We start from the raw sequence: 57,671 nt of genomic DNA, 5'->3' as shown, positions 1-57,671 counted from the left end.
CTATAATGATTATAAACCGTATATGACAGCCAGCGGGCACGGCAAGATCGAGGTGTACCATAAGGATCTTGATCAGCTATGGTTGCATACGGAAGGGGCCAATAACCTGTTATTTTGCGATAATGAAACGGATAGTCGCCGTTTGTATAATTATGACGATGGTGTAAAATATTGCAAAAACGGCATTAATGACCATATAGTTCATGGTGCAGATACGGTTAACCCTCGCAATACCGGTACCAAAGCGGCTGTTAACTATGATATTACTGTGGCCGCGAAACAAAGTGTAACCATACGTTTACGCCTGTCGCCCGATGCTAATTACGGTTTTGAAGACTTTGACCAGATATTTAGCGCCCGCATAACCGAGGCTGACCAGTTTTATGCCGACGTATACAGCAGCAAAAATGACGCTGACCGTTGCCTGATTCAGCGGCAGGCTTTTGCCGGTATGTTATGGAACAAACAATTTTATTACTCAGATATCCGTCATTGGCTCAATGGCGATCCGGCGCAGCCCCAACCTCCGGATCAGCGAAAAAATGCCCGTAACAGTAAATGGCAGCACTTGAACACCAGAGATATCATTTCTATGCCCGATAAGTGGGAGTACCCCTGGTTTGCTGCCTGGGACCTTGCTTTTCATTGCCTGCCGCTGGCCCGTGTTGATATGGCTTTCGCCAAAAATCAATTGATATTATTAACCCGCGATTGGTATATGCACCCTAACGGGCAGCTGCCAGCTTACGAGTGGGATTTTAGCGATGGTAACCCGCCGGTACATGCTATGGTAGTATGGAGTGTTTATCAAACCGATAAGGAAGCCAATAATGGTATCGGCGATACCTATTTTCTGGAAAGGATATTTCATAAGCTGATGCTTAATTTTACATGGTGGGTAAACCGTAAGGATGAATCCGGCAACAACGTTTTTGAAGGTGGATTTTTAGGCCTGGATAACATTGGCGTTTTTGACAGGAACATGCATCTGCCTATGGGTCAGCACCTGGAACAGGCCGATGGCACCAGTTGGATGGCTATGTATTCGCTAAATCTGCTGCGCATAGCTACCGAACTGGCTGAGAAAAACAAAGCTTATGCCGATATAGCATCCAAATTTTTTGAGCATTTTATATATATAGTTGGGGCGATGTCAAACCTGGGCGAAAATAACGAAGGCCTTTGGGATGATGAAGATGGTTTTTTTTACGACCAGATCCGCTTTCCGGATGATGGCTCAATAAAAATGAAGGTGCGCAGTATTGTGGGGCTGATCCCCCTGTTTGCTACTGAAGTACTCAATGAAACAGATATAACCGACAGCCCTATATTTCGCGACCGGATGAAGTGGTTTGCGGAGAACAGGCCCGATCTGGCTTCTCTTGTTTCGCGTTGGAACGAAAAGAGTATTAACGGTAAACATCTCATTAGTTTACTAAGGGGCTTTCGCATGAAATCACTGTTGAGATATATGCTTGACGAAAATGAGTTTTTAAGTGATCATGGCATTCGCTCCCTGTCAAAATATCATTTAGAACATCCATATCATGTGGCGGTGAATGGTGTTGAATTTGGAATTGCTTATACGCCGGCCGAAAGCGATAGTGGCTTATTTGGCGGCAACAGTAATTGGCGCGGCCCCATCTGGATGCCTATAAACTATCTCATCATTGATAGTCTGCACCGTTTTTATGAATACTATGGTGATGATTTTAAGGTTGAATGCCCAACAGGATCAGGTAACTATATGAACCTGAAAGAAGTTGCCAACGAGCTTTACCGCCGGGTATCAACATTGTTTTTACGCGATGCCAATGGCCACCGGCCAGTGTTTGGCAACAATCAAAAATTGCAAACAGACCCCAATTTTAAAGACTATATACTCTTTTACGAATTTTTTGACGGCGATAACGGCCGGGGTGCAGGAGCGTCGCACCAAACCGGGTGGACGGGCCTTATAGCTAACTGTTTATATGCGTAATTGATTATAAAACCATGCGGTAAATTCGCATTTTGATTCTTTTAAGGATATACCTGATAACTAAAAATGTGTCCCTGAATTCTACTGATTAATTTATTGTGTAAAAAAGACACAATAATATTTATTTGATGATGAAAATTAATTAGTTTTACTGTACCACATATTAAAACTAAAATTATCAGCATGAATTACAACAGGAGAAGATTTATTCAAAGCGCTGGTGCATTGGCGCTTAGCGGCGTGGCTTTGTCTGGCAGGGCTGGCACGTTATTGAACAGCTTAAAAGTTGAGCATCCGGTAGGCTTACAATTATTTACATTTTTTAATATTATTGACGAAGATGTAAAAGGCACGCTAACTAAAATCGCAGGTTTGGGCTACAAGGAATTAGAATCGGCTTTTAGCAAAAAGGGCGGCTATTATGGCATGAGTCCAAAAGAGTTTAAAGCTATGGTAAACGATCTGGGTATGGCCTGGACATCGCATCACGTATTGGGCGCTCCGTTCAAACTTCCTCCCGGTTCAAAGATGCCGGTAGGGGCTGATGGCAAGCCTTTGGTGATACCTCCGATGAAAAACCTGCGGGATGATATGCAACAATTGGTTGATGATGCTGCCGAGGGTGGAATTAAATACCTGGTTTGTGCTAATTCGCCAACGGCTACGCTTGATGAAGTAAAATCGACAATTGAAGTATTGAATAAAACAGGGGAAGCTGCTAAAAAAGTGGGCATCCAGTTTGCTTATCATAACCACGATATGGAGTTTAATCCGGTTGATGGCAAAGTACCTTACGATTTGCTGTTGAGTGAAACTGATTCTAAAAATGTAAAAATGGAGCTTGACCTCGCCTGGGCTGTTAAAGCCGGTAAGAATCCCGTCGGGATGTTTAAGCAACACCCAGGCCGTTTCCCGCTGTGGCATGTAAAAGATCTGGATGCCAGCCGCGAAAATATATTGCCGGTAGGCAGCGGAACTATTGATTTTAAACCCATTTTCGCCGCTGCTTCATCTGCAGGAATGAAACACTTTTTTGTAGAGCATGATATGCCAAAAGATGCCTTGGCAAGTATTACCGCCAGCATTGGATATTTGAAAAATACGCTACAGGTTTAAGTACCCGGCGTGCTTCAATGCGTCATTGTGAGGAATGAAAGCCCTCTCCAGATCTCTCCCAACGGGGGAGATCTTTTGTTTTGAGCCCTCATTGGGCAGTTACACGAAGCTTTCGTTCCTCTAAATGCTGCTTTTTTACCGCTATCCCATCCTGGGATGCCCGCACCAATAACTCGCTTAACAATTCCATAATATATCACGATTTTGATTTAACAACCCCTTTAAGTATCTTAAGGCGGCAATAATTATCAGATCAAACGTATGACAGCAACCCCGGCAGAACAGTTAAAAAGAGTATTAAAGCCTGTTCACCTGTGGGCGATAGCTGTTGGCCTGGTCATATCAGGTGAGTATTTTGGCTGGAACCTCGGTTGGGCGGTATCCGGCACTATTGGTTTTTTGATTGCCACACTGGTGATCACGGTAATGTATATTACTTTCATTTTTAGCTATACAGAGCTCACAACCTCCATTCCACACGCTGGCGGCGCGTTTGCTTATGCCTATAGGGCCATAGGACCGGTAGGCGGCTTAATTGCTGGTTACGCTACTCTTATTGACTTTTTGCTTGCCTCACCTGCCATAGCTATTTCATTGGGAAGTTATCTGCATTTTTTATACCCAGCTATCCCTATCATGCAATCGGCAATGCTGTTTAACGTGGCATTTATTATACTTAATATATCCGGAGTAAAAGAATCGGCCACATTTTCGGTGTTTATTACCATATTGGCTGTGGCCGAACTGCTACTGTATATGGGGATTGTATCTCCCCATTTTAAAATGGGTAATTATTTGCATAATCCCATGCCTTTTGGCTGGGCAGGCGTATTTGCCGCGTTACCTTTTGCGGTTTGGTTTTACCTGGCTATTGAAGGTGTTGCCATGGTGGCCGAAGAAGTTAAAGAGCCTAAAAAGAATATTCCGCGGGGTTATATATCTGCACTGGCCACGCTGGTTGCCCTGGCCCTGGGGGTAATGATATTAACCGGTGGCATAACAGACTGGAGGAAACTCAGCAACCTGGATTATCCTTTGCCCGAAGCCATCGGAATCGTATTAGGCAAAACCAGCGGACTTACCAAAATATTTGCAAGTATTGGCTTATTTGGCTTAATAGCGTCGCTGCATGGTACTATACTGGCTTCGTCACGCCAGATATTCGCCATGGCACGAAGCGGTTACCTGCCCCGCGGCCTGGCTAATATAAATCACCGGTTTAAAACCCCGCATTGGGCGCTTGTTGCCGGTGGGGTAGTTAGCTTTGCGGCCATTTACAGCGGCACTACGGCACAGATCATCGTGCTATCCGTACTTGGAGCTATTGTTATGTATTTAATGAGCATGCTGAGCTTATTTATCCTCCGCAAAAAGGAACCCTCGCTTGAACGACCATTCGCGTCTCCATTTTACCCGGTGTTTCCAGCTACGGCTTTAGCTATTTCGGCGATATGTCTTTTTGCTATCATTTATTTTAATGTAATGGTAAGTCTCGTATTTTTTGCGGGTTTAGCCATTGTGATCATCATATTTATACTGATGGGAAAGCACAAAATAAAGTTAACCGATGAATTAATGATGGCAGCGCCGGAATTTTGGTAAAGTCTGGAGATTAGGGTACTTAAGCAGCTAAAAAACATTAATAAGCATTATAAATGTCTTATAAGCACACCATACGCAATAAGGTTTATAAGTTTTCAGATCTGAAAGCTTTGCTGGGTAAAGCCTCTCCACACCGGTCTGGCGATGAGCTGGCAGGGGTATGCGCCGATAGTTATGAAGAACGTGTAGCCGCGCAGATCACATTGGCCGATGTGCCCTTAAAAACTTTTTTGAACGAAGTGGTTATTCCTTATGAACAGGATGATATAACAAGGTTAATAATTGACGATCATGATATCGTGAGTTTTAACCTGATAGGAAGTTTAACCGTAGGCGAACTTCGCGACTGGCTGTTAAGTGATGAAACGGATACCGACGCCTTAACAGCTATTGCCATGGGACTTACCCCCGAGATGGTGGCCGCGGTATCTAAACTAATGCGTAACCAGGACCTGATAGCCGTGGCGAAAAAATGCAGTGTGGTTACCAGTTTCCGTAATACTATTGGGTTAAGCGGGCATTTCAGCACACGCTTACAACCCAACCACCCAACTGATGATCCTAAGGGTGTTGCCGCAAGTATTATCGACGGCTTACTGCATTGCAGCGGCGACGCTGTTATCGGCATCAATCCGGCTACAGATAGTCCCGCAGCGGTGAATAATTTGTTAAAACTGATGGATACTTTGCGGTACCAGTTTGAAATTCCCACCCAAATTTGTGTTTTAAGCCACATTACAACCACGTTACAGCTTATTAATGAAGGGGCGCCTGTTGATCTGTGTTTTCAGTCAATAGCCGGTACTGAGAAGGCCAACACCAGTTTTGGCGTCAGTCTCAATTTAATTGAGGAAGCATACCAGGCTACATTATCTTTAAACAGGGGTACTATTGGCAATAATGTAATGTATTTTGAAACAGGACAGGGGAGTGCCCTGTCAGCCAATGCTAATTTTGGTGTAGACCAGCAAACCTGCGAGGTAAGGGCTTATGCTTTGGCCCGTAAGTTTAAACCGTTACTGGTCAATTCTGTGGTAGGTTTTATCGGTCCTGAATATTTATATGATGGCAAACAAATTATCCGCGCTGCTTTGGAGGACCATTTTTGCGGAAAACTGCTTGGTTTACCTATGGGGGTTGATGTTTGTTATACTAACCACGCCGAGGCTGATCAGGATGATATGGACAATTTGCTTACCCTGCTGGGTGTGGCCGGCTGTAATTTTGTAATGGGCATTCCCGGAGCCGATGATATTATGCTTAATTACCAGTCTACTTCATTTCATGATGCCTTGTACCTGCGAAAAGTACTTGGTTTAAAACCCGCGCCAGAATTTGAACAATGGCTTATTAAGCAGGGGATAATTGACGGCGATGGGAATATGCTGCCGGTTAATTCATTACACGGACTATTAGGTGTTATGATGAAGTGATATGAAAAGAAGCATTCCATACCAAATAGAACCGTTAAAGGCGTTGCAGGAGTTTACCTCGGCCCGGATAGCTATCGGGCGGGTGGGTACAAGCATACCGGTAAAGCAATTGCTTGAATTTAAGCTTGCCCACGCCCACGCTCGCGACGCTGTTTACTCTGAACTGGACATCAATAACCTGACAACTGTACTTAAAGTATTTAATTTACCGGTTTTACAATTACAAAGTAAGGTTAGTTATCGCCGGCAATACCTGCAACGGCCCGATATGGGCCGCCGGTTAAACGATGCTTCAGTAATTTCAGTTAACGATCATTGCACAGAAACCGCGGTGGCTATTATAATTGCCGATGGTTTATCGGCTACCGCGGTTAATGAAAACGCTTTTGGATTATTGCAGATACTCATTCCGCAATTGATAGCGGCTGATTTTAAGTTAGCGCCCATAAGTCTTGTTGAACAGGGAAGGGTAGCCATTGGTGATGATATTGGTTATGGATTAAAGGCAAAACTATCCCTGGTGCTGATAGGTGAGCGACCCGGTCTGAGTTCGCCGGATAGTTTAGGCGCTTATCTTACCTATAATCCTAAACCAAACCTTACCGACGAAATGCGTAATTGCGTATCAAACATCAGGCCCGATGGATTATCATATTTAAAAGCCGCCAACAAAATATTTTACCTGATCAGCGAAGCTTTTAAACGCAAACTCTCGGGTGTAGATCTGAAAGATAATGCCGGGCTTTTAGGAGATGATTAAAGTTGAGTTACCTTACTTTTTCCGCTTTTCAATAGTACCGTTAAATGAGATAGGATCGCGGTTACTGCTGATTACCTGCAGGGAAGCATAACCATCTGGAGAGATATCAAGCCTCATGGTTTGCACATCGCGCCAGTCACTAATGTTCTTGTCTTTTCCTGTGGGTTTAATAGTAACGCTCCAGCCGCCTTTTTTTCCTGCAATTGAAGTATAGGTAAAGTGCGTGTTGGTAAATTTGATACCACCCTCAGTAGGGTTATATGGAGCAGTATAGGCTCTTCCAAAATAAGGTAAAAATGCGATAATAGTATCCTTGGATACCACCAGGTCATAATTAGATGTCAATGCTCTGCCGACACCCCGCATTGGATTAACATAATTAGCGTCAAACACATAGTTTTGGGCCTCAACTATCTTTTTAATTTCTTCAACATGTGCTGCTTTTCTCTCTTTGCGGGTGCCCTGGGCATTAGCTATGCCAACGCTGATAAAAGCCAGCAAAAGCAATGCTGATATATTCTTTAATGTTTTCATAATTAAGTATTTGTTGGTTAGACGATAAAGCATCGCTCAGGTTTAAGCTCTATCAAATTTAAACAATATTTAAACAAAAAAACCACCCGTTTTGCGGGTGGTTTTACATTACTAAAATGCTTTGAATTATATTAAGTTAACGCTGCGGTTTACAAACTCGGTAAGCTCGGCACCGGTTAATAACCCTTGCGAAAGCAGGGCCAGGTCAAACGCCTGTTTTGAAAGCTGTGCCTGTACTTCTTCATTTTCTTCCTGTAATATACGGGTGATCAGTTTATGGTTACCGTTCACTATCACCTTATAATTATCGGGCATATTCCCGTAAAATCCCATACCGCCGCCCATGGCTGCCATATCTTTCATACGGCGCATAAACTCATCCATGGTAACGGTTACTGGTAGCTCATCAGGGTTAAGGCTTTCTAAATGAACACTGTATGCCGGTTTATTAATGGCTTTATCAAAGATGTTTTTTACAGTAGCCGATTGCTCTTCGGTTAAAATATGCTCGGGAGCGTCGTCTTTTTTGATCAGCTTGTCCGCAACATCCGCATCAACACGTTTTAATGACGTTTTTTCCAGCTTCTGTTCCAGTTGACTGATGAAGTGGTTATCGATAGGCGAGTTCATCACCAAAACGTCGTAACCCTTTTTAGTAGCCGACTGGATAAAGGCATCCTGCTTAGCCGGATCATTGGTATAAAGGTAAACCAGTTGTCCGTCTTTATCGGTTTGTATTGCCTCAACCTTGTCTTTATATTCGGTTAAAGTAAAGTTCTCTTTTTGGGTATTGCTCACCAAAACAAAGTCTTTTGCCTTATCGTAAAACTTGTCTTCGCTTACCATTCCGTATTTTACAAACAAGCCAATATCAGTCCATTTTTCTTCATATGCCTTGCGGTCATTTTTAAACAGCTCGGCCAGTTTGTCGGCTACTTTTTTGGTGATATAACTGTTGATCTTTTTAACGTTGCTATCGGCCTGTAAAAAGCTGCGCGACACGTTGAGCGGAATATCCGGCGAATCAATAACGCCATGCAGCAGCATTAAAAACTCCGGAACAATGTCTTTTACCTCATCGGTAATAAATACCTGACGGCTGAATAATTTGATCTTGTTCTTTGATATCTCAAAGTCGTTTTTCAGTTTAGGGAAGTATAATACGCCGGTAAGGTTAAAGGGATAATCAACATTAAGGTGGATCCAGAACAGAGGATCTTCGCTGAAAGGATAAAGTTGCTTGTAAAAATCAAGATAATCCTGGTCTTTTAATTCAGAAGGGGCTTTAGTCCAGATAGGGTTGGTATCATTAATAATATTATCAACTTCAACCGAGGTATATTTAGGTTTACCTTCTTCATCAACACCATCCTCAACAGACTCGGTTTTAGTGCCGAATTTGATAGGCACAGGTAAAAATTTACAGTATTTATCAAGAATTTCCTGCAGTTTATATTTGCTTAAAAACTCTTCCGACTCGCTGTTGATGTACAGGGTTATCTCGGTACCTCTTTCTTCCAGTACACCTTCGCCAATTTCAAACTCGGTACTGCCATCGCAAACCCAGTAAGCAGGCTCGGCGCCTTCCTGGTATGACAAGGTTTGTATCTCTACCTTATCGGCAACCATAAAAGCCGAGTAGAAACCTAAACCGAAGCGGCCAATGATTTCATTAGCATCTTTGGCTTCTTTAAACTTCTCCATAAACTCTGTAGCGCCCGAAAACGCTATCTGGTTAATGTATTTCTTGATCTCTTCGGCGGTCATACCCAGGCCGTTGTCAGAAATGGTAATAGTCTTTTTCTGCTCGTCAAATGCTACTTCAACACGCAGGTCGCCCAGTTCGCCATTATATTGACCTAACGAAGCCAGGCGTTTGATCTTTTGGGTAGCATCTACCGCGTTTGATACCAGCTCGCGCAAAAATATCTCATTATCAGAGTAAAGAAATTTCTTAATAATCGGAAAAATGTTTTCGGTGTGGATCGAAATGCTGCCTTTTTCTTGCATAATATTTTTATATATGATTGATTATAATTTTCAGTCTGCAACCATCAATGCCTGTTCCAAAGGATGTGAAGTTGTCAAATTGGCAGGAATCATTTTTTTTAACGCAAACAGGCTGTCAAAAATATAAGCAGAAAATCTGTTGCCTACCGTATTGGTTGCGGGCAATGAAACTTTGACCGGGAATTTTTAAAACTTTATTTTACCATTGACGTCACATGTAATGCATCTCTATGGCAAACAGGTTATCGGTCAGGCAGGTATTTATAGATTATTTATGATCGCTACCTTCTTCTGTATAGTCGGCACTACGGGGAGCCAGCATAAACAATTGACTTAGCTCAACCGGCAGTATGGCGAGCTTACGTTTTTCCATATCTATCCAGGCTCCGTGGGTCATGATGATGGCAGCCTTTACACCGTCTCCGCGAAAAACTTCGTGCCGGATAGACCATCGTGAACCATCCGGGCGCGACCGGGTTATTTCGCAGGTTATTTTTATATGATCTCCAAGTGCTATCTCGCGCAAATAGCTCAATTCCTCTTTAAACAGCACCGGGCCAATTTTAAACCCTAAAAGCTTTACAGGTTTAAGGCCGAGGCTTTCGAGCATGTTTAAACGGGCCTGTGCGCCAAGATCGGCATAGGCAGAATGCCGCATGTGCTGGTTGGCATCAATCTGTGCCCATAACACCTGGCCTTCATAAAAAATATTCATAACCTTGTTATTTATGATTTTGCCTGAATTTTTCAACAGCCTGGGTTAGGCGCGGTAAAATTTCAAGCGCATCACCCACAACGCCGTAATTAGCGGCTTTAAAAAATGGAGCCTCGGGGTCTTTATTGATCACCACAATGGTTTTTGAACCGCTAACCCCGGCCAAATGCTGAATAGCCCCCGAAATCCCCACGGCAATATACAGGTCGGGCCTTACGGTACCACCGGTTTGCCCTACATGCTCATGATGCGGCCGCCAGTGCGCATCGGCCACGGGACGTGAGCAGGCGGTTGCCGCGCCCAGCTCTTTTGCCAGGCCTTCAATAAGTCCCCAATTTTCCGGACCTTTCATTCCCCGTCCGCCGGATACTACCAATTGGGCGTCGGCAAGCTGTATATCGCCGGTTATTTTGTTTGTTTCTTTAACCCGAATGCCAAAATCTTTATCACTGAAATTCACATCCAATTTTTGTATTGACGCGCTGCCTTCTGTTTTGCTTAATGGAAAAGTGTTGAGCATTAGGGTGATCACTTTTACATCGCTGGTGATGTTTACATAAGCGAACGCCTTGCCCGAGAAAACCTGCTTTTTGATCGCAAATCCGTTGGTCAGATCAGGGTAGGACAGAGCCCCCGCCACCAGCCCGGCCTTCAGTTTGGCGGATAATCGTGGTGCTACCGCGCGGCCGTTAATATCATGAAGCGCTATGATTATTTTGCTGTCTTCTTTTTGAGCTGCCGTGATCAGGGCGTTAGTATATGCCCTGGCGTGCAGTTGGTTTAAACGGGCATCAGGAACATGCAGTACTTTTTGCGCGCCGTACTGGCCAAGATCTTGCATTACGTTATCGGCAAGTGTGCCTAATACAACGGCGCTCACCGTTGTGCCGGTTTTTTGGGCGATACCGGCGGCATATTGTATAGCCTCTAAACTTTTCTTTTTTATATTTCCTTCGGTATGTTCTACCAATACTACTACAGACATGTTTATTGGTTTTAGTTTAGTAATTGAATTATGTATTGACGGGCGATAACGCAGACAACCGACCTGTGCCTCGCAACGGTATGCTTTTTATTTTATATCACCTTTGCTTCGCTATGTAACAGTTCTACCAGTTCGTCCATATCATCCGGGCTAACCAGTTTTACCCCGGCCTTTGCCGGCGGCAATTCATATGACAAAATGGAAGTAACCGAATCAACAGCGATAGGGGCGACCACTTTGAGCGGACGGGTACGGGCAGCCATAATGCCACGCATGTTTGGAATGCGGGCTTCGGCAACTCCCTTTTGGCAGGCAACAACTACCGGAAGGTTGCACGTAACGGTTTCTTCGCCGCCTTCAATTTCGCGTTTTACCGTAACCAAGTCGCCTTCAGCCTGTATGTCGGTCGCAAAACCTATATAATCCATATCAAGCAGTTCTGCAAGCATTGCACCCACGGCGCCATTGTTATAGTCAATGGATTCTTTGCCGCACAGGATCAGATCATACCCGGCGCTTTTGACATATCCGGCTATTTGGCTGGCTGTTTCGTAAGGATCATTGCTGTCCGCGTCAATCCTTATGGCTTCATCGCCACCTAAAGCCAGCGCCTTCCTTATTATCTGTTCGGTATTGGCTTTACCAACGGTTATCAGGTGCACATCAGTGGCAGTGCCGCTTTCTTTTAATTCGAGCGCCCTTATCAGCGCATACCATTCATCATAAGGATTGATAATGTAAGTAACACCCTGGTTATTTATGGCGGTGTTATTATTCTCCAGCATAATTTTAGTGCTGGTATCCGGTACCTGGCTTATACACACTAATATTTTCATATGGTTTTTTATATTCCCAGCCACATCCAGACATGAGCTCCAGGGCCTAAAATGGAACTAATGTCTGTTGCTGAGACCTTTATTTTAAATGATCATTAATGTTTTTGTGAATTGTTTACCGATAGCCCCTTCAAGTCTCCCCGCCGGCTGGGCAGGGGAGACTTCTTAATCCTCTCATCGGGTAGCGTCGAATGCCATATAAGGCACTCCCTTTCCTCTCGGGAGCATCGGGGATGGTTGTGAGGGTTAATAGCAATATCTATTTTCCTCAATAAGTTTAGCGGCAATGTTTCTGCGGGCCTGGGTTGTATTAATATCTTCGGTTTTAGTGAAGCGTTTTAGTCCCATCAGCATCATTCGGCGCTCATCGCCATCAGCAAATGAATTGATCGCCTCACGACCGGCTTTAGCTATATTGCCTGCCGCGTCATTAATATAAACCCGCATTATGTCCAGTTGTTCTTTAGCAGCACCTTCGCCTTTCATGCCAACCAGTTTTTCTACACGCAGCTGTAACGACTCGCTCACATAAAGCTCAATCAGCATATCTGCCAGGTACATCAATACTTCCTGCTCTTTACCCAATTGGGTCATCAGCTTTTGTACTGCCGCGCCGGCAACCATAAGTACGGCTTTCTTAAAATTTGCGATATATTTTTTCTCTTGGGTGAATAAACCTTCGTCTTCGGAGCCGCCAAAGTCGGGGATACTTACCAGCTCGCCGGCAACTTTCTGGGCTGGGCCCATCAGGTCAAGCTCGCCTTTTAATGCCCGTTTCAGCATCATATCAACAGTAAGCATACGGTTGATTTCATTAGTGCCTTCAAAAATACGGTTAATGCGCGAATCACGATAGGCCCTGTCCATGGGCGCCTCCGCACTATAGCCCATACCGCCATATATTTGTACGCCTTCATCTACCACATAGTCCAGCGATTCTGACGCGTGTACCTTGATAATAGCCGCTTCAATGGCAAATTGTTCAACCCCTTTCAGTTTGGCTTTTGTCTCATCAAGGCCTGATGCCATATACATCTCCATAGCTTCTTCCATATTTTGGCTGGCGCGGTATATGGCCGATTCTGAGGCATAAGTACGGATGGCCTGTTGCGCCAGTTTATAGCGAATAGCGCCGTATTTTGAAATAGGACGGCCAAATTGTTCACGCTCATTGGCGTAGCGGATAGCTTGTGTTATAACCTCTTTGCTGGCGCCTACGGTTGCACCGCCCAGCTTGATACGGCCAATGTTTAAAATATTAACCGCTATTTTAAAACCGTTCTGCCTTTCGGACAGCAGATTTTCAACCGGGATTTTACAATCATTAAAAAACACTTGCCGGGTTGAGCTTCCTTTTATGCCCATTTTATGCTCTTCGGTATTTAAGGAAAGGCCTTCAAAATCCTTTTCAACTATAAAAGCGCTCAGGTTTTCGTCATCATCTATTTTGGCGAACACGGTAAAAATATCGGCAAAGCCCGCATTGGTGATCCACATTTTTTGACCGGTAAGCAGGTAATATTTGCCGTCGGCAGAGAGTTTTGCCCGGGCTTTACCGGAGTTGGCATCTGAGCCGGCTCCCGGTTCGGTAAGGCAATAAGCGCCTTTCCATTCGCCGCTGGCCAGTTTAGGGATATATTTTTCTTTTTGGGCATCATTGCCATAGTACAAAATAGGCAGGGTACCTATGCCGGTATGCGCCGAAAAAGCCACTGAGAAAGAATTTCCTGCTCCCAGTTTTTCGGTAACCAGCATTGATGTTTTAAAATCTTTACCAAAGCCACCATATTGTTCAGGTATGGAAATGCTCAGCAGGCCAAGCGCGCCGGCCTCGTCCATTAAGTGAGGCATCAGGCCTTCTTCCTGCTCATCAATACGGCTTAAGTTTGGTACCACATTCTGGGCCAAAAAGTTGGTACATGTTTCGGCGATCATTAGCTGCTCTTCGTTCCATTCTTCAGGAATAAATATATTATCTGCCTGTGTTTCCCTGATCAGGAACTCGCCCCCTTTTATGGCTTTTATAGATTCAGTTTCACTCATAATAGTAAATATCTAATGTTGTGATCTTTTGCCTGTTTTTAACTTAATTGTACAATTATATATACTGAAAAACTACAGCGTAATTACTGGCTGCACTTGTTTAATTTGACATGTTACCGGTACCGGGCTGCAGGGCTAACGCTTTAGTAAAACTTGGCACTGTAGTTTTTAGTTTTATAATCAGGAGTAAAGTTATAGGAGCGGTTGGCCCAAAAAAAGGGCAGCAATGCGGAGATATTAGTCAAAAAGTCGGAAAGAAGGTGGAGCGTTTTTACAACTCATTATAAATCACCGGGGTAAAATGTTAAAAACAATAATTTTCAATTAAAAACCCTCGCTTTTTTGTGATTTATATACAAAATACATTAAATATTTTGTTAAAAAACGCTTCCAACCATTGAGATTTTACCACATAATGATGTTGGTGTTGGTACTTGTTCACGGCGTTCACGCTGTTCATGGCGTTCATGAACACCATGAACAGCCGCATATTAACCAGTAGTAACCATCCTGTAATCAGAAGGCGACATACCGGTATGTTTTTTAAAGTATTTGCCAAAAGAGGACTGATCAGGAAAGTGAATATCTTCGGCCACTCTGGCTATACTGATCTCGTGGTTCCTTAATAATACTTTGGCCTCCAGTATTACCGCATCATCAATCCATTCGCCAGCGGTACGGCCGGTTACTTCCTTAATGGTTTCTGTTAAATGTTTTGGCGATACATATAATGAATCAGCATAATACTGAACGCCGCGATGTTCCTTGTAATGGTGAAAAACCAGGTCTTGGAACAGTACATTCAGCTCCTGCTTACGGGTTTGCCTGCCTTTTATAATTACGTGCTGCTTTTCATAAATTGATTCCACCTCGTAAAGCATTGTGATCAGCATGCTTCTGGATATTTGCATACGGTATGGGTGGTCTTCGCGCGCCAATTTTTGCTGCATCAATAAATAAATGTCGAGCAGCATTTTAGCATCATCATGATTTGGATAGATCACCGGGAGCGATGCGCTTTTAAAGTAACTGAATGATTCCAGGAAATGACTGTTTACATTATTTTCGGTTAAAAATGCTTTGGAAAAGACAATAAACCTGCATAAAAAATCATCGCTGCTGTCATATATCCTTAAAATATGAAAAGGGGTTGCCAGTAGCATAGCGTCTGGTTTGGCTTCATACACCTGAAGGTTTGCTTCAACAAGGGCTGTTCCTCGTGTGCAGATACCTATAATATATCCATCTGAGCGATAGGGATATTCACTTAAACTTAAGAGTTGTTTTTCGTCGGCTATAAAAAATTCCGGGCTTACCAGTTTGTCTGCATAAAGGTCGGCAAATTTGGATAAGCTCAGTTGTGCTATCTTTTTACTCACGTATCTTGAACTTTTATTAATGTAACGGAAAGATATAATTTTATTGCCTGAATTTATTAAAAGCGTTAATTTAACAGTAATAATATTAAATACTATTTTGTGGTAATTATACTATAAATTAAGTAATGTCCCGACTTTTTGACTAATATCTCCGCATTATAGCCCTTTTTTTTATTTCAAACCATCCTAATTTTATTTTTTAATTAATGTTGATTTGTTCTCTCAAACAAGCGGCATATTATAAACCAATTATATATACTATGAGAAAACTTATACTATTGCTGTTTGCAATAATGCCCACTATTGTATTAGCCCAGGGTTTCCAGGTGAATCTTCACGGACAGAAACAAATTGGCATGGGCCATACAGGAACAGGATTATTACAAGATGGCGCTTCTGTATTGTTTAACCCGGGCGCTATAAGCATGCTTTCTGAAAATTATATACAGGCAGGCGTCAGTCCGCTGTTATTTAAGTCAGATTTTAATCCAAGTGGTACAACAGATCAATTTCGTACTAAAAACAAAGTAGCCACCCCGTTCACAGCATACGCTGTATGGGGGCCAAAAGACTCCCGCTGGAAGTTAGGCCTGGGTGTTTACACTCCATATGGTGGTTTAACTGATTGGGGAAATGAATGGGCCGGGAAATATGTATTGGAGAGCCTTAATCTGAAAGCTATCTATATTCAACCCACCGTGAGTGTTAAATTAACCGACTTTTTGAGTGTAGGGGCCGGGTTTGTTTACAATCATGGCACAGTTGACCTTACCAGGGCTATACCCCTTACCAGTCAATCGGGTCAAACCGGTCAGGCCGAACTTAAAGGTAACGGACATGGTTTCGGCTGGAATGCCGGTGTGTTTTTGAAAACAGAAGTTGGTCTTACCGTCGGCCTTGACTATCGTTCACAAGTAAATACAACGGTAAAAAATGGCGACGCTATTTTTAACGTCCCTTCATCGTTGAAACCCAATTTCCCACAGCCTAATACCTTTGCAACCACGCTTCCTTTGCCGTCTACTACTTCTATCGGATTGGGATATCATCCGTCAGACAAATGGACGCTTGCAGTTGATGTCAATTTTACCAATTGGGACGTATATAAAACGCTTGCATTTGACTATTCAAAAAACACTTCAGTATTACAGGATACTCATTCGCCTCGTAACTACAAAGATGGCTGGAGTTATCGCGGAGGCGCCCAGTATAAAGCAAATAACAAGTTGTTTTTACGCGCTGGCGGCGGCTATGCTACTACAGCGGTGCGCGATGGATATGTTACTCCGGAAGCGCCTGACGCCAACCGGTATTTTCTTACAGGTGGTTTGGGCTATGCAGTGACAAATCATCTTGATCTGGATGTCTCGTTTGAGTACGAACGGGTAATATCGCGTACACAAACAAATATTGAGTCGCAGCTATCCGGAACATTTAAAACCAATGTTTACATTCCCGGTTTGTCACTTGCTTATCACTGGTAATATTTAATTCTAATCAAATGAAAACTTACAGATCATATTTACATATACTTTTATTTACAGGTTTATTAGGCTTTGCGGCTTGTAAAACCGAGATAAATACACCAAAGCCATCGCGCGGAACCGCCGATTTTTCAAAATACATTGCTGTGGGCAACTCCCTTACTGCAGGCTTTGCCGATGGAGGGTTGTATCGCGAAGGACAATTAAATTCATACCCCAGCATTATTGCGCAGCAAATGCAAAAGGTAGGAGGCGGTGCTTTTGCTCAACCATTATTTAGTACTGAACGCGCCAATGGTTCGGGATATATAAAGTTAGCCGGGTTTAATCAGGATGGTACACCCAAAACTGAACCGGTTAATACCAACCTTGCCATACGTGATCAAATAACAATTCCTGGCTTTGGTAATGTGATCCTATATACAAAATATACCGGCGATTTAAATAACTATGGTGTGCCTGGCATTAAACTGCAGCAAATAACTTATGCCCCTTATGGTAATTTGAATGGGTATTTTGAACGATTATTGCCTGGTAACTCACCAACAAATACCACTACTTATCTTGACTTTGTTACAGCTAAGCCATACACTTTTTTTACCGATTGGTTGGGTAATAATGATGCTTTAGGTTATGCTACAAGTGGCGGGGCCGGTGATGTGCTTACTGACAAGGGACTCTTTTCACAATTATATAATTTATCTATAAGCAAATTAACCGCATCAGGTCAGAAAGGGGCTGTAGCCACTATACCAGATGTTACCGCTGTGCCATATTTTAATACAATAACCGTAGGCGCTATTTTAGCGGGGGTTCAAAAGGTCAATCCAGCAGTAAAAGCATTGTATGTCAATGCACTTGTTTCGGGTACTGCTTATGCACCAAGAGAAGCAACAGCCAAAGACCTGGTTATTTTAACCTTTAATACAGCTTTAATTGGTACTCCTGTAGCCACTCCGGCAGGAAACCTGCCTTATGGTTTAACTCCATACACACCTATTGAAAATAAGTATGTGCTTGACCAGAACGAGGTAATACTTGCTCAGGATTACGTAAACTCCTATAATTCAACTATTAAAGCAACTGCAGCATCAAAGGGGTTGGCCGTTTTTGATGCATTTACTTTTTTAAATAATGTTAAAGCAAACGGACTTGTTGTTGATGGAGTAAGCTTAAACTCAGGCTTTATTAGCGGTGGTATATTCTCATTAGATGGTGTTCATTTAACCCCGCGGGGATATGCCATTGTTGCCAATGAGTTTATAAAGGCCATTAATAAGCAATACGGATCCTCTATACCACTGGCAAATGTTTCCAGTTATAATGGAGTTAAGTTCCCTTAAAAGAATTACTATAACTGATCTCATATTTAACCTATGGCCCGGTTTAGTTGCCGGGCCATTTTATGTTATAACCCTTAGTCAGGCTTTAAACTGGCCCTCTACTTTTGCAACTGAAAAGTTACCGATGGTGATCATTGTTAACACGAGGTTAATCTGAAAGCAACGTTTAAGGTGCAATTTTGGAGCAATTTATAACGCAATTTTTCATTATAACGTTATATTTAATTACATTTTAACATAATAATCGTAATAAAAGCATGAAAATTATTTTAAGCTTATTTTTAATATCGGTTTTGCCATTTTTAAATAAATGGGGTAATGATAATGACAACTTGCCCATCAATAAAATCCAGGTAATAGGTTCACACAATAGTTATAAAGAAGCTATTGATCCGGCCTTGTTTAAGGCTTTTCAAAAACAAAATCCCGAAGCTGCTGATAAAATTGATTATGAACATATCGGTTTAACAGAGCAGCTTGATATGGGATTGCTAAATCTGGAGATAGACGTTTACTCTGATGAAAAGGGTGGGAAATACGCGCATCCTAAAGGATTGGACTGGGTAAAGGGCCAGCCACCTTACGACCCCGATGGCGAAATGAAACAACCGGGCTTTAAAGTGTTTCATATCATTGATCTCGACTTTCGCAGCCACTGTTTAACTTTTAAAGACGGTTTAAAGCAATTAAAAACCTGGTCTGACGCTCATCCGGAACACAACCCGATCTTTATTACATTGGAGCCAAAGGATGAAAAACCAAAAGATCCTAACCGTACTGTTCCTGAAAAATTTACCGCGCATACTTTTGATGAACTTGATGAGGCAATAAAAGCTGGCTTAGGTAATTCCATCATCACTCCTGACATGGTAAGAGGTAAGTATGCCACCCTTGAAAGCGCTGTTTTGCATGGCAACTGGCCAACATTAAAAGCGGCAAAGGGTAAGTTTATATTCATATTGGATAATAACAAAGAAAACAGGGAGCTTTATATACAGGGTCATCCTTCGTTAAAAGGCAGGGTGTTATTTACCAATACTGATCCGGGCCACCCCGAGGCCGCTATGATGATCAGGAATGACCCTAAAAATCCCGAAATAAAAGAACTGGTAAAAAAAGGATATATCATCAGGACACGCGCTGACTCTGATACCGAGCAGGCGCGTGCTAACGATAAAACCGATTTTATTGCCGCGTGTAACTCAGGCGCGCAGATCATCACTACCGATTACTATTTAAAAAGCACACATTTTAAATCAGATTATGTAGTGAATTTTGATGAAGGCAATAAATACTTTCGTTTAAACCCCATATTTAATAACCATAATATGAACAACGGAACCGGAAATTAAAGGCCTGATTGTAAATTATAACGTAGTACATTGTTATTTCTCAGGAATTTGAAGAGTAAACCGATCGGCTAATGTCGCCTGATTGTCCGGTTCGGTTTGCTCTCCGGCCACTGTATAATATTCCCCGGTTATCGTTAAGCCTTCAGCGGCCTTTTCTATCGCCATTTTTAAAAAGCCGTGTTTTGAGTCGCAATATTTTACCAGCCTGATGTTATCAAACAAGTGATCATAGCTGGTAAACCGTTTGTCGTCGGGCTGTGCCACGGCGTGCAGTTCATCAAAGCCGCCGGCGCCTGCCACAATATAGGTAAGCGCTTTGGAATCGTTATATATTTTGTTGAACCGCTGGTAATTGTGCACATGGCCGCTCATTACCAGGTCTGGTTTAATGCCGGTTTCCTCAAATACATCTTCCAGTAATTCAATCATCGGCCGGCTTGATCCGTGATTAATATCGGATGAATAGGGGGCATGGTGCAAACAAACAAATAAAGCTTTTTCGGGTCTTTCGCGGTTATTTGCTTTAAGCTCTTCAGCAAACCATTCGCGTTGTTCGGCAGTTATAACGCCAAATTTGGGTACATTACTATGTAAGCCAATAATGTTAACCAGCGGGGTTTTCAGTGTCCAGTATATATTGGGCTGCACCATGCTTGTTTTACCGGCACCTCCGCCTAAACTAACAGGCCGTGAAATGGTATCACAAAATACTTTGGCAAATGCGTCCAGGCTCTTGTATGGCACAGGGTTCGCCGTATTTATGTCGCTGTCGTGATTACCTGCAATGGCAAATATCGGGCCCGGGTAATTTTTGTATGGAGTAAAAAACTGCTCATCGTAATATTCAGCTTCTCCATAATTATATACAATATCACCCAAATGGTACAGAAACTGCGGCCGCTCATTTACATCAGCAGTATCATATTGTCTTGCCATTGCCGACGCGATTACCCCAATGTTCTCGGGATGCCGTACGCTGCCGGTATCGCCAAGCACATGAAAAATAATTTTCTGATCGCTTATATGAGGTAATATTTTATCTGCGGATAAGTGATAGGGGTACTCACCAGCGGGAGAAGGCAAAGGCTGAAATTTATAGCTATCATCAGGCTGATCAAGCTTGAAAACCGGTTTTGTTTGTAAGGGGTCGGCTGTTGTCATAATGAAACATATATGGCGTCAAAAATACAAAACTGGTATTAAGCCTTGATTAAATGTTTATGGATGTCTTTGCTTTTAACCGTAATTTTCTACATTTAGCGTTATAATGTAAAATAGTGTATGTATTGGTACGAAGATGAGATAAAGGGGCTTGAAAGAGAGAGGTTAAAATTAGTTGATCAGCCATCAACATTGTTCTATGGGAGTTCGTCCATCAGGTTGTGGAATACGCTGTCTGATGATTTTAAACTTTTTAAACCGGTTAACCTGGGGTTTGGCGGTTCAACGCTTGCCGCATGTTCATGGTTTTTTGATCGCGTTGTAGCGCCCTACGATGCTAAATCCATTGTGGTATATGCGGGCGATAATGATCTGGGCGACGGCAGGCATCCCGAAGAAATATTTATTTTTTTTGAACAATTAGTTCATCAAATTTCAAAACGCTTTGGCGCAATTCCGTGTTATTATGTATCTATTAAGCCCAGTATTACCCGCTGGAGCTTAGTTAATTCATTAAAATATACTAATAATATTATTGAAAATGAAATCATAAAACAAGATAATAACTGGAAATTTATTAATATATTTAATAAAATGCTAAATAAGGATGGTTATCCGGAAAAAGAATACTTTCAATCCGACGGTCTCCATCTAAGTTTGAAGGGATATACCTTGTGGAAACAAATTATCCATGCACGACTTTTAGAAAATTTTCACGCAGAATTAATATAAACATCATACAATAGCGCCATCTTGTAACGCACAGTATGGATAGAGAATACGTTCAGTGGTATAGCCCGATTCTTCATAAAAATATGGAAATGCTGGTGTTTGGCTACGGCGGAGCCGCTGTTTTATTTTTTCCGGCCAGGATGGGGCGATTTTATGATTATGAGAACTGGCGGGTGATAGAAGCCATGCGCGATAAAATTGAGAAAGGATATATACAGGTTTATTGCGTTGACAGTTTTGATTGCGAAAGCCTTTATAGTTCAGGGTTCCATCCATCGGTGAAAATAATGCGGCATATACAATATGAACAATATATACTGCAGGAAGTAATACCTTTTATAGAAAAAAAAAATCCTGGTTCCTTTAAAATTGCCGCCGGTTGCAGTCTTGGCGCATATCATGCTGTGAACATTTCATTTCGGCATCCTGATATCTTTAATAAGGTAATTGGCATGAGCGGCAGATATGACATTGCCACTAAAATAGGCCATTATGAAGATTTGCTGGAAGGGTACTGGGATGAGAACGTTTATTTTAATATGCCAATGCAATATATCCCTAATTTGAATGATGCTGATAAATTATTGGATATGAAACAGTTGGAGGTGGTGTTAGCCATTGGTCAGGAGGATGTATTGCTGGATAATAATCGCGCACTTACCCAGATCCTGACTGAAAAAGGTGTAAACACCTCGTTGTATATCTGGGATAAGGAAGCCCACCAGGCAAGGTCATGGCGCCAAATGGTAGCTAATTATTTGTAGGCTTTGGCAAAATAAGGTTTATTTATAATTAGCCAGTTGAAAAATAGTTAACAGATGATGGGCTTCGTGCAATAAAAAAAACTCGGTCCATTTCATAATGTTCAAATTTCCGTAAACCGGGTGGGTGCCTGTTTTATTCAATTCTGTTTCCGAAATACCTTCAATTAATCGGAGTATATCCTCGCGGTCTGCGTTAATTTGTTTAATCAGATCATTTGTGGGTCGCGTTCTCCAGCCTTCAAATTCCGGATCATCCTCGGCTTTGTAGCGGCCGAATGAAGGGTTCCCTGTTAATAGAATTTTATTGATCCGCTCCATAAACACAAGTTGATATCTTGCTAAATGCGCTATGTTTTCATGTATGCTCCATTTATCGGGTCGAATTTCTTTAAGCAATTGCTGTTCATCAAGATCAAAAATGATCTCACAGATTGTTTCATGCTGTAATTTTAACCTGCAAGTTATTGAATTACTAATTTTCATATGCGATATTATATGGTTAATAACAATACTAAGTAACAATTATGATAATTTAGTACCTCTTAACTTCCAATACATGTTGTTACTATAATTTTACTGTTTACAAACAGAAACGTATGATTAATAAAAACCTTACAATAAGCACTTTTATAGTGATGTTATTTATATCGCTTTCGGCCTGCCACACGGTGAACAGCAATAAGCAACCTGCCGAAAATGAACAGGCCAATATGCACAGCGCCTATGATGACAGTACACTTAACCGAACTATACTGCCTGTTTTAATGCCTTACAACCGCATAATTGATCCTGCCGGAAAGGTGATATCTTTTGGCGATGCGGACGATGAGAACCATAGCATGGATGTAAGACTGATACCCGGCAGCAAACTTATAGCTGTGGAAGACAGGTATGGTATTACCTTAATTGATACGGTTCAAAGCAAGGTGGTTACCCGCTGGACCTATAAACAGGATGCCCGGTACCGGGGCCTTACAAGTACCTATTCCGGCTTAAAAGTTTTAAAGACCGTCAACCAAACCCAGATATTCTGGAGCGCGGCAGCGGGCAAAGGCAAGGACTCCAAATCATATGTTTTCCAGGCAATTTGGGATGGCGAAAAGATAAATATTAAAGATACGTTTACTTTTAAGGCCGAAGGGGAATCGCCGCTGGCACTGCCTAATGACCTGGCTATAAATAATGAGGATGGCACCAATTTTCTTTATGTGGTTTTAAACGGTAACAACCAGTTGGTTAAAATTGATCTTTCAACAAATAAAACAGTTTGGACAAAATCTACAGGCGTTGCACCCTATGGTATTGTAATAGCCAAAAATAAAGCTTTCGTAACAAATTGGGCGGGTCCGCAGGCGGTTGATACGGTGAACAGGGAAACAGCGGGTATACCATACGGCAAAGCATATATCGACCCTAAAACCGGTGCTACAGCCCGGGGCACAGTTATGGTGATGAGTTTGGAAAAAGGAGAGGTAATAAAGGAAATACCGGTGGGCCTGCATCCAAATGCTATTATAAGTAGTGCCGACGAAGCTTTTGTTTATGTTGCCAACGGTAACAGTGATATGGTATCGGTTATATCAACAGGCTCGCTCCAAAATATTGATGCCATCGACGTAAAATTAAACCCGGGCAAAAAAAGCTATATAGGCGATACCCCCAATGCCCTGGCCATTAACACAGATGGAACTATATTATACGTTGCCAACGGACTTGATAATGCAGTAGCTGTGGTTAAGCTGGGCTCAAAAGCTGCAACAAAAGGCACTGGCAATAACGCGGTAAGGGGTTTTATACCAACCGAAGCTTATCCCGGCGGACTTGCCGTTGATGGTAATACCTTATTTGTAACCAACCTTGAAGGCGAAGGCTCACGCATAAACAGCAAGGAAATTAGTAAAGCCGGACTAGGCGGAGAGGTAGCAGAAGGGAGCCCCAAAGCTTATAACTCGCATCACCAAAAAGCTACGGTCTCCATTATTTCAATTCCCGGCGATGCCCTGTTAAAACAGTACACCCAAAAAGTGCAGGACCTTAACCTGAGTTTCAGGCAGCAAATCGCGCAGTTATTGCCACGTAAAAATGTTCCGGCGCGGCCTATGCCTGAGCGTATCGGCGAACCATCGGTATTTAAACATGTACTTTATATCATCAAAGAAAACCGAACTTACGACCAGGTTTTAGGCGATATGCCCGAGGGTAACGGTGCAAAATCATTGTGTATTTATGGGGATAGTGTTACGCCGAACCAGCATAACCTTGCCCGTAACTTTTTACTGCTCGATAATTATTACGCATCGGGCAAATGTTCGGCCGAAGGCCACCAATGGACAGATGCCGCCATGGTTACCGATTACGTTGAAAAGAGTGTCAGGTCCTGGTTCCGCAGTTATCCCCACGTTCAGGAAGACGCGCTGGTTTATGACGGTAACGGTTTTATATGGAATAACGCTGCCGACCATGGCAAAACAGTGAGGATCTATGGCGAAGCCTGTGCTGTTCACTTTGATAACAAACTCAGCTGGACAGATATTTATAATAACTATAATGCAGGCAAACCTTTTGTGTTTAATAATACCAGCACCATATCGCGTGTAAGGCCACTGCTGTCACAAAACTATCCCGGTTCTGATGAGCATAAGATCAACGAGCAGTTACGGGCAACCGCTTTTATAAAAGAATTAAATGAGTATGAAAGAAAACCTGGCGATCAGTTACCCCAGCTAATGATCATGGCTCTTTCTGCCGATCATACTGTAGGCACCAGACCGGGCTTCCCAACTCCCGAGGCCATGGTTGCAGATAATGACCTTGCGCTTGGCCGCATTGTTGAAGCGGTATCAAAAAGTCGTTTCTGGAAAAATACCGTGATTTTTGTTACCGAAGATGATTCGCAGGCAGGCTGGGATCATGTTTCTGCATACCGTACCACCGGTTTTGTAATAAGCCCTTATAGCCGCTTACAAAGCAAAGTGAGCAAAAATTACAACCAAACGTGTATAGTGCGTTCAATTGAGCAGATATTAGGGTTGCCGCCAATGAACATCATTGATGCAACTGCATTACCTATGTTTGATTGCTTTACCAACAAACCATCTGATTATACCTATCAAAGCTTAAAAAATCGTATACCTTTAAATAAGATCAATCCGCAGTTATCATCACTTAAAGGAGCCCCCCTTCATTATGCACAGTTATCTTTAAGACCTGAGTATGACCATATTGATGGCGGTAATGATGATATTATGAACCGGATATTATGGTTTGCAGCCAAAGGCAAAAAGCCTTACCCGGCTAAACTTGCAGGCAAGGACACAGACGACGATGATGATTAATTGTAAAAACAGGCAGGTTGAAACAAAGTCTCTCTGCCTGTTTTACAGTATTTTATAAGTACATGCCACCAGAAACTTCAATACGCTGGGCGTTGATCCATCTGGCTTCGTCAGTACATAAAAATGCTACTACGCCGCCTATATCGTCAGGCATCCCAACACGGCCCAACGCTGTCGCGTCAGCAACCGCTTTATTAACATGTTCATTGTCACGCACAACTCCGCCGCCAAAGTCGGTTTCAATGGCTCCCGGCGCTACTACATTTACAGCAATGCCACGAGCCCCAAGTTCTTTTGCCAGGTATTTTGTTAATACTTCAACGCCGCCTTTCATAGCCGCATAAGCCGAATAACCGGGTGTACTAAAACGGGCCAAACCGCTGGATAAGTTAATGATGCGGCCGCCGTCATTGATTAATGGCAAGGCTTTTTGAGTAAGAAAATAAACGCCCTTAAAATGGATGTTAAACAATTGGTTAAAGTCTTCTTCACTTGTTTCAGCAAATGATGAATGCAGGCCAATGCCTGCGTTATTAACCAAAAAGTCAAAGTGGTCTGTATCAAAATTATCTTGCAATGCCGCGGTTACCTGTCCAAAAAATGTGTCAAAACTTTTAATGTCGCCTGCATTTAGTTGTAAAGCAACGGCTTTTTGACCAAGTTGCTCAATTTGTGCTACTACGGCAAGCGCCTCATCTTTTTGGCTGTTATAGGTTATTATTACATCAATTCCTTTTTTTGCAATGCTTAATGCCATATTTTTGCCCAGGCCGCGGCTTCCGCCGGTAATCAAAGCTATTTTTTTTATTTGTGCCATTTTTTTTGTTTTAGATAATTAATTATTTGCTGAAACAAAGATAAACCGCAAAAAAGGCCGGCTGTTTGCAAGTATCAATCCGATTTTTGCAAAATTCAAACAGAAGATAGTTATACCCTGAATGCTGCGGGAGATAATGACGTTTGTTTCCTGAAAAAGTTTGAAAAATGGGCCAGCTGCTCAAAGCCAAGGCAATAACTAATTTCAGAGATATTCCAGTCGGTTTGTTTTAAGAGGATCTTGGCCTCCTGGACTATCCTGTTGCTGATGATATTGGTGGTGGTTTGCCCGGTATTTTCCTTTAACACTTTATTAAGGTGGTTTACATGTACGGCAAGGCGGTCGGCATAATCTTTGGCGGTTCGCAGGCTGAGCTTTTGATGTGGCGACTCAATAGGGAACTGCCGTTCCAGCAGTTCAATAAACAATGAGGAAACACGTGCCGAAGCGGTATGCGAAGGATACAATGCAGTTGCCGGCTGCAGTTTTTGCCCATAATGTATCAGCTCAAGCACATAGTTACGCAACAGGTCGTACTTGTAAGCGTAATTGGAGGATAGCTCCTTATACATCTTTTTGAAAATGAAGGTAATATCTTCGGCTTCCTCATCGGTTAGCTGAAATATGGGGTAACCGCCTGGTTGAAAGATAGGCAGGTCATCAAGTATAACCCCGCTTTTGTTCTGGATCAGGAAGTCGCTGGTAAAAATGCAGAAAAAACCAAACTGGTTATCGTCCTGGGGTACATAGTTATAGGGGATCCTGGGTGTGGCGAACAGCAGTGCGTTTTTTTCAATATCAATTACCTTGTCGGCGTATTCGGCCCGGTTTCGGCCGCTTATCATGCTCACCTTGTAATAAGCCCTGCGGTTATAAGGCATAGCCACCTTTCTTGATCTCATCATCAGCTCATCTATCTTAAACACATTGAAGTGACCGATCTCCTTGTTAATGTCCTCCGGAATTAAAGATGCCGTTTGCTTATAAAATTGTTCAAGTGTTGTAATTGCCATGATTGTTGCAAAATTCAAATATACCATAAAGGTAAATGACTTTGCAAACAATAAAATAAAGTGTTTTGACGATAAAAATGGTAGCTTTAATGGTACAAACGCAGCAAAATACCGTGTTATTTAACGCATTTTAACAAAATAATGCACAAATTTGCTAACTAAAGAAAGTTTTAAACCGATTAAAAAATGCCCCTGGTTTTGAGTACCAATGAATTGATTCGACGTATTCAGATTGATGGGGACGAGGCTGCTTTTAATGAACTGTACCAGCTTCAGGAAGCAAGGCTTTTAAAATTTGCCACAGGTTTTGTGGACGACAGGGAAGCCGCCGAAGAAATAGTAAACGATGTTTTTGTAAAAATATGGCTGGGGCGCCAAACACCCGTTACCATCAGGAACCTACAGGTTTACCTGTACGTGCTTGTTAAAAATGCCTGCCTCAATTATCTGCGGGGTATATCGTCAAAAAGGGTAAAAGAGCTGCAGCTAACCGAAGCCTATTATTTTCATTTATCAGTTGACCCCGCGCAACTACTGATCAGCAAAGAGTTACAGTCCAGAGTTCTGCGCGCGGTTAACGGCTTGCCTCCCCGCTGTAAATTGATATTCAAAATGGTAAAGGAGGACGACCTGTCATGCAATGAGGTGGCAACCATACTTGGCCTTTCAAATAAAACTGTTTTTGCCCAACTGGCCATCGCCCTCAAAAAACTGGACGACGCGCTTAGCAGCAAGTAAGTGTATAAAAAACCATTACCGTTGACCAGGTTCCGTTCCAATATTTATATCCGGTGTGTAATTACCGCTGTTACCAGAGCTTTAAATGCTTAAGGTTATGGCTGTTTCTACTCACTTCTTAAGCTTTTTACCGGGTTGGCCCGGGCTGCGGTTATGCTCTGGTAGCTTATGGTGAGCAATGTTATCGCGATAGCTCCAATGCCTGTAACCGCAAATATCCACCAAGAAAGTTCAACCCGGTAAGTGTAGTGCTGCAGCCAGCCGTGCATAAAGTAATAGGCGAGGGGCGTGGCTATGAACAGCGAAATAATTACCAGCGATACAAAATCTCCCGACATTAACCGCCATAAACCAAAAACTGTTGCGCCTAATACCTTGCGCACCCCAATTTCTTTTACCCGCTGCTCGGCCATAAATGACGCCATGCCAAACAAGCCCAGGCAACTGATAAAAATAGCCAGCATGGCAAAGGAGCTTGCAAGCTTGCCAATACGCTCCTCGGTAGCAAATTTGCGGGCATAGGCATCGTCGGCAAAACGGTACGAAAACGGCACCGAGGGCGAATAGCTTTTACAAACCGTTTCTATTTTACTGAGCGCGTTATGCGCGCTTATATGCGGGTTTATTTTGATCAGTATATCATCCATCGCGCCACGGCCAATACGGAAAATAGTTTGTTTAACCGGCTCATACGGTGATTCCATCACCATATCTTTCACTACGCCAATTACGGTCATGTCCCATTTTCCTACACGTACTATTTGGCCAACCGGATTTTTCAGCCCCATATACTTTACCGCGGCCTGGTTCAAAATAATGGCGGTAGAGTCGGAAACGATCTGGCTGGAGAAATCCCTGCCATCAGTAAACTGCCAGCCTACTGTTTTGCCATAGGTTGGGGTTACATTGATATTTCCAAAAAAGGAGGTCATCGAAGGATCTTTCCCTTTCCAGGTGACATCACCCCGGTTGTTGTTTACCCCGGTTGTTGAACTGGACGATTCGGCAATCTCAGTTATAGCTCCTGTCTGCAGCAGGTCGGTGCGCAGGGCTTCAAAGTGTTTGTGCAGGTCGTCGTTGGTCACCTCAATATCCACAAGGCCATCACGACTATAGCCCACCGGCCGGTTTTTGGCAAATTGTATTTGTTTAAAAATAACAATGGTGCCGATGATCAGCATCACAGATACTGTAAACTGGGTTACCACCAGTACTTTACGCGGGAGAGCCGAGAAGCGACCCGCTTTAAAAGTGCCTTTTAAAACCTTTACCGGGTTAAACGCCGAGAGGTATAGCGCCGGGTAAAGCCCCGCTATGATCCCGGTAAACAAGGTAAAACCAATGCAGGCCACCCAAAAAAGCGGGGTGCTCCATAAAATAGCCATCTGTTTATGGGCCACTTCATTAAACCAGGGTATTGCCAACCAAACAAACAGCAATGAAAGTGTAAATGCCAGCACCGCTATCAGCAATGATTCGCAGAAGAACTGTTTAATTAGCTGCCCGCGTAAAGAGCCTACAGCTTTACGTATACCTACCTCTTTAGCTCGTTTTTCGCTGCGGGCCGTACTCAGGTTCATGAAATTGATGCAGGCCAGCAATAACACAAATATGCCAATGATACCAAAAAGCCATACATACTGGATAGCTCCGCCGGTATTAACCCCGTCCTTAAATTCGGAGTATAAATGCCATTTGCTCATTGGCTGAAGGAATAAGCGCGGGTTAAATTTCCGGTCTTCCTTATCCATTTTATCGAGCTTGATGTTTTTAATTTTAGCAGATACTTTGGCCATATCAGCATGATCAGCAATCTGTACATACATGAACAGGGAATTGTCGCCCCAGTCGGTAGGCGACCTTTCATTACCAGGCGATGTGATATAATATTCCCAGGGGCCAATAAATGCCACGTCATGAAAAGTAGTGTTGTTGGGCAGATCTTCATAAACCCCCGAAACTTTAAACCCGTCTTTATTATCCAGCCTGATAACCTTGTTCATGGGGTTGCCATTGCCAAACAATGCTTTGGCTACCGATTGGGAAATGAGTATGGACGACCGGTCTTTTAATCCGTTGCGTGACCCTTGCAACATCCTTAGCGAAAATATTTCCGGTGCTTCGGCACCCATAAAATTCCCTTTGTAGGAAACCTTTTTATCGTCAACGTTTAAAATATGCTTGTTTGTCCATGATGACAGCGCCAGGTGTTTAAAATCGCTGCCGTAACTTTTGCGCAGCTCCGCATCCAGCGGCAGGGAGATGGCCGAACCGGTATTTACACTGCCGTTAAAAGTTTCATGCTGCATTACCATGGCAACACGATCATAATTGTGGTGGTACTTATCAAATGACAGTTCATCCCATATCCATAAGCCGATAAGTATAGCTACGGCCATACCAACGGCCAGCCCGCCAACATTGATGAAGGAAGATGCCTTGTTTTTGATAAGGTTTCTCCAGGCAATTTTTAAGTAGTTTTTGATCATGGCAAATGCGGTTACAATTAAAATGCTGTTTTAAATATAATGCCAGTGTGTTAATTTGCTGATTATAAGATTTTTATGATTTCATTAGACGACTATAACTGTACCGAAAGCGAACATCCGGGTGTTCGCTTTTGCAGCGGTTTTGACCAGTCTGCATGCATGTCATTATTTAAAACAAATCATACACATTCAAGAAGTTATTCGATAACTGAAAACGGACACCAGTTGTAACGAAAACGAACAGTGATCTTTATTATTTGGCAAATAACTACCTATCATACAATTGGTTAGCATTATGGCATTAGCTTGGTTAAAATTGTTTTTTCCTTAAAGCCATGATCAAGAATTACCTCAAGGTTGCCTGGCGGAATTTGTTCAGGAACAAGTCGCAAAGTTTTATCAATATCGCCGGTCTTTCTGTCGGCCTTGCCTGTGGTTTGCTCATTTTGCTATGGGTACAAAATGAATACAGCGTAGATAGTTTCTTTCAAAACAGCGGGCGCTTGTTCAAGATTTATAAAACCAATTTTGATCATCGCGTACCATCAGGCTCCTACGAAGTGCCCGGAGTGCTGGCCGATGAACTGAAGCGGTCATTCCCGGACATTGAGTATGCAACCAATTTTGGTTTCGGGGAAACCAGCACCTTCCAGGCTGGAAACAAGGTTGTAAAGATGAAAGGAAATTCTGCCGGTGCAGATTTCTTTAAAATGTTCAGTTATCGGCTACTGGCCGGCTCGGCTCAAGCCGCGCTGAATTCTCCCGATGCGATCGCTATCTCCCGTAACATGGCGGAAATATTTTATGGAAGTCCGGACAAAGCGATAGGCAAAGCGATCAAATATCAAAATCAAAAAAATTTTAAGATAACCGCGGTTTTTGAGAACCTGCCTAAAAATGCATCGCAATCTTTTGATTTCCTGACCAACTGGGATGCATTCCTCCAAAATAATCCCTGGGCCAGAGACATGGGTAATACCGGCCCCACAGCTTATGTGTTGCTGCGGCCGCAAGCCAATGCAGCTGCTGTAAATGCGAAGATCGCGCATTTTTTTGACCTTTATTATCACATTAACCGCAGCACAGCCAATAGTTATTCCAATATCGCTTTACAGCCTTATGCGGAAGCGTACCTGCACAGCGACCTGGCAAACGGAAAACCGGGCGGTGGCCGTATCGAATACGTGCACCTGTTCAGTATTATCGCCGTATTCATCCTGTTGATCGCCTGCATCAACTTTATGAACCTGTCTACCGCGCGTTCGGTAAAGCGGGCCAAAGAAGTAGGCGTCCGCAAGGTAGCCGGCGCATTGCGTGGATCACTGATCTGGCAGTTCATCACCGAATCACTATTCATCACACTGCTGGCGGCGGTTATCGCGCTGGTACTGGTGCCGCTTCTGCTGCCTGAGTTTAACCAGATCACCCAAAAACAGCTTAGCCTGCCTTTTGCGCAGCCAGGCTTCTGGCTCACGATTGCCGGTATCACATTGGTGACAGGGCTTATCGCCGGCAGTTACCCTGCCTTATTCCTATCCGCATTTAAACCTATTAAAGTATTAAAGAGCGCCGTTAAACTGGACACCGGCACCCTGTTTTTCCGTAAAGGCCTGGTGGTATTCCAGTTTGTTTTATCGGTGATCCTTGTCACCAGTACCATTATCGTGTCCAGGCAAATGAATTATTTGGCATCCCGCAATCTGGGTTACGACCGTGAAAACGTGGTTTACCTTCCCATAGAGGGAGAACTCTCTGCCCGGTACCAAATTTTCAAACAAGAATTGCTAAAGCGGCCCGGCATTCTGTCCGTCAGCCGCCTCAGTTCACCGCCTGTAAATATTTATGGCAGCACGTCTGCAGTAGACTGGGTAGGGCATGACAGCACCTCGAATGTTTTAATTACGCGCGCGGCTATCGGTTATGATTATTTTAAAACCATGAAGCTTACCTTATTGGCGGGCCGGGAGTTTTCCAGCGCTTATCCGTCTGACAGTTCCGGTTATATCCTGAATGAAACGGCGCTTAAACTAACCGGCTATAAAGACCCGATAGGTAAGCCTTTCCGGTATATGAGAAAGCAAGGAACCATAGTGGGTATTGTAAAAGACTTTCATTTTCACTCCCTGCATGAAGCTGTGGGGCCGATGGTACTGGTAGCAGGCGAAAATGACCCGGCAGGTGTTGTATTGGTAAGGATACAACCCGGCAAAACCAAAGAGGCGCTGGCGGCGATGGAAAATCTCAGCAAAGCGCTTAACCCGGCATTTCCTCCCGTTATTTCTTTTGTAGATGAGCAATACCAACAGCTCTATCAAAGTGAGCAGGTCATCAACCAACTGGCGCATATTTTTGCGTTACTTGCCATATTTATTTCCTGCCTCGGTCTTTTAGGGCTCGCCATGTTTACCGCCGAACAACGGGTGAGGGAGATTGGCATCCGCAAGGTGCTTGGTGCCAGCATCAGCTCTTTGTTCAGCTTATTATCGGTCGAGTTTATTACGCTGATCGGTATCTCGGTCGCTATCGCCTTGCCGGTGGCCTGGTACGGCACCAGCGGCTGGTTGCAAAGCTTCGCTTACCGCACGTCGCTCCCGTGGTGGATATTTGCGCTCTCGGGCCTCCTGATCGTGTCCATCGCATTATTGACTATCAGTCTCCAACTCATTAAAGTGGCATTGCTCAACCCGGTTAAGAGTTTAAGGGGTGAATGACGATCACGCTTGAGACCCATTACCAGGTGAATGATTACCTGTGAATAATGGCGCTGCATTGATGCTCAAAAAAAAGTTTTGTTTCTTTTAGGAAAAACCGTTGTATGCTGTGTCCTTACAGCATACAAATTATTATGGGCAAATCCAGGTTTATTGAGCTAATGGCTAAGCGTATGGGCAAAACTGCCACAGCAGAAGAGTTAGCCGAGCTTGAAATGTTTTTTGAGCAGTTTCCGGAATATAAAAAAGTATATGATGTTACAGGTGCTTTAAAAGGCAACGACGGGCAGATCAACGCGGCCCGGCAAAAAGACACCAGGAAGAAACTTGAAACACTTTGGTATAAAATTAAAAACTCAAGTGACACACCCGAAGCTTTTTTTGAAACCAATAACGTACGGCCCTTATTTAAATGGCAGTGGGCTGCCGCGGCTGTACTGATCTTAGGCATTGCAGGAGGCTTGTTTTTTACCGGAAAATGGAGGAGGGATAATCCGGAAGTAAAATTGGTGATGAATAACATCAGCGTACCATACGGAACAACCAGAACATTGGTTATGCCAGATGGTACCAGGGTAAAGCTCAATGCGGGAAGTACATTTAGTTACCCCTCGGTTTTTGCAAAAAACACAAGGGATGTAAGCCTTAATGGCGAGGGCTTTTTTGAAGTGACCCATAATGTTAAACGGCCGTTTTTTGTGCATACTAATAAGCTTACGGTAAAGGTGCTTGGTACGGTATTTAATGTAAAGGCATACAACAATGATAAAACTGTTGAAACCACCTTGCTTAAAGGTAAGGTGCAGGTTGAATTGAAAGATAATCCTGAAAAGAACATTATCCTGTTGCCAAACGAAAAACTTATGGTAGCCAATAACCAGCCGCAAACAGACGCGATGCCCCTGGCCAACTCCAAAGAGGCAAAAATTGAATACCAGGTAACCACATTGCCGGTATTAAAGCCCGACGGCATCAAAGAAACGGCCTGGCTTGATAACCGTATATTGTTTACCAATGAGCTATTTGAAGATGTAGCCAAACAAATAGAGCGCAAATACAATGTGCAGATGGTGTTTGAAGATGCATCGCTTAAAACCGAACAAATAAGCGGTTTGCTGGATAAGGAATCATTGCAAAGCGCGCTGCAAATTATTGAAGCAACCACCCCGTTCAAATACCGGACGGAAGGAAAGATAATTTACCTGTCGAAAAAATAAAACAAGATTATTTAACTAACCCCTTAAACTAACCGCTTATGACATTGAAAAATTACCTATCAGATTCCTGAGATCTCAAGTAAACAAGGGAAGAGCTGGCACTCCTCCCTGTAAAAACAAACAGAATTTTTATTAACAAGAGTAAGGTGTTGTAACGCAGTGCTTACTCTATCCATTAATTTTCAAAACAAATGTAATGAAAAAAACAAGAAGGGTATTTCCGCTTCAGGGTGCCCCCGTATGTCTAAAAGTTATTTTGCTGATGAAAGCAGTTTTTTTATTGATCCTGGTTACCTGTATGCAGGTTTCGGCAACAGTGTATTCTCAGCAGAAATTTACACTCAGCATTAAGCAAGCCGAAGTAAGCAGCATATTGACCAAAATTCAAAAACAAAGTGATTACCGTTTCTTTTACAACTACTCGTCCATTAAAAAACTGGGCAAGGTTGATCTTAGTGTAAAAGATGCTACTATTGATCAGGTACTGAGCGCCATTATAGATGACAAACTTTCTTATAAAATGGCTGATGATCATGTGGTTATCATTTCAAACGAAGATGACGCCAACCGGCTGGCCATAATTAAAGGAAAGGTTGTTGATAAGGCAGGCGAGGCTTTAATTGGTGTAAGCATTAAGCTGCAGGGAACCAATATTGGTGTTACCTCTGACGCTAATGGCAGTTTCAGTATCAACGCGCCTGATGATGGCGTACTGGAGCTAACTTATATTGGCTATGCCAAAAAAATAGTACCGATTGGCGGTAACCATAACCTGTCAATCACTATGGATGCCCTGCCATCGGCATTAAACGAGGTTGTGGTAGTGGGCTATGGTACCAGTAAAAAAATTGATATTACCGGTTCGGTTGCCAGTGTTAAAGGCGCCGATATCCAAAACCTGCCGGTAGCTTCGGCCGCCCAGGCTCTGGACGGACGCGCCAGCGGCGTGAATATTGTTCGTAATGATGGTTCGCCGGGCGCCGCGCCAAGTATCCGCATTCGCGGTACAGGTACCCTTAATGATGCCAATCCGCTTGTAGTAATTGATGGTGTGCCTACCAGTACCCCCGATGCATTGAGCGACGTTAACCCCAATGATATTGCCTCGGTTGACATTTTAAAGGATGCATCGGCAGCAGCTATTTATGGTACGCGTGCGGCTAACGGCGTGGTATTGGTTACTACCAAAAAGGGTAACTACAATCAAAAGCTGGTTACCAACATTAACTTTTACAACGGTTTCTCTAACACTACAAAATACCTCGACCTGTTAACCGCCCCTCAGCTTTATAATTTGAAAAGGGAACGTTACACAAACGACGGGGTTGCAATAGATGCACCATGGACCGATAACTATTATGCTACCCAAAGAACCGACTGGCAGCGCGCTATCATGAAAACGGGCCATGTAATTAACGGTGATATTAATTTGCAGGGCGGTAATGAGGTATCAAACTATTACTTCTCCACCTCGGTTTATAATGAAGATGGTATAATTGATAAAACCAACTTTAAACGCTTCAGTACACGCTTTAACTCGGAGCATAAAGTGAACCAATGGTTAAAACTGGGCGAAAATATCCAGTTAAATTATGCCAATAACGTTGGGTTTGATAACAATAACTCGCAAACAGGATTGATCTTTTCGGCCTTACGCTTTAATCCGGCTATTCCGTTGGTTAATCCCGATGGCACTTATGGCACGTCAAAAGCTTTCGCCAATCAGTTAGGTGATATTAACAGCCCTTATGCTACTATACAGGAAGCCGACAGGTTTAACAAAAAGTACCGCGCTTTGGCTAATGCCTTTGCCGAGATCACGTTTTTAAAAGAGCTGAAGCTACGTGTAAACTACGCTTATGATGGCACTTTAAACCGCAGCTACAACTTTAACATAGCCGATGTTAACCAGGCCAGGCAAAACACCGTATCGCAGCTAACCCAAACAGAAGGCGAATTATCATCTCAATTGTTAGAGTCTTTCCTTACCTATGATAAGGTGTTTGGCAAAAGTCACGTAACATTTACGGGAGGTTACTCTTACCAAAATTTTAAAACATACGGTTTTAGCGCCTGGAGGGTAGGATATGATGATACCTCGGTTGATCAGCGTGTGCTTGGTACAGGTAACAGCCAATTCAATAATAGCGCGCGTATTGAACCCTCATCATTGCAATCGGGCTTTGGCAGGTTTTTTTACGACTATGATGGCCGTTTCCTGGCTACTTTAACCTTCCGCGCGGACGGATCATCAAACTTCGCGCCGTCAAAAAGATGGGGATACTTCCCGGCATTCTCTTTGGGCTGGAGGCTCTCTAATGAACAATTTATTAAAAATATAAGCTGGATAAGCAACCTCAAATTATCTGGTGGTTACGGTGAACTTGGTAACCAGAACATAGGTCCGTTCCAGTACAATAGCCTGATAAGGCTTGGCAGTACTTATGAAAATAACGGTTACACATTTGGCGGTGTTGGTTATACAGGTGCGGCGGTTTACAGTCTTGCCAATCCTGATATTGCATGGGAGCGTACAGCCATGACCAATATTAGTTTAGACGCAGGCTTTTTAAACAACCAGTTAACCACTACATTAACATGGTTTAACAAAGACACTAAGGATATGCTTTTAGCGCCTCCGGTTGTGGGCACGGCCGGTTCAGTATCCATTCCATTCCAAAACATTGGTACCATGAACAACCGCGGTGTAGAGGTTGAAGTAAATTACCAGGGTGGCGAAAAGGTAAAATATTCTGTTGGTGCTAATGCCTCGTTCATTAAAAACAAGGTGACCAGGCTTAACGGCGAGGGAACCTTTGTGGGCGCAACAGTGTACGGTAGGTCGAGCCAGGAAATTTCCCGTACCTATCAGGGGCAGCCAATCGCCTCATTTTATGGTTGGAAAACCAATGGCTTATACCAAACACAGGCCGATATTGATAGTGATCCGGCATTGGCAAATGATTCGCGTAAGGGCAGCATCAGACCTGGTGACGTACGTTTTCTTGACTTGAATGGCGATGGACAGATTGATGGTAACGACCGTACAAACCTGGGTAACCCTAATCCTAATGTTACCGCTGGTTTACAAGGCAGCGTGTCATACAAAGGGTTTGATCTGTCAGCAAACTTTACCGGTGTATTTGGCGTAAGCCTTTATAATGCCGATAGGATGCAGGGTATCGACCCAACCTATCCGTTTAATCTTTATGCCGAAACCGAAGGCCGCTGGACAGGTCCGGGTACCAGCAATACCATTCCGCGTTTGTCGCTTGACAGAGCCAATGATAACTACCGTACATCTGATCTGTTTGTTGAAAGCGGCAGCTATGTAAGCCTCAAAAACGCCACTTTGGGTTACACCATTCCCGGTAACTGGTTGAAAAAAGCAACCATTAAAAGTGTAAGGCTTTATGCATCTGGTCAAAACCTGTTTTTTATAACCGGCTACAAAGGCTATACGCCTGAGCTGGGTTATACCAACGGTAACCTGCAAAGAGGTGTTGACGTAGCTCAATACCCATCGGTAAGAACAATAACATTTGGTGTAACAGTTAAATTATAACATCATCATGAAATCGAACAAAATATTATACACGCTTATATCACTTGCCCTTGTGGGTAGCAGCTGTAAAAAAGCGCTTGATTTAAAGCAACAGGGTGTTTACAGCTCCAGCAATTATTTTCGCAATGAAGTTGATGCCGTCAACGCAATAACCGGCATTTATAGTATTTTACCTGAAGAGGATTATATAGGGCATGCCGAATCAACTTTCGATACGCCATCTGACGATTACTGGCGCTCTGGCGACCACGGCGAAGATGAGGGAATTGAAAACCTTACCTACGACGCCTCGAACGCGGCTATCCGCTATCCGTGGAAATGGAGATATGAGGAAATTAACCGTGCCACCAACTGTATCATCAATATCCCCAAAATAACAGCTATAAGCGCCGCGGTAAAAAATCGCAGCATGGGAGAAGCTTATTTTTTAAGGGCCTTCGGTTACTGGCGTTTAATGATCATCCATGGCGATGTACCTATTATTACCGAGGCAGATTATACATCGTTAAATTTTAACGTGCCGAAATCACCCATTGAAGAGGTACGTAAACAGATAGAATCAGATTTGAAACAGGCGGTGAATTTGTTGCCCGAAAGCTATGGCCCTACCGACCGTGGCCGCGTTAGCAAAGGTACAGCGCTTGGCCTGTTAACCAAGCTTTACATGTACTGGGAAAAATTTCCTGAGGCAATTGCAACAGGCCAGCAGGTGGTTTCAAACAGCCATTATGCACTTGCTGCCAATTACCAGGATAACTTTACCCGTGCAAATGAAAACAGTACCGAATTGCTTTTCTCTATCCAGGCGGTACAAAATGTTGTTCAAAATGATTTTACGGTATATTACATTCCGCGTCCATGGGGTGGTTATGGTTTTAGCCAGCCATTGCAAGGCCTTGCCGATGAGTTTGAGGCTGGTGACCCACGCAAGCAGGCAACATTGTTAAGTGTTGGCGACAAAGTTGATCTGGGTGATGGCAAAGGACTAACTACCTTTACTGCTGATCTGTCTGCAACGGGTTATGCCTTTAAAAAATACGCGGTGTTCAATACTGAAGCAGATGGCGGCGGTGTAGACCACAGCTTCGCGGTACCGCTGATGCGTTCTGCAGATGTTTACCTTTTAGTAGCGGAGGCTTTGATCCGCACCAAAGGGGCTGGTGCCGGCGACGCCTTGATCAACCAGATCAGACACAGGGCTTCTGCTTCGTTGAAACCGGTTACAAACGCAGGCATGAAAGAGTTGATTCACGAACGCCGTGTTGAGTTGGCAGGCGAAGATCAGCGTCATCAGGATCTGATGCGCTGGGATAAGGCTAAGATTGTTGATATAGCAGCTATTTATAATCTGCCTGTATCAAAAGCACCACTTGATAAATCAAAAACAGTAACCTTTATCCGCCCTAAAAATTATTATTTCCCGCTTCCGCAGGTTGAAATTGATAAAAGTAAAGGTGTTTTAAAACAAAATCCTAACTTTTAAAGGATAATGATATAATTTGCCGGCAATCGGGATAAAATTTCTTTCAGGAGATGCTTTGTTCTGGTTGCCGGCGTTTTATACTTACTGCTCATGCCGTATCGTAAGGCTTCGTATTATATATTTTTAATCATAAACTAATAGATGAGAAAGTATTTACTTGTACTTTTGGGTTTTTCATTTTGCTTAAAAGCAAGTGCCCAGGTTGATCAAAAGGCCTCATACGCCTTTATTGAACGGGTTATTCCGGGTAAAAGCAGTTCATTCATTGTCGAAGCTATTGCACCGCAAAATGGTAAAGATGTTTTTGAGCTTGACAATAAGGACAGTAAAATTGTACTGCGGGGTAATAATGGTTTATCCATAGCATCAGCATTAAATTATTACCTTAAAACTTATTGCTTTTGCGATATCGGCTGGAATGGCACCAACCTTAATCTGCCGGCAACCTTGCCCATGGTTAAAAACAAGATACATAAAGCAACACCCTATCAATATCGTTACTATCTGAATTACTGTACTTTTAATTATTCCATGGCCTGGTGGGATTGGGACCGCTGGCAAAAAGAGATTGACTGGATGGCTTTGAACGGCATCAACCTGCCGCTGGCCATAACCGGCGAAGAAGCCGTTTGGCAAAACGTATATAAAAGCATGGGCTTTACCAATAAACAGCTTGATGAGTTTTTTAGCGGCCCTGCTTATTTTGCCTGGTTCTGGATGGGTAATATTGATGCATGGGGCGGCCCGCTGCCGCAGCATTGGATGGATACGCACAAAGAACTGCAAAAAAAGATATTAGAGCGTGAGCGCTCCTTTGGCATGAAACCCGTACTGTCCTCATTCACAGGGCACGTTCCGCCATCATTTAAAGATAAATTTCCTGGCGCCAAAGTAAAAAAAACCAACTGGGATGCCGGTTTCCCGGATGTTTATATCCTTGACCCTGATGATCCGATGTTTGAAACCATCGGTAAAAAATATATAGAAGCACAAACAAAGGAATTTGGTACTGATCACCTTTATTCTGCCGATACTTTTAATGAGAACGTACCGCCAACCAATGATTCCACCTATCTGAGCGGTATGAGTAAAAAAGTGTTTAACTCCATGGCTGCTGCCGATCCTAAAGCTATTTGGGTGATGCAGGGCTGGATGTTTCATTACAACAACAAATTCTGGCAGCCGCAGCAAATTAAAGCCTTATTAAACGCGGTACCTGATGAGCAGATGATCGTTTTAGATCTGTACAGCGATGCGCACCCGGTATGGAACCGCACCGAAGCTTACTACGGTAAACCCTGGATCTGGAGCATGCTGCAAAATTTCGGAGGCAATATTAGCCTATTTGGCCGCATGCGCCACGTTGCGGCCGATCCTGCAATAGCCCTGCATGACCCCGAATCAAAAAATATGCGGGGCATAGGCATCACCCCCGAAGGTATTGAACAAAACCCAGCCCTGTTTGCGTTAATGCTGGAAAACGTATGGACTGATACACCGGTTGACGCGGATAAATGGCTGGTTAACTATGCTCAAAGGCGTTATAGCCAAAGCAACGGTCAGATAAATGAGGCATGGCACATATTGCTGAATACTGTGTACTCAGGCGGCCTTACCGAGGGCGGCCCGGAATCCATCATTGTTGCCCGGCCAACGTTGAAAAAGACCATAGACAGGGTACTAACCAAACTGGACTATGACCCTGCACAACTGGTTAAAGCCTGGGGTTTATTTATCCAAGCGGCCGATAGTCTGAAACAAAGCGATGGCTTTCAGTACGATCTGGTAGATATTACCCGCCAGGTACTCGCAAATTACGCGGGACCGTTGCAGCAAAAAATGGCAGAGGCTTACAATAACAAGGATAAAGAGCACTTTGAGCAATATAGTACAGCGTTTTTGCAACTGATGGACGACATGGACGCCTTGCTAAGTACCCGTAAGGATTTTTTATTAGGTAAATGGATCAGCGAAGCACGGGCTAACGGAGTGACCGAAAAGGAAAAGAACCTGTATGAGTTTAACGCCCGCGACCTGGTTACCCTTTGGGGTGATAAAGAAAGTGGGCTAAGGGAGTACTCCAACCGTCAATGGGCGGGGCTCATCAAAGGCTACTATAAACCACGTTGGGTAATGTTTTTTAACCAGTTAAATAAAGATTTGTCGGCTGGGACTGCATTTGACGAAAAAGCCTTTGATCAACAGGTAAAAAACTGGGAATGGCAATGGGTAAACAAACATGATAATGCTTATCCAAATACGGTTAACGGTAATTCGGTAGAAAAAGCTAAACAACTATTTGAGAAATATAATGGCATAATTCAGCAAGCCTATAGTAAGCAGTAATGAACAGGCGCAACTATATTATTCTTTTAATTATTGTTCTGGCGGTTTTCAGTAACAAGGTTTACAGCCAGGCAATGAATGATCATATATTCCCCGCGCAGGCTTCGGCTAAGCCATTTATAAATTTTGACAGCAAAGGGTTCTTAATTAATGGTAAACGTACATTCCTGGTTTCGGCCGGTCTGGAGTATGCCCGGGTGCCACGTCAGTTATGGTATGACCGTTTGCTGCGTTTAAAACGCGCGGGTTTTAATTGTGTGGAGATTTATACCTTATGGAATTACCATGAGCCGCAGGAAGGTAAGTTCAACTTTACAGGCGACCACGATCTTAACGCGTTTTTGAATATGGTTAAAAGCCTGGGTATGTATGCCATAGTTCGTGTCGGGCCATATTATTGCGCCGAGTGGGATATGGGCGGTTATCCGGTATGGCTAAAATTTAAGCCGGGCTTAAGGGTAAGGGAAGATAACGCTGAATTTGAAAAATTTGTTGATCGCTTTTTTGATAGGCTTTTACCTATTGTATGCGGCCAGCAGATTAACAAAGGTGGCCCGGTAATCATGGTTCAGCTGGAAAACGAGCACAATGAAGGCTGGGGAACAGTAACGCCAAATAATTACTTTAGGCATTTGCAAAGTAAGGCTTTGGATATGGGCCTGCAGGTTCCATACTTTTTCAGTGGTCTTCACCATTCAAGTGACCCTGCCGGCGATGATATACTGGACGATCCAAAACGCCCCAATCCTTGGTTCTCTACAGAGTTTTGGAGCGTATGGTATTCCCAATACGGCGCAAAGCCTGCCGATTCGGCTGTGTATAGCAGGCGCACCTGGAAAATAATAGCGCATGGTGGCGGCGGCTACAATTATTATATGGCACATGGCGGGTCAAACTTTGGATATACCAATAATGATGAAGACGCGGCCTCTTATGATTATGGAACGGCCGTTGGGCAGGCAGGCGATCTCCGCCCTGTTTATTATGCTTTTAAACGTGCCGCAACATTCGCGCGCGGCTTTCAGGATATATTAGAGAACAGTATTGATGCTGCCTCGTCGTATAAAAATATAACTGCTGGTCATGATCTGAAAATTACGGCACGATCCGGCGCAGGCGGTGATCTTATCTTTCTGGATAACCCCGGAACCAATTCAATTAAAGCTACCGTTAGTGTTGACACCACAATACCCACATCTAACGTAACAATAGCCCCCGGCGAAATTTATCCGCTGGTGCATAATTTTAGTATTAGTAAAGCAATTAAGCTTAACTGGGCGCTTACGCGTATATACGGATTGGTAAAACAAGGCAGCACCACAACTATTCTGGTTGAAACCAGGAAGGACAATCCTACGTCGCTTTTTTTTAAGGTAAGTGCAAAGCCAACCCTCATTAAAGGAAAAGATAGTTTTAAAGTAGCCGGTAGTACTATCTATTTAGTAACTCCGCCGCGGGAAACAAATAAACCGGCAGAGTACATCTTTGAAGTTTCAGGTCAGCGTGTCCGTGTTTTAGCAATGAGCTCAAAGGATATGGATAAAACCTGGCTTGTAGAGCAACCGGGAACCAATATTATTGTCAACGGTGCTTCATACCTTGGAGAAGTGAAGGAGCAGAATAAACAGCTACTGGCAAATGCAGAATATCCTTTGTTGGCTAAAAAAGACGGGGAGATCAGGGTATACGCAGAAAAGTTATCTTCCACATTAAGCCCTGTTTATCATGATATTGCAAGTTCAATTTCAACTATTAATTTATCTCCATGGCAAAACAAAAATGCGATGGTTTATGCCGAAACTGGTTATAATGATAAAAACTGGTTCAGTTCGGCCAATCCCATGCAAATGGGAGCTGATTGTAATACCACTGCCGATGCGTGGTACCGCACTCAATTAAACATACCATCCTCAGGTAAATATACCATGCAGGTTGATGGCGGCGACCGTGCTACCGCCTTTATTGATGGCAAGCAGGCCGTTCGCTGGAAGGTGAGGAATGGTGAGGTAACGTTTGATATAGAAAAAGGCAGGCATACCCTGGCAGTATTTACCGCGCATGATGGCCGGGATAAACTGCCTACCTATCAGGGGATAATTACTGATGTGGATAAAAAAGGTTTATCAGGGCAGGTGCTGCTAAAAAAGGGAGGTCCTTTTATCAGTAGCGCTGCTAACTGGTATTTTATAAAGGCCGCCAAAGCAGAAGACGTAAAAGGCAATATACCTGTATTTGATACTGTTAGCTGGAAAAAATACGCCATTGGTGATGATGTATTTGACAAGCACGAAGGTTTTGGCTGGTTTCAAACCATTATTCCCGTCCCCGGGGGTAATCCTTCAAAATTGGTCATCAATTTCAGAAGCGTTGATGAAGATGCTACCGTGTTTGTTAATGGTAAACGGGTAGCGGGCCACAAAGGGTGGAACTCGCCGTTTCAAGTTGAAATTAATGACGCAGAAATACTTAAAAAGCCTATTGCCCTCACTTTATTTATAGAAAATTACTCAAATGAGGGTGGGATAGATCAGCCCGTAAAAATAAACAGCATTGGCGCTGCTGAGGTATTAACAGGCTGGAAAATGTTGGGCGGTCCCGGTGATCCTGATGCAGCCAATGGCTGGAACAAAATGGCTTTAAAAACAACATTTGCAGGTCCGCAATTTTTCCGTTCACAGTTCTCCGTTCCCCGGCAAAAAGGGATACACCTGATTTGGCGCGTACATACCGACGGACTGAGTTATGGCTCGGTATGGGTAAATGGTCATAACCTGGGCCGTTACCCCGAAAAAATTGGCAACATTGGCATGTATATACCCGAGTGCTGGTTAAAAGCTGGCCTAAACCAATTGGTGATATATGACGAAAACGGTAACCGCCCCGATAAGGTGCGAGTAATAACCGAAAAAGAAGCCGGCAGAATAACCTATAAAATACAAACAGCTATTCATTAAACACTAAAATATAACATGGCCCTATCCAAAGACAGATTTATAACACTCGACATTTTCAGGGGGATGACGATATGTTTCATGATCATTGTGAACGCCCCAGGTTCGGGTGCGCTGCAATGGGTCCCGCTTGATCATGCCGCCTGGTTTGGTTTTACACCTACCGATCTGGTTTTTCCTTCTTTTCTTTTCGCGGTGGGCAACGCGCTCAGTTTCTCCAAAAATAAATTTGAAAACAACAGCGCCTTTCTACAGAAAATAGGCAAGCGTACCCTGATCATATTTTTACTGGGGTACCTTATGTACTGGTTCCCTTTTGTACACCGTGAGGCTGGGGGATGGGCGTTTAATCCGCTGGGCAATACCCGTATTATGGGAGTTTTGCAACGTATTGCGCTTTGTTATTTTTTCGGGTCGCTTATTGTACACTACTGTTCAAAAAGGACAGCCATCATAATTTCGGTTGTGCTTTTATTAGGCTATTGGATATTCTTACTATTGCTTGGCGAACCCGGAAAAGAATTAACCATGTTGGGCAATGCCGGTACAAAGCTTGATATTTTAATTATGGGCAACGCACATTTATACCATGACAAAGGCGGTCCTATAGCTTTTGACCCCGAAGGTTTGTTAAGTACTTTACCGGCCATTGTAAATGTGATAGCCGGTTACCTGGCGGGGGCATATATACAGCGTAAGGGGCGCAATTATGAGTCCGTAGCTAAACTATTAATCGCTGGGGCTTGCCTTATTGGTATAGGGTTGTTTTGGGCACAGTTTTTTCCATTGGCCAAAAAATTATGGACGAGCACGTTCACCCTGCTTACCATTGGTATTGATCTGGTGATCATTGGCATACTGGTTTATATTATCGAAATAAAGAATATCCGGCGGGGCACCAATTTTTTCCTGGTGTTTGGCCGTAACTCACTGGCTATTTACCTGTTGTCGGAGTTACTGTTCACTGTGATATCAACCATTTGGGTAAAACCCAACTTGAGTTTTTATGATTGGATAAACCGGGTGTTTTATCAGCCGCTTTTTCCGGGTGCGTTGGGCACATTGGTTTTTGCATTATGCTATATGATGCTTTGCTGGTTTGTGGGCTACCTCATGGATAAAAGAAAGATCTATATTAAAATATAAGTTAAGGATGTACAAAACGTTTTATGGGCTAATGAAATATGCCATATTGCTGTTAGTAATTGTGGCATATAAAAATAGTTATGCCCAGCGCAGGTCGCCCGTTTCCTATGTAAACCCATTTATAGGCACAACCAAAAGCAGTTCGCTTACCCGTTGGGGTAGTGATGGCGGCACTTATCCCGGCGCGGTGGCGCCCGCTGGTTTTATACAAATAAGTCCCGAAACCCGAATCAGGGGTTACAACTATGCCGATTCATCTGTTTATTATTTTAGTTGTTTTGGGCATTATAGCGGTTTCCCGGTAGGTTCGGCGGGTAATTTGTTTATTATGCCACTAAGCGGAGAAAAACAATTTGAAGTTGGAAAATACAGCAGCCGTTTTTCGCACCGCAATGAAATAACGCGGCCGGGTTATTATAAAGTTAAATTCAGCGATAATAACATTATTACAGAAGCCAGTGCCGCTACACGTACGGGTATTATGCGGTTTACGTTCCCGGCAAAAATAAAGGCACAGTTGTTTATTGGCAATGCCGGCGACATTACGGTTCTTTCAGGGCGTTTGCTGCATGGCGCTGCTCTGAATACTGTAATTAATTTTAGTGAGGATTATGCCGGTAAGAAACAAGTAAAAGACGGCTATATTTTTACGTTTAAAAACAACGGCTCCGGGCCAAAGGTTATCCAAATTAAGCTAAGCACATCTACAGTAAGTTTTGCCGGGGCGCAAAATAATATCGACACGGAAACAGGCAAACTAAGTTTCGAAGCATTTACCAGGCAAACAGCAAATGAATGGGCAAAACAACTGTCGGCTGTTGATATAAGCGATAGCAGCGAAACCAATAAAACCATATTTTATACAGCACTTTATCATTCGCTCCTGATCCCATGGGTAGTTTCTGATGTCGACGGAAATTACCGGGGAGAGGACGGCGCTATTCATCATGCGAGCGGAAAATGCCAGTATGGCGGTTTTTCTCCCTGGGATACCTTCCGGTCCCTGCACCCGTTACTAACGCTTTTGTATCCTCAAAAGCAAAAAGATATTGTTTTATCCATGCTGGATATTTATAAGCAAACCGGTCATTTGCCTACCGAAAGCATGACCGGCAACCACGCGATACCTATTATTGTGGATGCTTATCTTAAGGGAATCACCGGTTTTGATAAAGCACTGGCCTACAAAGCCATGAAAAGTAACATTGTTGATTCGCCATTTGTGCAGAAAGATATGGGCATATACCACCGGATGAACTATGTACCCTATACCAATTCTGAGTCGGTTACCCGTACGGTAGAGTATGCTTATGATGATTGGGCTTTATCGCAATATGCAAAGCTGGTAATGAAAAACGAAACCGACTACCAGCTTTTGTGGCAAAGAGGGTTCAATTACCACAAACTGTTTCATCCGGCAGACTTATTTTTACTACCACGATCGGGTAGCGATTTTAAGATAAACCCGGCAATGTCAGGCTATAAAGAGGGGGATAAATGGATATATTCCTACTTTGTACCGCATAATGCCAAAGACCTGGTAAACTTAATGGGGGGTAACGAAGCGTTCGCCAATCGCTTGGATTCTGCTTTAAGAAACAAGGTTATACTATTTGATAATGAAACGGTTATACATTTACCGTATCTGTTTAATACCGCCGGCCGGCCCGACCTTACCCAGGCATGGTGCCGGGACATCATGTTAACAAGGTATAAAAACAGTCCCGATGGTTTACCCGGCAATGATGACCTGGGGGCAATGTCAAGCACTTATGTTTTCAACGCGTTGGGGATATTTCCGGTAACTCCCGGCAGGCCTGAATACGCAATAGGTTCGCCGTTGTTTAAAAGTGTAAAATTGCATCTGGCCAATAACAAAACTCTGGTGATTGAAAGTGAGAATCAATCTGCAGCCAATGGCTTTGTAAATTCATTAGCCGTTAATGGCCGTGATTATGAAAAGCTGATAATACCTCATTCCTTAATTGCAGGGGGCGGCACACTGAAGTTTGTTATGGGTAATAAACCTAATAGCTGGCCTTTGGATAAAGACCCTGTCGAATTATCTGAAACGAAAGCCCCGGTGGATATAGCGCTGTTAAAATATAACCTTGCGAAAAACAGGATAGAACCCAACGAGTCTTTATGGATCCGGTTTTCATTGAAAAACAATGGCTCAACAGGCACAAAAAATATACAGCTATTTGCCGATGGTAAAAAGGTAGCCGCAAAAAATGTTCTGGTAACCGGGGGAGAAACTTTAACAGACTCTATAAGCTGCAGATTATATCCTTTGGGTAAGGTAACTATAGGGCTGGAAAACACTGGTGGTACAGTGGTTGAAGTTATTGACCCTGCCGAACCGGTAAAAGTCCCGTTTGAAATATCAGCCATCACCTTTAAGCCGCTCATACATCAAAATGATGAGCAATTAATAAGCTTTACTGTTAAAAACATTACAGGCAGGGATCAGTCATTTATGATACCGGTAAAAGTGAACGACTCCCTTTTATATACAGATCATTTACAGCTTGCCCCGGGAGAAATTAAAACCGTTGATCATCGTTTTAATATCGCAGCATCTGGGATTAAACAGCTTGCTATCAGTAATATAACATCAATATATAAAGTATTTAATGACGATGCAGGATCGTTATTGCTTGATCTTTCGCTTGTTGAAAAAAATAATGACCGGCTTATTGCCGACAAGTCTGGTTTTGGGAATGATGCCCATATCATCGGTTCAAAACAAGTTAAAGTAACGGATAGAAAACAGTTGCTGCTTGGGGATGATTGTTTTGTTGAAGTACCCAATGCCCGAAGCCTTGACAACATGGGTCAAACTATTACCATGATGGCATGGGTTTACCCGGAAGGGCAGGAAACCGGACTGGTTGATATGTTAACTAAAGGTGATACCCATGTTTTGCAAATGGGTGCCAATAAAACGCTTACCTTTTTTGCCGGTGGCTGGGGCAGGGGCGACTGTACTGTAAACTTGCCGCAAAACTGGAAACAGCACTGGCATCATATAGCCGGTGTATGTAATGGCAACCTTTTGGCTGTTTATATTGACGGCAAATTGTGCGGCACATCAACCGTTGAGGGACCTGTTAATTTATCGGTAGCTAATAAATGGCAGATAGGTCGCAATGAAGAGTTCCCGTCAGAAAGGATATTTCATGGCTATATGGATAATATAAAAGTTTACGCGCAGCCATTAACCGCTAAGGAGATCATATCAGTGTTTAATAATGAACAGCCCGATTTTAAAAATTAAATTGATCAAGCTGATTGCGATCGGTAATACAGATATCATAATAACAACAAAGGCCGCTCATTGCGGCCTTTGTTGTTATTATAGCTTCTTTTAGTTCACATCAAACCAAAGCCTGGTGGTTAACACGTCGGCACCCTGATGGGCAACGGCGGCTTTGTAGCTGGTTCCATTAAGGGATTGTTCTGTTCCCGGGTAAATAAACCTGACAGGCATTTTTTCGTTCAGCGCGCCTGCAACGGCCGGTTGTAGCTGCGGATAATCTAAACGGCGCCATTCGGCAAACGCCTCAAGGCCCTGGCCAAATAAAGCTATCCATTTTTGATTGCCAATGGATTTTTTGAAATTTGAAGCATCATATTGAACCGCCGCGGAGTTAACATAGGTAGAAATGTCGGTATCGGTAATTCCATATTGCTTTAATGATGCTTGTATGGCCTGTGTATAAAGTGCGGCGGCGTTTCCGGCAATAAAACCACGGGCTACAGCTTCGGCCTGATCAAACAATACTTCGGCGTAACTGATGATCACAGCCGGTGCTTTAGGCGCCAGGAAATAGGTACCTGGTTTTGATGTTTTGGTGAAGCCCAGGCTGCTGGCATCACCAACCAGTAAGCCATTAGGTATGCCTACATAGGTTTTTGGTGTTGGGTCCTTAGTAGGACTGGCATAAACAGGCAGCCGCGGGTCTTTTAATTCAAATAGCTTGTCAACAATTGTTTTACTGATACGGTAATCATCACGGGTATCAAACAAATTACTGATGGGGTTCTGGTTAGGAGAGGCGTCATAAAGCACTTGTGCTATCTCGCCGTTTGAACTGATATATCCGCTGCCTTCAGCCTGTATATCGGCTAACACCTGTTTGGCCTTGTCTGGTTCACGATCTGCAATGCGAAGCGCTATACGTAGGCGCAGGGAGTTGGCAAACTTTTTCCATGAAGTAATATTGTTGCCGTAAATAACGTCGCCCAAAATGGCTTTGCCCGATGGATCAAGCGATGCCTGTGCCGCTTTCAAATCATCAAGCAAGGCAAAATAAACATCTTTTTGCGCATCATATGCCGGCGTTAAAAACTCGTCGATATTGATAGATTGTTTATAAGGTATATCACCATACTGATCTGTAAGCAGTGTAAACACCCATGAACGCAGCACCAATGCAACACCTTTATAGTTAGGAGTGGCCTGTGCGTCGGCCAGTGCAATGATCTTGTTGAGGTTAACTATCCCTTTTGAATAACCAATTGTCCACAGGTCCTGAAACGACCCATTGGTGTAAATATACCTGTCGGGGTCTGTATATTGTATCTTGGCCCAGTATTGTACAAAAAGCAGGCTGGCATCCATGTTGTTGGCTGTTCCCCAATATGTATCGGCCGTATTTTTTATGGCTGCGGTAAGCAAATAATCTGGCTGCGGGTTTTGTGTTGCATTTGGGTTTTGGTTAATATCAACCAGTTCTTTTTTGCAGGATGCTAATGAAAGCGATATTGCACCTGATAGTAATATGAATATATATTTGATTTTCATGATCTTAGAATTTAAGGTTAATATTAAAACCAATGTTGCGCACGGTTGGCAGTGTTAAGTCTTCCAGGCCTTGTCCGTTGCCGGTATTGAAAGCGGTTTCAGGATCAATGTTTGGCGCGTTTTTATGAATGATCAACAGGTTACGGCCAACAACAGCTACTGATGCACCTTCAAAACCTATACGTTTTGCCCATTTTTGAGGCACAGTGTAGCCCAGTTTTATTTCCCGTAATTTAACGTATGACGCGCTATAAACAAATGGCTCATCGGCATTGGTCAGTGCCTTATAATATGCCTGAGCCGATAAAATAGTATTGTTTTTGCTGCCATCACTCTTTGCACCGTTAAAAATAATACCGTCATGATAAATAGTTTCGCCGTTAGGACCGGCAGTTCCGGTAAAAGGCACCGCAGTGGCCGATGAAGAGTTACCAGGCAGGTAATAGCTTATACCGCCATTCTTGGCGCCGCGGCCAGGCAGGGTAGACGCCAGGATACCGGTGTAGGTACCTGTACTGTTTGTACCAGAGTAAATTGAGCCGCCTATATGGGCATCAATCAACACACTCAGGTTTATGCCTTTGTATGTGAAACTGTTGTTTATGCTACCCAGCCAGTTTGGCGTATATTTACCCAGGTATTTTTGGTCGGGATCAACAACTGGCGTTCCGTCGGCCGCTATAACAACCCGACCACTTGCATCACGCTGAAAAGAGCTGCCGTAAATGGAACCATAAGGTTTCCCTACAGCTGCCAACACTTGTACATTGCCATCAGATCCTAATATATAGCTCTGCAGCCTGTTTTCTCTGTCTAAAGAAACAACCTTACTTTTGTTACGCGAGTAATTTACATTTACATCCCAGCTAAAGTCTTTTAGTTTTACAGGTGTTAAGCCCAACTGAACCTCTAAGCCTTTATTGTTAATGGTACCGCCGTTAATCAGCTTTTGGCTGTAGCCCGTTGTTGGGCTTACCAGAACTTTGATAATTTGATTGATACTGTTGGTGTTATAAACGCTGGCATCTAAACGGATCCTGTCATTAAAAAAGCCCAGTTCAAAACCGGCCTCTGCAGAGGTTGTTGTTTCAGGCTTTAAATTGGGATTGAGCTGTACATTATTGGCGCTTTGCTGCGGATTGCCAAGAAAAGGAGCCGTAAAATCATAAGTGTTGATCAGGTTATAAGGATCTGTAGCCTTACCTACCTTTGACCACCCACCACGTAATTTAGCATAGCTCAGGATATCGCTTCTAATATCCAATGCTTCTGACAGTACCAAACTTCCGTTAACAGAAGGGTAGAAGTATGATAAACTTGCCCTTGGGAGGGTAGATGACCAGTCGTTACGCGCGGTAACGTTGATGAAAGCATAATTCCTGAAACCTATTTGTCCGGATGCAAAGTAGCTGTATATTTTAGACTTTGCATAATAGTTTGACGATATGAGCGGATCGCGTGAATTGCTGAGTGTATACAAACCGCTTACCGCTAATTTTGGCGCTTTTTGGTCATTTTGTTCAAATGTATTCACCCTGATATTACCACCTATCAACGCGTCGATAGAAAAATCATCGTTTAATTTTTTGGTGTATTGTAACCGGCCTTCGGTGTTGGTTTCGGTAACGTCATAGGCATCTTCTTCGTACGAGCCAAATGGTGTACCGTTGGTGCCGTAGGCAATTTTAATTTTACGCCTGTCATTATAATAATCGGTACCCGTACGGAAATTGGCCGACAAGCCGTCAATAATTTTATAGTTCAGCTCGGCACTACCTATAAAACGGTTGCGGGTTTGGCCTACCGTGTTTTCATAAGCCAAAAAGTAAGGGTTGCTGTAGTAACTATTGTTCCAGTTAAAGGTGTTGCCGTTAGCGTCCCTGTAATTTCTTAGCTGGCTGATATCAACCTGCCTGCCAAACCAGGTAAATTGCAGCATGGTACTGGTTGATCTTTTGCCACCGGAGCCGGGTAAATTGCCTGCGTCATCCTTAATATAGTTAGCAATAGTAGTTAATGTTAATTTAGGTGTTAATTTATAAGTGCCGTTCAATAAAAATGAATTACGCCCTTGTGAGGTGTTTGGTATAACCCCCGTTTTATGAAGGTTGTTATAAGACAGGCGAAAATCGTATTTATCGCCAGAGCTTGCCAGTGATACACCATTATTTAAAGTAACCCCGGTTTTAAAGAAACTGCTTACATTATCCGGATGCGCTATAAATGGCACGGGTTTGCCATTTGAATTGAACTGGGGGATAAGTGAGCCGTCCAACGCGGGGCCCCAGCTTTCGTCAACACCGTCATTAACGCCGCCGCCTTTACCATCAACATAGCTGAACTGCCCATTGGAACCCTGCCCGTATTCGTTTTGGTATTTGGGCAGACCTAATAAGCTCGAGAACGATGTATTTGAATTGATGGTAACGCCCAGGCCTTTGACACCTTTGCCCGTTTTTGTTTTTATTAAAATTACACCATTAGCGGCTCTTGAACCATACAGCGCCGCCGCATTGGGCCCTTTTAGTACCGATATGGATTCAATATCCTCGGAGTTAATATCAGATATTGGGTTGGCAAAATCCCTTGAGCCGCCGGTACCTAACCGTTGTGTGTTATCAACCGGTAAGCCATCTATTACAAACAAGGGCTGGTTATCATTAGCAATGGAGGTTTCGCCGCGAATGATGATACGCGATGATCCCATATCACCCTGGCTGCTGGTAACATTTACACCGGCTATTTTACCCGAAAGTGCATTTACCAGGTTGGTTTCTTTGGCCTCAGATATATCTTTTGATTTTAATCCCTGGACAGCATAACCCAGTGATTTTTTATCTTTTGATATGTTCAAGGCTGTAATCACCACCTCATTCAAAGAGTTGGCCAGTTCATCAAGCGTTATCTGAAGCGTGGTTTCGTTTTGAGTAACAGGTATTTCTTTGGGAGTAAAGCCAATGTAAGTTATTCTTATTACATCGTTCACTTTGGCGTTTATGGTAAATTTACCCTCATTGTTGGTTTGTGCTCCGTTGGTTGTACCTTTTACAGAAACACTTACACCGGGCAGGGGCAGTCCGTCAGACTTGGCGGTCACCACCCCGCTTATTTTAACTGATTGTGCGGCAACAGTTTGGACGAAAATAATAGGCAATAGTATTGCCAGCAATAATTTGTAGTTTTTAAACATGGTAATAGATCGTAAAGTGGTTAATAGTACCAGATACAGTATTTAAAAGACGATCAGTTAATAATAGTTAGCGGGTATTATACCCGGCTGCTTATAATGCCCTGTAAAATTGTAAAGGTTGATTATTGATATTGTTTATAGCTAATGCAAAGCATTAAAACGCCTTTAACAATTTACTTTTAGCAGCAACAATGCCTTGTTTGCATTCGGGCGGCAGCATTGCGGGTAGCAGATTGCAGAGAATAATAATTGTTTAAGAAGATGGTGTTAAGCGTACTTTGTGTTTTCATGTACTGTGATATATTTATAAATGTAGATTGTGGATGCACTTGCTGTTATAATGCTGGTTCTGTTACACGGAAGCCGGCAGACGATTTTTTAAATGTTGTTCTTGTTTTTTCCTGTTCATAGCGATGAATAACATAGTTAAGTAGAATTAATAAAAATATTAATGAGATATAGTTGAACAGAAATACAGGGGAGAGGCAGTACATGCAGCTTTTGGCTGCCGGTATGTGTAGTATCATTATCTTTTCTGCTTTATTGCAGATAGGAATTAGCACCTTTATAACCATGCGTACAGGTTGCTAAGACATCACAGGGCCTGTCCCTCAGTCTTTCTGGATAATCAAAATTGAAATAAAGAACGATTTATGGTGCAAATATGTAAATAATTCTACTAATTCCATAGAATTAATATAAATATTAAAATCAACAGGCGGTTTTTACAATAGCATGGCATATTGCAGGCATTTTGATTGGATAGTGCCTGCTAAAAATGCAGGAGAAACAGTTTACAAGTACAGATAAAACGATTAAGTAAAAAAATCAAAGGTTTTTAATGAATATGATCTTAAAAATAAGAGATTTGCCGGAGCCTGGTTAAACAAGGATCATTTACCAATTATGTTTCTTAAACTATTTATTACAAATAAGGTTTCTAAACAAGCTGCCTTAACCGTAGTACAGGCCTGATACCATTTTTTGATATACATTATGAATTGCATGAAATTTAAGCACAGCGTTTATTTATTAGGTTTACTGGGCATTTTTTATGGGAGCGCGAGCGCCCAGAAAGCAACGGTTGCCCGGCAATTGGATGAAGTAGATTATGTGAACCCGTTAATTGGTACAGCTGTAAAAGGCTTTGGCAAAGGCCTGGATGGCGGCGGAACCATGCCTTGTGTAAATGTGCCTTTTGCCATGACCAACTTTGTTGCCCAAACGCGGGAAAATAAAATGAGCTATATGGTATATCATTATGAAGATGATGCCGTTATTGGGCTCACTGCCACACATCAGCCTACCGTTTGGATGGGCGATTACGGGTACGTATCTGTAATGCCGCAGGTTGGTAAGCTAAGGGTATTGCCAAAAGAACGAATGCTTTTATTTAATCATAAAGACGAGATATCCAAACCGTACTATTATGCGGTAAAATTAAAAACTACCGGTACAGAAAAAATCAAAGCCGAAATAGCAGGCGCTAATACCTGTGGTATGTTCAGGTTTACTTTTCCTAAGGCTGATCAGGCGCATCTGATCATTCAGGGTATCAACCTGAATCCGGCATTGACCGACTGGGCCAATGATTATACCGTACGGATGAAGAAACTAAAAGGCTACGTGTACGTGGATACCGTTAATAACGAAATAACCGGTTACAATCCCGACCGGCAATCGGCTCAGCTCGGCCCGGAGCTAAAGAACTTTAAGGGCTATTTTATCATCAAATTTAATAAACAGATAAAAAAATATGGCACCTGGGATAAACAAGTGATCAATAAAGGCAGTCATGAGCAGTACGGCACACGAATGGGGGCTTTCATTTCTTTTCGTACAAAAGCAAATGACGAAGTAAAAGTAGCAGTAGCTACATCTTTTATCAGTATTGACCAGGCAAGGGATAACCTGAAGAAAGAGATCCCGGATTGGGATTTTGATAAGGTTGTAAAAAGCACGCGTTACCAATGGCAGCAATCGTTAAAAACCATACAGGTAGCCGGGGTAACTAAAGATCAAAAGACCATTTTTTATACCGCGCTGTTCCATACGCTGTTATTTCCCCGCCAGTTTTCTGAATACGGCAGATATTACAGCGCATTTGACGATAAAGTTCATCATGGTTCTTCCTATAATGATTATTCGCTTTGGGATACTTTCAGGGCGTTGCACCCCTTGTTAACGCTTACGCAACCCCAGCGGGTTGATGACATGGTTCAGGCACTGTTGCAAATGTATAAAGAGGGAGGATGGATGCCCATGTGGCCAAATCCAACATATACCAACATTATGATAGGTACCCACGCAGATGCAGTTGTAGCCGATGCTTATGTAAAAGGTTTCCGTGGGTTTAACACAAAATTAGCTTATGAAGCCCTGCACAAGGATGCTTATGAAGCGCCGGATGGCGATACCCATAAAAGATGGGGCGACCGCGACCTATGGACAAGCTTTGAAGCAAGAGGCGGCCTTACCAATTACCATCAACTGGGATATATACCGGTGGATAAAACAAAAGAATCGGTTTCGCGCACCATTGAATATGCTGTTGACGATTATGCCGTAGCCCAAATGGCAAAGGGCTTAGGCAAGGATAATGATTATAAACAGCTGATGACCTGGAGCAGGAACTATCAGAATGTATATAACAAAGCGACCGGTTTTATGGCCCCGCGTAATTCTGACGGGCAGTTTTCAGCCAAACCCGATTCCGGGTTTACTGAGGGTACAAAATGGACCTATACCTTTGGCGCCATGCATGATGTACCGGGGATGATCAAACTAATGGGGGGAGAAAAGCAGTTTGCAGACAAATTAAGTAAAAATTTTAGCGGAGGCCATTACCGCGCCGATAATGAACCCGGCCATCATTACCTGTACCTGTTTAATTACTGCGGCATGCCGTGGAAAACCCAGGAACTTGTGCGCGAGCATACATCGACCCAAAATTTCAGGAATGCGCCTGTTGGTATAAACGGAAACGATGATTGCGGGCAGACTTCGGCATGGTATATATTCAACGTTATGGGTTTTTACCCCGTAGCCCCGGCATCTGGTGTTTATAGTATAGGTGCACCGCAGTTTCCATACATGGTTTTAAACCTGCAGCACAGCAAAAAGCTGATTATAAAGGCCACAGGGCTTTCGGCCAAAAACAAGTATGTGAAGGAAGTAACCTTTAACGGGAAACCTATCAAAGATTTTATGATCTCGCATGAGGATATAAGCAGGGGCGGAACCCTTGCCTTTACCATGACCGGCAGTCCGCAAAAATAATATTGGTTAGCCGGTAATAAGAGATACGAATTTAAAGGGTATTAAACAGTTCCGGTTGATGCCCTTACTACCAGTTTGGATGGTAAAATGATATTTTCCCTTTCCATTTGGATGGGCCTGCCAGATAGATGCCGAAACAGCAGTTCCGCAGCCTTACGCCCCATTTCATAGGCGGGTTGCAAAACTGTGGTAAGCGGCGGGTTAAGTATGGAAGCTGTTATCTGGTTGGTAAAACATACCACCTTAATATCGTCCGGAATATTTAGCTTCATTTCTTCACAGGCCAGGTATGTAGTAGTAGCCAGGTGTTCAACTGTGGCGATAATACCATCGGGTTTTACGGTATCAATG

Annotated in this window: 36 protein-coding genes and 1 riboswitch (2 of these 37 only partly in view); of the genes, 21 read left to right on the top strand and 15 right to left on the bottom strand. The window is 43.1% G+C overall.

The features are described 5' to 3' along the window. The 5 genes from J2W55_RS16490 to eutC form a co-directional block, all read left to right on the top strand. Positions 1–1,981, top strand: partial view of an MGH1-like glycoside hydrolase domain-containing protein gene (locus tag J2W55_RS16490; protein ID WP_310097919.1) — the 3' portion only. The gene continues 617 nt to the left of window position 1, outside the view; 1,981 of the gene's 2,598 nt are visible here — the last part of the coding sequence; the start codon falls outside the window, past its left edge; it ends in the stop codon at positions 1,979–1,981. Between the two features lie 183 nt (positions 1,982–2,164). Then, positions 2,165–3,097: a sugar phosphate isomerase/epimerase family protein gene (locus tag J2W55_RS16485; RefSeq protein ID WP_310097917.1), complete on the top strand. Its 933-nt coding sequence runs from the start codon at positions 2,165–2,167 to the stop codon at positions 3,095–3,097. 261 nt (positions 3,098–3,358) lie between these two features. Then, positions 3,359–4,699, top strand: coding sequence for an ethanolamine permease (gene eat, locus J2W55_RS16480; RefSeq protein WP_310097912.1), 1,341 nt, complete (start codon positions 3,359–3,361; stop codon positions 4,697–4,699). A gap of 53 nt (positions 4,700–4,752) precedes the next feature. Then, positions 4,753–6,132, top strand: coding sequence for an ethanolamine ammonia-lyase subunit EutB (locus J2W55_RS16475; protein WP_310097910.1), 1,380 nt, complete (start codon positions 4,753–4,755; stop codon positions 6,130–6,132). Between the two features lies 1 nt (position 6,133). After that, complete coding sequence (gene eutC / locus J2W55_RS16470) at positions 6,134–6,892, top strand: ethanolamine ammonia-lyase subunit EutC (protein WP_310097908.1); 759 nt, start codon at positions 6,134–6,136, stop codon at positions 6,890–6,892. Between the two features lie 12 nt (positions 6,893–6,904). On the opposite strand, the gene J2W55_RS16465 is transcribed toward eutC, so the two are convergent. From J2W55_RS16465 to J2W55_RS16435, 7 genes are all read right to left on the bottom strand, one after another. Next, positions 6,905–7,426 (bottom strand): DUF4251 domain-containing protein, encoded by a 522-nt coding sequence (locus J2W55_RS16465; RefSeq protein WP_310097905.1) that lies wholly within the window; start codon positions 7,424–7,426, stop codon positions 6,905–6,907. 126 nt (positions 7,427–7,552) lie between these two features. Next, the gene (gene htpG, locus J2W55_RS16460) at positions 7,553–9,436 is read right to left on the bottom strand and encodes a molecular chaperone HtpG (protein WP_310097902.1); all 1,884 of its coding nucleotides are present in this window, start codon (positions 9,434–9,436) and stop codon (positions 7,553–7,555) included. Positions 9,437–9,704: 268 nt separating this feature from the next. Continuing rightward, positions 9,705–10,151, bottom strand: coding sequence for an acyl-CoA thioesterase (locus J2W55_RS16455; RefSeq protein WP_310097899.1), 447 nt, complete (start codon positions 10,149–10,151; stop codon positions 9,705–9,707). Between the two features lie 7 nt (positions 10,152–10,158). Continuing rightward, complete coding sequence (locus J2W55_RS16450; RefSeq protein WP_310097896.1) at positions 10,159–11,136, bottom strand: electron transfer flavoprotein subunit alpha/FixB family protein; 978 nt, start codon at positions 11,134–11,136, stop codon at positions 10,159–10,161. A gap of 92 nt (positions 11,137–11,228) precedes the next feature. After that, the gene (locus J2W55_RS16445) at positions 11,229–11,972 is read right to left on the bottom strand and encodes an electron transfer flavoprotein subunit beta/FixA family protein (protein ID WP_310097894.1); all 744 of its coding nucleotides are present in this window, start codon (positions 11,970–11,972) and stop codon (positions 11,229–11,231) included. 246 nt (positions 11,973–12,218) lie between these two features. Next, positions 12,219–14,015, bottom strand: coding sequence for an acyl-CoA dehydrogenase FadE (locus J2W55_RS16440; protein ID WP_310097891.1), 1,797 nt, complete (start codon positions 14,013–14,015; stop codon positions 12,219–12,221). A 491-nt stretch (positions 14,016–14,506) separates the two neighbouring features. Next, positions 14,507–15,394 (bottom strand): helix-turn-helix domain-containing protein, encoded by an 888-nt coding sequence (locus J2W55_RS16435; protein WP_310097888.1) that lies wholly within the window; start codon positions 15,392–15,394, stop codon positions 14,507–14,509. 260 nt (positions 15,395–15,654) lie between these two features. On the opposite strand from J2W55_RS16435, the gene J2W55_RS16430 reads away from it, so the two are divergent. The 3 genes from J2W55_RS16430 (at position 15,655) to J2W55_RS16420 (ending at position 19,573) form a co-directional block, all read left to right on the top strand. Further along, a complete protein-coding gene (locus tag J2W55_RS16430) occupies positions 15,655–16,878 on the top strand; it encodes an OmpP1/FadL family transporter (protein ID WP_310097885.1) in 1,224 nt (407 codons plus the stop codon). A gap of 17 nt (positions 16,879–16,895) precedes the next feature. Then, positions 16,896–18,221 carry an SGNH/GDSL hydrolase family protein gene (locus J2W55_RS16425; RefSeq protein WP_310097882.1) on the top strand — a complete coding sequence of 442 codons (1,326 nt, stop codon included), beginning with the start codon at positions 16,896–16,898 and terminating at the stop codon, positions 18,219–18,221. Positions 18,222–18,478: 257 nt separating this feature from the next. After that, positions 18,479–19,573 (top strand): phosphatidylinositol-specific phospholipase C1-like protein, encoded by a 1,095-nt coding sequence (locus J2W55_RS16420; protein ID WP_310097879.1) that lies wholly within the window; start codon positions 18,479–18,481, stop codon positions 19,571–19,573. 33 nt (positions 19,574–19,606) lie between these two features. Here J2W55_RS16420 and J2W55_RS16415 read toward each other — a convergent pair whose 3' ends face one another. Continuing rightward, the gene (locus J2W55_RS16415) at positions 19,607–20,734 is read right to left on the bottom strand and encodes a metallophosphoesterase family protein (RefSeq protein ID WP_310097875.1); all 1,128 of its coding nucleotides are present in this window, start codon (positions 20,732–20,734) and stop codon (positions 19,607–19,609) included. 120 nt (positions 20,735–20,854) lie between these two features. On the opposite strand from J2W55_RS16415, the gene J2W55_RS16410 reads away from it, so the two are divergent. Together J2W55_RS16410 and J2W55_RS16405 are read left to right on the top strand one after the other, a co-directional pair. Next, entirely contained in the window at positions 20,855–21,466 is a 612-nt protein-coding gene (locus J2W55_RS16410; RefSeq protein ID WP_310097871.1) for a GDSL-type esterase/lipase family protein, read from the top strand. A gap of 35 nt (positions 21,467–21,501) precedes the next feature. Next, positions 21,502–22,230 carry an esterase family protein gene (locus J2W55_RS16405; protein WP_310097869.1) on the top strand — a complete coding sequence of 243 codons (729 nt, stop codon included), beginning with the start codon at positions 21,502–21,504 and terminating at the stop codon, positions 22,228–22,230. 18 nt (positions 22,231–22,248) lie between these two features. On the opposite strand, the gene J2W55_RS16400 is transcribed toward J2W55_RS16405, so the two are convergent. Then, positions 22,249–22,713 carry a DinB family protein gene (locus tag J2W55_RS16400; RefSeq protein ID WP_310097866.1) on the bottom strand — a complete coding sequence of 155 codons (465 nt, stop codon included), beginning with the start codon at positions 22,711–22,713 and terminating at the stop codon, positions 22,249–22,251. A 113-nt stretch (positions 22,714–22,826) separates the two neighbouring features. Here J2W55_RS16400 and J2W55_RS16395 point away from each other — a divergent pair, with 113 nt between their 5' ends. After that, the gene (locus tag J2W55_RS16395; RefSeq protein ID WP_310097863.1) at positions 22,827–25,565 is read left to right on the top strand and encodes a bifunctional YncE family protein/alkaline phosphatase family protein; all 2,739 of its coding nucleotides are present in this window, start codon (positions 22,827–22,829) and stop codon (positions 25,563–25,565) included. Positions 25,566–25,617: 52 nt separating this feature from the next. On the opposite strand, the gene J2W55_RS16390 is transcribed toward J2W55_RS16395, so the two are convergent. Next, positions 25,618–26,382 (bottom strand): SDR family NAD(P)-dependent oxidoreductase, encoded by a 765-nt coding sequence (locus J2W55_RS16390; protein ID WP_310097860.1) that lies wholly within the window; start codon positions 26,380–26,382, stop codon positions 25,618–25,620. A 110-nt stretch (positions 26,383–26,492) separates the two neighbouring features. Next, entirely contained in the window at positions 26,493–27,395 is a 903-nt protein-coding gene (locus J2W55_RS16385; RefSeq protein ID WP_310097857.1) for a helix-turn-helix domain-containing protein, read from the bottom strand. 186 nt (positions 27,396–27,581) lie between these two features. Between J2W55_RS16385 and J2W55_RS16380 the strand changes: the two genes are divergently transcribed. After that, positions 27,582–28,133: an RNA polymerase sigma-70 factor gene (locus J2W55_RS16380; RefSeq protein WP_310097855.1), complete on the top strand. Its 552-nt coding sequence runs from the start codon at positions 27,582–27,584 to the stop codon at positions 28,131–28,133. Between the two features lie 107 nt (positions 28,134–28,240). On the opposite strand, the gene J2W55_RS16375 is transcribed toward J2W55_RS16380, so the two are convergent. Then, positions 28,241–30,622 (bottom strand): ABC transporter permease, encoded by a 2,382-nt coding sequence (locus J2W55_RS16375; RefSeq protein ID WP_310097852.1) that lies wholly within the window; start codon positions 30,620–30,622, stop codon positions 28,241–28,243. Between the two features lie 335 nt (positions 30,623–30,957). On the opposite strand from J2W55_RS16375, the gene J2W55_RS16370 reads away from it, so the two are divergent. From J2W55_RS16370 to J2W55_RS16335, 8 genes are all read left to right on the top strand, one after another. After that, positions 30,958–33,333 (top strand): ABC transporter permease, encoded by a 2,376-nt coding sequence (locus tag J2W55_RS16370; RefSeq protein WP_310097849.1) that lies wholly within the window; start codon positions 30,958–30,960, stop codon positions 33,331–33,333. Positions 33,334–33,467: 134 nt separating this feature from the next. Further along, on the top strand, positions 33,468–34,550 hold the full coding sequence (locus J2W55_RS16365) for a FecR family protein (protein WP_310097846.1): 1,083 nt from the start codon (positions 33,468–33,470) through the stop codon (positions 34,548–34,550). 196 nt (positions 34,551–34,746) lie between these two features. Continuing rightward, the gene (locus tag J2W55_RS16360; RefSeq protein ID WP_310097843.1) at positions 34,747–38,115 is read left to right on the top strand and encodes a TonB-dependent receptor; all 3,369 of its coding nucleotides are present in this window, start codon (positions 34,747–34,749) and stop codon (positions 38,113–38,115) included. Positions 38,116–38,122: 7 nt separating this feature from the next. Then, entirely contained in the window at positions 38,123–39,598 is a 1,476-nt protein-coding gene (locus tag J2W55_RS16355; RefSeq protein WP_310097840.1) for a RagB/SusD family nutrient uptake outer membrane protein, read from the top strand. A 141-nt stretch (positions 39,599–39,739) separates the two neighbouring features. Continuing rightward, on the top strand, positions 39,740–41,944 hold the full coding sequence (locus J2W55_RS16350) for an alpha-N-acetylglucosaminidase (protein ID WP_310097837.1): 2,205 nt from the start codon (positions 39,740–39,742) through the stop codon (positions 41,942–41,944). Positions 41,945–42,018: 74 nt separating this feature from the next. Then, positions 42,019–44,898: a beta-galactosidase gene (locus J2W55_RS16345; RefSeq protein WP_310097834.1), complete on the top strand. Its 2,880-nt coding sequence runs from the start codon at positions 42,019–42,021 to the stop codon at positions 44,896–44,898. A 15-nt stretch (positions 44,899–44,913) separates the two neighbouring features. After that, positions 44,914–46,041, top strand: a complete 1,128-nt coding sequence (locus J2W55_RS16340) for an acyltransferase family protein (protein WP_310097831.1) — start codon at positions 44,914–44,916, stop codon at positions 46,039–46,041. 31 nt (positions 46,042–46,072) lie between these two features. Further along, positions 46,073–49,321: a GH92 family glycosyl hydrolase gene (locus J2W55_RS16335; protein WP_310097828.1), complete on the top strand. Its 3,249-nt coding sequence runs from the start codon at positions 46,073–46,075 to the stop codon at positions 49,319–49,321. Positions 49,322–49,411: 90 nt separating this feature from the next. Here J2W55_RS16335 and J2W55_RS16330 read toward each other — a convergent pair whose 3' ends face one another. Together J2W55_RS16330 and J2W55_RS16325 are read right to left on the bottom strand one after the other, a co-directional pair. Next, positions 49,412–50,851, bottom strand: coding sequence for a SusD/RagB family nutrient-binding outer membrane lipoprotein (locus tag J2W55_RS16330; protein ID WP_310097825.1), 1,440 nt, complete (start codon positions 50,849–50,851; stop codon positions 49,412–49,414). A 4-nt stretch (positions 50,852–50,855) separates the two neighbouring features. After that, positions 50,856–54,041, bottom strand: coding sequence for a SusC/RagA family TonB-linked outer membrane protein (locus J2W55_RS16325; protein WP_310097822.1), 3,186 nt, complete (start codon positions 54,039–54,041; stop codon positions 50,856–50,858). 523 nt (positions 54,042–54,564) lie between these two features. Beyond that, positions 54,565–54,672: riboswitch (SAM riboswitch) on the bottom strand. 374 nt (positions 54,673–55,046) lie between these two features. Between J2W55_RS16325 and J2W55_RS16320 the strand changes: the two genes are divergently transcribed. Then, a complete protein-coding gene (locus tag J2W55_RS16320; protein ID WP_310097819.1) occupies positions 55,047–57,320 on the top strand; it encodes a GH92 family glycosyl hydrolase in 2,274 nt (757 codons plus the stop codon). A gap of 41 nt (positions 57,321–57,361) precedes the next feature. Here J2W55_RS16320 and J2W55_RS16315 read toward each other — a convergent pair whose 3' ends face one another. Next, positions 57,362–57,671: the 3' end of a LacI family DNA-binding transcriptional regulator gene (locus J2W55_RS16315; protein WP_310097817.1), read on the bottom strand. 725 nt of this gene lie beyond the right edge of the window; 310 of the gene's 1,035 nt are visible here — the last part of the coding sequence; the start codon falls outside the window, past its right edge; the stop codon is at positions 57,362–57,364.

Origin of the sequence: Mucilaginibacter pocheonensis (assembly GCF_031456535.1) — a bacterium.
GTDB classification, from domain to species: Bacteria; Bacteroidota; Bacteroidia; order Sphingobacteriales; family Sphingobacteriaceae; genus Mucilaginibacter; species Mucilaginibacter pocheonensis.
This window is presented reverse-complemented; position numbering and strand designations above follow the sequence as displayed.

Excerpts from the sequence above, each read along its gene's own strand:
- J2W55_RS16485 (WP_310097917.1), top strand. The coding sequence starts at position 2,165 with ATGAATTACAACAGGAGAAGATTTATTCAAAGCGCTGGTGCATTGGCG.
- eat (WP_310097912.1), top strand. The coding sequence starts at position 3,359 with ATGACAGCAACCCCGGCAGAACAGTTAAAAAGAGTATTAAAGCCTGTT.
- J2W55_RS16475 (WP_310097910.1), top strand. The coding sequence starts at position 4,753 with ATGTCTTATAAGCACACCATACGCAATAAGGTTTATAAGTTTTCAGAT.
- eutC (WP_310097908.1), top strand. The coding sequence starts at position 6,134 with ATGAAAAGAAGCATTCCATACCAAATAGAACCGTTAAAGGCGTTGCAG.
- J2W55_RS16465 (WP_310097905.1), bottom strand. The coding sequence starts at position 7,426 with ATGAAAACATTAAAGAATATATCAGCATTGCTTTTGCTGGCTTTTATC.
- htpG (WP_310097902.1), bottom strand. The coding sequence starts at position 9,436 with ATGCAAGAAAAAGGCAGCATTTCGATCCACACCGAAAACATTTTTCCG.
- J2W55_RS16455 (WP_310097899.1), bottom strand. The coding sequence starts at position 10,151 with ATGAATATTTTTTATGAAGGCCAGGTGTTATGGGCACAGATTGATGCC.
- J2W55_RS16450 (WP_310097896.1), bottom strand. The coding sequence starts at position 11,136 with ATGTCTGTAGTAGTATTGGTAGAACATACCGAAGGAAATATAAAAAAG.
- J2W55_RS16445 (WP_310097894.1), bottom strand. The coding sequence starts at position 11,972 with ATGAAAATATTAGTGTGTATAAGCCAGGTACCGGATACCAGCACTAAA.
- J2W55_RS16440 (WP_310097891.1), bottom strand. The coding sequence starts at position 14,015 with ATGAGTGAAACTGAATCTATAAAAGCCATAAAAGGGGGCGAGTTCCTG.
- J2W55_RS16430 (WP_310097885.1), top strand. The coding sequence starts at position 15,655 with ATGAGAAAACTTATACTATTGCTGTTTGCAATAATGCCCACTATTGTA.
- J2W55_RS16425 (WP_310097882.1), top strand. The coding sequence starts at position 16,896 with ATGAAAACTTACAGATCATATTTACATATACTTTTATTTACAGGTTTA.
- J2W55_RS16420 (WP_310097879.1), top strand. The coding sequence starts at position 18,479 with ATGAAAATTATTTTAAGCTTATTTTTAATATCGGTTTTGCCATTTTTA.
- J2W55_RS16415 (WP_310097875.1), bottom strand. The coding sequence starts at position 20,734 with ATGACAACAGCCGACCCCTTACAAACAAAACCGGTTTTCAAGCTTGAT.
- J2W55_RS16410 (WP_310097871.1), top strand. The coding sequence starts at position 20,855 with ATGTATTGGTACGAAGATGAGATAAAGGGGCTTGAAAGAGAGAGGTTA.
- J2W55_RS16405 (WP_310097869.1), top strand. The coding sequence starts at position 21,502 with ATGGATAGAGAATACGTTCAGTGGTATAGCCCGATTCTTCATAAAAAT.
- J2W55_RS16400 (WP_310097866.1), bottom strand. The coding sequence starts at position 22,713 with ATGAAAATTAGTAATTCAATAACTTGCAGGTTAAAATTACAGCATGAA.
- J2W55_RS16395 (WP_310097863.1), top strand. The coding sequence starts at position 22,827 with ATGATTAATAAAAACCTTACAATAAGCACTTTTATAGTGATGTTATTT.
- J2W55_RS16390 (WP_310097860.1), bottom strand. The coding sequence starts at position 26,382 with ATGGCACAAATAAAAAAAATAGCTTTGATTACCGGCGGAAGCCGCGGC.
- J2W55_RS16385 (WP_310097857.1), bottom strand. The coding sequence starts at position 27,395 with ATGGCAATTACAACACTTGAACAATTTTATAAGCAAACGGCATCTTTA.
- J2W55_RS16380 (WP_310097855.1), top strand. The coding sequence starts at position 27,582 with ATGCCCCTGGTTTTGAGTACCAATGAATTGATTCGACGTATTCAGATT.
- J2W55_RS16375 (WP_310097852.1), bottom strand. The coding sequence starts at position 30,622 with ATGATCAAAAACTACTTAAAAATTGCCTGGAGAAACCTTATCAAAAAC.
- J2W55_RS16370 (WP_310097849.1), top strand. The coding sequence starts at position 30,958 with ATGATCAAGAATTACCTCAAGGTTGCCTGGCGGAATTTGTTCAGGAAC.
- J2W55_RS16365 (WP_310097846.1), top strand. The coding sequence starts at position 33,468 with ATGGGCAAATCCAGGTTTATTGAGCTAATGGCTAAGCGTATGGGCAAA.
- J2W55_RS16360 (WP_310097843.1), top strand. The coding sequence starts at position 34,747 with ATGAAAAAAACAAGAAGGGTATTTCCGCTTCAGGGTGCCCCCGTATGT.
- J2W55_RS16355 (WP_310097840.1), top strand. The coding sequence starts at position 38,123 with ATGAAATCGAACAAAATATTATACACGCTTATATCACTTGCCCTTGTG.
- J2W55_RS16350 (WP_310097837.1), top strand. The coding sequence starts at position 39,740 with ATGAGAAAGTATTTACTTGTACTTTTGGGTTTTTCATTTTGCTTAAAA.
- J2W55_RS16345 (WP_310097834.1), top strand. The coding sequence starts at position 42,019 with ATGAATGATCATATATTCCCCGCGCAGGCTTCGGCTAAGCCATTTATA.
- J2W55_RS16340 (WP_310097831.1), top strand. The coding sequence starts at position 44,914 with ATGGCCCTATCCAAAGACAGATTTATAACACTCGACATTTTCAGGGGG.
- J2W55_RS16335 (WP_310097828.1), top strand. The coding sequence starts at position 46,073 with ATGAAATATGCCATATTGCTGTTAGTAATTGTGGCATATAAAAATAGT.
- J2W55_RS16330 (WP_310097825.1), bottom strand. The coding sequence starts at position 50,851 with ATGAAAATCAAATATATATTCATATTACTATCAGGTGCAATATCGCTT.
- J2W55_RS16325 (WP_310097822.1), bottom strand. The coding sequence starts at position 54,041 with ATGTTTAAAAACTACAAATTATTGCTGGCAATACTATTGCCTATTATT.
- J2W55_RS16320 (WP_310097819.1), top strand. The coding sequence starts at position 55,047 with ATGAAATTTAAGCACAGCGTTTATTTATTAGGTTTACTGGGCATTTTT.